Origin of the sequence: Aminobacter aganoensis (assembly GCF_014206975.1) — a bacterium.
Taxonomy (GTDB): Bacteria; Pseudomonadota; Alphaproteobacteria; order Rhizobiales; family Rhizobiaceae; genus Aminobacter; species Aminobacter aganoensis.
Genome location: NZ_JACHOU010000005.1, coordinates 1 through 54946, shown reverse-complemented (window position 1 = coordinate 54946; position 54946 = coordinate 1). Strand labels below are relative to the sequence as shown.

The window sequence follows — 54946 nt, the reverse complement described above, 5'->3', positions numbered from 1 at the left end:
TGACCAACACCGAGAAGTTCTGCACCTCGTGCCACGAGATGCGCGACAACGTCTACCAGGAGCTGACCCATACGATCCATTTCGCCAACCGCTCGGGCGTGCGGGCATCCTGTCCGGATTGCCACGTGCCGCACAACTGGACCGACAAGATCGCCCGCAAGATGCAGGCCTCGAAGGAAGTCTGGGGCAAGATCTTCGGCACCATCGACACCCGGCGCAAGTTCCTCGACAAGCGGCTGGAGCTTGCCCAGCACGAATGGGCGCGGCTCAAGGCCAACGACAGCCTCGAATGCCGCAACTGCCACTCGTCGGTGGCGATGGACCTGACGCGCCAGACCCAACGCGCGGCTGAAATTCATACCCGCTACCTGCTGTCCGGCAAGGCGACCTGCATCGACTGCCACAAGGGCATCGCCCACGAGCTGCCCGACATGAAGGGCATCGCGCCCGGCTGGCAGGTGCCGCCGGAACTGCAGGGCGAAACGCTGCCGCAATCCTCGGCGGTCGATGCCCTCGACCGCTACGTCAAGGCGTCGCATGCCGGCCTTCCGATGGAGGTGATGGCGCTGGATTGAGGCGCCGCGCAATCGCGCGCTTGTTTGTCCGCGCGCAAGGAAGGCTAAGGCGCAAACGTCCATCCTCGGGGCTTCACACAGCGGTGAGTGACGATGAAGCCACGTTTCAACGACGACATGAGCATGGACGCGATCATGCGCCAATGGCCGGGCACCATACGCGTCATGCTCGGCCACGGCCTGATCTGCATCGGCTGCCCGATCGCCTCGTTCCACACGGTTGCGGATGCCGCGCGGGAGCATCACCTTGACGAGGACATGCTGGTTCGCGACCTGACGAGCGCGATGAAGTGAGGATGGCGGGCCGTCCGTCAGCCTTTTTCAGCGCGGCCCTCGGCCAGCGCGAACAGCCGGTGCGGCTCGACCACGGTCACCTTCTGGCGACCGCTCTTGACCAGCCCCCTTTCCTCCCAGGCGGTGAGCAGGCGGCTGACGGTGTGCAGCGTCGTGCCCGTCATCTCGGCGATGTCCTGGCGTGAGATCGGGAAGTCGATGAGGATGCCTTCCTCGGTCTTGCGCCCCGTCTGCTTGACCAACCGCAGCAGGGCATGGGCGACGCGCTGCTCGACCTGCTCGGTGGCCAGTTCGACGACGCGGGCCTGGGCCTCCTGGAGCCGGGCGCCGACGGTCTTGTAGGTGCCGGTGGCGAAGCTCGGAAAGGACCCCGCCAGGTCCGGCCACAGATTGCCGGGCCAGGCGAGCACGACGCAGTCGACGGCCGCGACCGCACTGGCCGGGTAGGTGGTGCGTCCGAGCGCATGGGCGATGCCCATCAGTTCACCCGGGCTGATGTAGCGCACGATGACCTGCTGGCCGTCCGGCGTGGTCTTGACGACGCGGACATGGCCGTCGAGCAGGAGGAAGAACGAGTGCGCCTCGCCCTCCTGTTCGAAGACCGTCTGGTCCTTGGCGATGCGCAGCGAACGCGCCTGCTGGAGAACGCGGTCGAGATCCGCCGGGGTCATGCCCTGGAAAGGGGGCAAGCCGGTGATTAGCGAGCGGTCAAGACGGCTCATTTCAGTTGCTCCTGCGCGTTCCCGATCCTGCTCTCCGAAACCACAGATCATCTCGCCGCGGTTTGCGCTGGATCAAAGTGTCTCCGGCAAAAACGACATAGGCAAGGGCCCAACGGCTGGAGCCGTCGTGAAAGGAAAGAAAGATCATGAAATACGCCATTGCTACCGCAGCCGCGTTCGCAGCCATGCTTCTGGCCGGTGCCGCGCAGGCCGCCGATTACCAGGTTCAGATGCTGAACAAGGGCGAAAAGGGCTCCATGGTGTTCCAGCCCGACTACATCGTCGCTGCACCCGGCGACACCATCACGTTCGTGCCGACCGACAAGTCGCATGACGCAGAGAGCATCAAGGGCATGATCCCCGAGGGGGCGACGCCGTTCAAGGGCAAGATGAACGAGCAGATCACCATCACGGTCGACAAGGAAGGCGTCTACGGCGTCAAGTGCACGCCGCATTACGGCATGGGCATGGTGGCGCTGATCGTGGTCGGCAAGCCGACCAATCTCGAGGCGGCCAAGGTGGTCAAGCAGACCGGCAAGGCCAAGAAGACTTTCGAGGCGCTTCTGGCCCAGGTTCCCGCCAACTGAGTGCGGCGTATCCATATCTGTCTCTAAGCCAGCCGGGTGGAACGGTTCCGCCCGGCATTTCCCGTTGGAGGGGCTGTCATGGCTATTCCACGCGTTCGGCCGGGAAACTATCCCGCCGTGCTTTCCTACGGCTTTAGGCCGTTTTTCCTGCTCGGCTCGCTCTATGCCGGCCTGACCATCCTGGCATGGCTGCCGATGCTCTCCGGACGGCTCGAGACCGCGAGCGTGTTTGCGCCGGTCGACTGGCATATCCACGAGTTGATCTTCGGCTACGTCGCGGCCATCGTCACCGGGTTCCTGCTGACCGCCATTCCCAACTGGACGGGCCGGTTGCCGGTGCAGGGGCTGCCGCTGGCGGCACTGGTGGCGATCTGGCTGGCCGGCCGCCTGGCGGTATTCTTCTCGGTCGACATCGGCTGGCTCGTCGCCGCCCTAATCGACAGCTCGTTCCTGCTGGCGGTCGCCGTCGCAGCCGCCGTCGAGATCATCGCCGGCCGCAACTGGCGTAACCTCAAAGTGCTCGTGCCGGTCAGCATCCTGTTCGCCGCCAATGTCGCCTATCATCTCGAGGTGCATGTCAATGGCGAGGCCGACATCGCCCGCCGGCTCGGGATCGGCGCCACCGTGATCCTGATCATGATCATCGGCGGCCGCATCATCCCGAGCTTTACCCGTAACTGGCTGGCGCGCCAGACGCCGGGACGGTTGCCGGTGCCGTTCAATCGCTTCGACGCCGTCACGATTCTGGGCTCGGCAGTCGCCCTTCTGGCCTGGACCTGCTTCCCGGATCATGTGGCGAGCGGCGCGGCATTGCTCGCGGCAGGAGCACTCAACGTGGCAAGGCTCGGCCGCTGGGCCGGCGACCGCACCTGGCGCGATCCGCTGGTGGTCATCCTGCATGTTGCCTATGCCTTCGTGCCGGTGGGCTTCTTGCTGGCGGCACTTGCGGTTCTCCTGCCCGATGCCGTGGCGCCGGCCGCCGGCCTGCATGCCTTCGGCACCGGCGCCATCGGGGCGATGACGCTTGCAGTGATGTCGCGGGCCACGCTGGGGCACACCGGACGCGCGCTGCATGCCGGCAACGCCACCTGCATGGTCTTCGTTGCGGTCGTCGCGTCGGCAATACTCAGGATCGCCTACGCTTTCCTGCCCGGCACGACATCGCTGCTGCACGCGTCGGCTGCCGCATGGACACTCGCTTTCCTGGGCTATGCGGCAGTCTATGGCGGCATGCTGCTGCGGCCCAAGCTGCGCGCGCGGCAGGCCAACGCGGCGCCGTCGTGACAAGGCTGGCCTGAACTCCGCGGAAACGAGAAAGGCCCGGATCTCCATCGGAGGTCCGGGCCTTTTGCCGTTGGAACGCCTAGCCGGTGGCGCCGCGCCAGAGCGCCCTGAAGGCCGACAGCATCGACGGGCGCTCCCTGACGAGGCGGATGCCGAGATTGTCGGGTGGCAGGCCTGCCGCGCAGCCGCCGCTCTTGCCGTCGCGAATGAAGAACGACATGTAGCCGCGATGCTTGCCGGCGACGACGCGCACGCCGCAATTGTCGGTGCTGGTGTCGACGCGCCCGTTCCCGTCGAGCGCCACCCTGCGGTAGCAGGTCGTCGTCCACTCCCAGACATTGCCGCCGACATCGTGGAGGCCGTTGGAATTGGCGCCGAAATGTCCCTGCGGCTTGGGCTCGGGGTCGCGGCCTTTCGCTGCCTCGGCCTCGCCGCGGTAGCGCGCCAGCCAGCGGGCGATGGCGTCGCTGCCGCCGTCGGGGTCGATGCCATGGTCGCTGAAACGCTCGGCCGCGGCGAAAGCCCATTCCTCGTCGGTCGGCAGCCGCCAGCCTTCTCCCGTCTTGTCCGACAGCCACTGGGCATAGGCGTTGGCATCGCGGAAGCTGACGCCCGTCGCGGGCAGGTTAGCCGCGCGCTGGACCGCGCCATCCGCCGGAGCGCATGCTCCATCTGCGACGCAGAGGGCATAGTCGGCGGCGCCGACCTGATAGGCCATGATGTCGAAGGAGCGGCGGAAGCGGACGCGATCCTCCGGCGCATCGACCGGGCGCTCGGCGGTCTGGAACTCGCCGGGCAGCCTGTAGGCCAGCCGGCCCGGGGCAATGGCAACCGTCTGCGGCGAGGCCATTGCCGGCTGGGCGGTCGGCCCGGCCGGATCACGGGTCAGGTAAACGGCCAGCGCGATGGCGGGAACCACGAGCGCGGTGGTCAGGAGTAAGCCGGGTTTCATCGATTTCATCCTTCAAAAAAACGGCCCGCAGGCATGCCGGCGGGCCGAGTTGGACAGTGAAAGGAGCCCGCCGGTCAGTTGGTCGGGATCGGGCCGGGTGCCTGGACCTGCTTCATCAGGTCGTCGTCCCATTCACCCTCGACCATCACGTGGGCGGTTGCACCGAGTTCGGCTGCCTCGATCAGGTTGTGGTTGACGTAGGCGTAGACACCCGGCTGCAGGAAGGTGTAGAGCGCCGCCCCCGCAGATCCGCCGCGGATGAACCAGGTCTCCAGGTCCTTGGCCGGGGCGTTGACGAACTTGCCTTCTTCCCAGACATGGTCGCCATGGCCGCCGATCAGGTGAGGCCGGCTGTCGCGGTTGGCTTGGGCGTGGACGAACAGCACCGTTTCGCCGACCTTGGCCTTCAGCGCGTTGTCACCCGTGAGCGAACCGACCTTGCCGTTGAAGACGACGTGGGTCGGTATCAGGCCGCGCATCACCTTGAGCGTCTCGTCATAGCTGTCGCCGAGGCTCTCGTACTTCTTGTACTTGCCGTTCTCGTCGCGCGGCACATAGAGGTCATGCTCGCCGATGTAGAAGATGCGGTCGTATTTCAGCGGCTTGCCGGCGCCGTCCTTCAGCCCGTCGCGAGGCAGGACCATGACGGCGCCGCTCATGCCGGAGACGACGTGCCAGGGGATCATGCCGGTCGGCGCGCAGTGGTAGACGAAGGTGCCGGTGCGGGTCGCCTTCCAGCGCAGCACCGCCTGTTCGCCCGGGTTGACGTGGGTCAGCGCACCACCGCCCAGCGCGCCGGTGGCGGCATGGAAGTCGATGTTGTGCGGCATCTCGTTGCTCTCGGGATTGACCAGCGTCAGTTCGACATAGTCGCCTTCGTGGACGATCATCAACGGGCCGGGCATGGAGCCTTCATAGGTCATCGCCTGGAGCGTCGTGCCTTCGTCGTCGATCACCATAGGCAGTTCCTTGATGGTCATCCGGTATTCGATGACCTTGGGGCCGCCCTTGGCGATCTGGTCGTGAGGGTGGGCGAAGGGCGGGGCGACAAGGTCGACCTTGACCCGCGGCAGGCCGGCGATGTCGGCCACCTTGGCCTGCGCCAGCGCCGGAGTTGCGATGACCGAGCCCAGGAGCGCGGCCGCTGCCGCACCTGTGGCCGTACCCAAGAGTGCTTCGCGTCGCGTCAACATTTCAGTTCTCCTTCGTGATTGGCGTTGCCTGTTATTACGGTCAGGAGGATAGGCGGCTTGCGGCAAGTGATCTTTGTTGCAGCGCAAACAATTGTTGCAGTGCCGCAACTTGGTCTGCTCTTGCGGAAAATGGCGGGTCGGCAGTACAGCGCCGCAATGCTTGGCCGGGCGGCCAGGACAGCGTCCCGCGCGGGATGCCCTGTCAGTCGGGGCAGGAGGTCGTCCGCAGTGCGGCGAGCAGGTTCTGCTCGCATGCCACATGGCGGCGAACAGCCAGGAAATAGGCGCGCAGCATGTAGCCTATCGCATCCCAGGAGCGCTTGCCGCCACCGCGCGACAGGCCAACGAGGATGCGGACTATTTCGTCGGCGGCAGCATTGTCCTGCGCATGTTCCAGTCGCAGCCGGTCGATCGTCGCCCCGGTGCCGGCAGCGGGCAGGCGACCAAGGGCGGCGGGAAAGAGGATTTCCTCCTCCAGCCTGTTTGCGGCTTCGATGGCCGGCTTGAGCTCGGCGGCGATTTGCCGGCAGAGCCTGCGGTCGGGACGAGGAAGGGAATCGGCGACGGCCTCCAGGCTGTCGCAGATCTGCAGCGTCGCGCGATAAAGCCTGTGCAGTTCGGTGAAACCAGCCGTCGAATTGGGATCGCTCATCGCGGCGCTGCAACGTCTACTGGTTGAAGAACAGCACTGCGGCAATGGCGATCGAGGCGAGCACCGCGGAAGCTGCCCCCGTGCGCTGCAGCACACCCATGCGATAGAGCAGCAGCGCGAAGCCGACGATGATCGGCGTGGCGACCGAAAGGCCGAATTGGGCGTTGCTCATCGCGGGCTCCGTTGACTGATCCGATGTCGCGATGTCGCAGATTTTCGCGCCCGCCACCTTGCGCAAACGCAAAGAAGCCTTGCCGCCGCCTGCCTAAGAAGCAGCATGGACATGACTGTTTCGACGCGCGCGCAGGAAGACGAGGCGCCGGACGCCGGCGATTTCCTGCTCTGGATCCTGGTGTGGAGCGAACTCGCCGCCTTCGGCATCCTGCTTGTCGCCTTCATGGTTGCCGGCGTCGTGCAGGCGGACCAGTTCGCCGCTGCGCGGCTCCACCTGAACGCGCCGCTCGCCGCGTTGAACACCGCCGTGCTGCTGACCAGCGGCTGGCAGGCGGCGCGCGCGGCACGGCCCGGGGCGACACGCGGCGAGGCCAGGGGCGCGCTCATCGTGGCTGCCCTTTTCGGCCTGCTGTTCGTCGCCATCAAGCTGTTCGAATACCGCGGCGAGATCGGACATACCGGCGATGAAGCCTATGGCGTGTTCTTCGAACTCTATTTCCTGCTGACCGGTTTCCACCTGCTGCACGTCGCCTTCGGCGCGCTGGTGCTGCTGCTGGTCAGCTGGCGCGTCGGACGTGCCAACGTCGTCCTCATCACCACGCTGTGGCATGTCTTCGACCTGATCTGGATCGTCATGTTCCCGCTGGTCTACCTGGCGTGAGCGGCATGACGGACGGCTCCCTCCGGCGGCTTGCCCGCTCCTGGCTCTTCCTCCTCGCTTTGACCGGGGCAAGCGTTGTGGCCGTGCGCTTTGGCGGCGCTGCGGCCGGAGCCTCGCTCGTTCTCGGCCTCGCCATGCTCAAGGCCCGCCTCGTCATCCTGGATTTCATGGGCCTGCGCGGCCAGGCGGCGATGTCGCGCGCGTTGCTGGGCTGGTGCCTGGTGCTTGCGCTGGGCGGCGCGGCAAAGACGATCGCTGTTGCGATGGCGGTTGGCTGAGCCGCGGGCGACTTGTTTGCCAAAACGCAAAGAAGCTCTTCCCCAAACCCATAGAAGGTTCCCGTCCGGGTAACCGGAGACCGCCGGGCTGTGCCTGTCGGGAGGGAAAACGATCGGGCCGATCCGCTGGCGCGGCCACCTGACTGGAAAGGATCACGTGATGGCAGAACGCCTCACAAAAACGGGGGCTCGAAACGTCTTCTACGGCGGTTCGATCTTCTTCTTCGCAATCTTCGTCGGGCTGACGGCCCACAGCCATTTCTACATCCGCACGACCTCCACGGACGAGACGACGCTGACGGACTCTGTCGCGCGCGGCAAGCACGTCTGGGAAAAGAATTCCTGCATAAACTGCCACACCATCTTGGGCGAGGGCGCCTATTTCGCGCCCGAACTCGGCAATGTCTGGAAGCGCTACGGCGGCGAGAGCGACCCCGAGGGTGCGCGCGAAACGCTGAAGGCCTGGATGGCGGCGCAGCCGTCGGGGATCGAGGGCCGGCGCCAGATGCCGCAGTTCAACCTGAACGACGAGGAACTGAACGACCTGGCCGACTTCCTCGAATGGACCAGCCGCATCAACACCCAGAAGTGGCCCCCGAACGAGGCAGGCTGAGGAGACAGACATGAAATACGAAACGCAAAAGGTCGCGATGACCTATTTCTACGGCGCCCTGGTCCTGTTTTTGGCCCAGGTCGCCTTCGGCGTGCTCGCCGGCCTCGTCTATGTCGTGCCCAACACGCTGTCGGAGCTGCTGCCGTTCAACATCATCCGCATGATCCATACCAACGCGCTGGTGGTCTGGCTGTTGATGGGCTTCATGGGCGCAACCTACTACCTGCTGCCCGAGGAGACCGAGACCGAACTCTACAGCCCGAAGCTGGCGATCCTCCAGTTCTGGATGTTCTTCATCGCGGCCGGTATCGCCGTGGTCGGCTACCTGTTCCGCATCCACGAGGGCCGCGAGTTCCTCGAGCAGCCCTTCGTCATCAAGGTGGGCATCGTCGTGGTCGTGCTGATGTTCCTGTTCAACATCACCATGACGGCACTGAAGGGACGCAAGACCGCCGTCACCAACATCCTGCTGTTCGGGCTCTGGGCGCTGGCGATCTTCTTCCTGTTCTCGTTCTACAATCCGTCAAACCTGGCGCTCGACAAGATGTACTGGTGGTACGTCATCCATCTCTGGGTCGAGGGCGTGTGGGAACTGATCATGGCGTCGGTGCTCGCCTTCCTGATGATCAAGCTCAACGGCGTCGATCGCGAGGTGGTGGAGAAGTGGCTCTACGTCATCGTCGGCCTCGCCCTGTTTTCGGGCATCCTCGGCACCGGCCACCACTATTACTGGATCGGCGCGCCGGGCTACTGGCAATGGATCGGTTCGCTGTTTTCGACGCTCGAAGTGGCGCCGTTCTTCTCCATGGTGCTGTTCACCTTCCACATGACCTGGAAGGCCGGCCGCAATCACCCCAACAAGGCAGCGCTGCTGTGGTCCATCGGCTGCTCGGTCATGGCCTTCTTCGGTGCCGGCGTCTGGGGCTTTTTGCACACACTGTCGTCGGTCAACTACTACACCCACGGCACGCAGGTGACGGCGGCGCACGGGCATCTCGCCTTCTTCGGCGCCTATGTGATGCTCAATCTCGCCATGATGGCCTATGCCATTCCCGAGATCAAAGGCCGCGCGCCCTATAACCAGTGGCTCAACATCACCAGCTTCTGGATGATGGTCACGGCGATGTCGGTGATGACCTTCGCGCTGACCTTCGCCGGTGTCGTTCAGGTGCATCTCCAGCGCGTGCTGGGCGAGAGCTTCATGGACGTGCAGGACCAGCTGGCCCTGTTCTACTGGGTGCGCCTCGGCTCCGGCGTCATCGTGGTGATCTCGGCGCTGATGTTCATGTGGGCCGTGCTGGTGCCCGGCCGTGAGCGCAGCGAGAAGCCGGTCCGCGCCCTGCAGCCTGCCGAATGACACCGTTTTCCGGCCCCGGTTCGTCCGGGGCCGGATCCCGCACCTGCGACGCTTCCCCACGGAGTTCCCCCGATGACCATTGCCTTGCCGAATGTCCGCCCCGCCGCCGACAGCCCCGCCTTTTACAGCCCCTCCGGCAATGAATGCAGTCTGTTCGAGCGCGCCTGGGCGCGGCGGCTGCCGCTGCTGCTCAAGGGCCCCACCGGATGCGGCAAGACCCGCTTCGTCAGCCACATGGCGGCGAAGCTCGGCCTGCCGCTGTCCACCGTCTCGTGCCATGACGATCTTGCCGCCGCCGATCTCACCGGCCGTTACCTGCTGATGGGTGGCGATACCGTCTGGGTCGACGGGCCGCTGACGCGCGCCGTGCGCGACGGCGGCATCTGCTATCTCGACGAGATCGTCGAGGCGCGGAAGGACGTTGCCGTGGTGCTGCATCCCCTGACCGACGACCGCCGCATCCTGCCGCTCGAGCGCACCGGCGAAGAGCTGATGGCGCCAGCGAGCTTCATGCTCGTGGTGTCCTACAATCCCGGCTACCAGAACCTGCTGAAAAGCCTGAAGCCGAGCACGCGCCAGCGCTTCGTCGCCATCGAGTTCGATTTCCTGCCCAAGGCGGAGGAGGTCGCGGTGGTGTCGGCGGAAAGCGGGCTGGCCGAAGGCCAGGTCGCGCCGCTGGTCGAACTCGCCCGGCGCATCCGCGCGCTCAAGGGCCACGACCTGGAGGAGGGCGCTTCGACCCGCCTGCTCGTCTATTGTGCCACGCTCATCGATGCCGGCGTGCCGGCGCGCGAAGCCGTGCTTGCCGCGATGATCGAGCCGCTGACCGACGAGCCCGATGTCAAGGCGGCGCTGGTCGAGCTTGCCGATTCCCTGATCCGCTGAGGCCGGCCATGCTTGATTTCCTCGAGCTGGAAGAAACGGTCGGCCGCGCCTGGCATCGCCTGATCGGCCATGTCCAGACCTGGCCGCGCCACCCCGAGCATGCGGTGCATCTGGCCGCGGTGCAGCCGGTGCTGGCGGTCTGCTTCCGCGGTTTCGGCGGCGAGGGTGCGGTCCAGATCGCCACCGTGCGCGGCAAGACATCGGGCCATCGCCTCGGCTGGCGCCAGCGCATGGGCCTCGGGGAGGAGAAGCTCGCCCAGCCGGCGCGCGACGGCTCGTCGCTGATGCTGCCGTCGGTGATCGACCTGTTTCCCGACAAGGGGCTCAACCGCGATCTCTACATCTGGCTTGCGGCCTACATGGCCTTGATGCCGCTCGATCCCATCGTCGAGAGCGACCCGCTGCTGCGCGACCTCGAAGCCTTGCTGAGGGCGGAGGCGACGGTTGCCAGGGTGACGGAAACCTTTCCGGGGCTCGGCCGCCGCTATCGGCGGCTGGCGGCGGCAACGCTTTCTGCGCGCCATCGTGCACCGCTGCCCTCGGTCGAGGCGCATGTCGAGCGGCGCGTGACCAGCCTGCTCAGGCAGCAGGCCGGCCTGCCTGACGATACGCTGCCTGCAATCTTTCCGCACCGCGCTCCGGCGGGGTACCTGCGGATGCTGCCCGTCCCCCTGTGGCCCGACGCGCTGCTGCGGCCGGAGACGGCACCCCGCCGCGACGAGGACGAACCGGTGACCGGCGGCCGCGATGCCGGTGGCGTCGAGATCGAGCGCCAGGTTGCCGTGCGCGAGAACCAGGAGGGGCGCAAGGACGACCGCAGCCCGTTCATCCTTAACCGCTTCGAGAAGATCCTGGCGATGGCCGAGATGGTCAATGTCGACCGTCCCTCGGACGACAGCGACGACGATGCCAAGGCCGCCGAAGACCTCGACGACATGACGCTCGGCGAGCGCAAGGGGCGCCCGGCCTCGCGCTTCCGCTTCGACCTCGACCTGCCGCCGGAAGCACTGGATCGAACGCCGCTGACGGCGGAACTGACCTATCCCGAATGGGATTTCCGGAGCGGCAGCTATCTTGCCGATCATTGCCGCGTGCTGGCGGCGCCTGCCGCGGAAGCCGGGACAGCCGGGGAGCCGGATCTGGAGACCCGGCGCCTCATTCGCCGGGTGCGCCGCCAGTTCGAGGTCTTGAGGCCGCGGCGCGAGATGCTGCGCGCCCAGTTCGACGGTGCCGAGCTCGACCTCGATGCGGTGGTGCGCGGGCGTTGCGACCTTGCCGCCGGCGGCCAGGGCAGCGACCGCATCCACCTGATGAGCCGGCCGCAGGCGCACGACCTCGCCGTCACCATCCTGGTCGACGTGTCGCTCTCGACCGATGCCTGGTTCGACAACCGCCGGGTGCTCGACGTCGAGAAGGAGGCGTTGCTGATCCTGGCCAACGGGCTCGCCGCCTGCGGCGACAACCACTCGATCCTGACCTTCACCTCGCGGCGGCGCGACTGGGTGCGCGTCGAGACCGTCAAGGCCTTCGACGAACCGATGAGCGCTGCGGTCGAGGCCCGTATCGCCGCGCTGAAGCCGGGCTACTACACCCGGATCGGGGCGGCCGTCCGCCACGCCAGCTCGGAGCTGGCCCGGCAGCCCAACCGCAAGAAGCTGCTTCTGGTGCTGACCGACGGCAAGCCCAACGACCTCGACCACTATGAGGGCCGCTTCGCGCTGGAGGACAGCCGGCGCGCGGTGGTGGAGGCGCGGCGCAGCGGCCTTGGCGTCTTCGGCGTGACGGTCGACCGCGAGGCGAAGTCCTACATACCGATGCTGTTCGGCCAGAACGGCTATGCCGTGGTCGGTAACATCTCGAAGCTGCCGGCAGCCCTTCCCGCCATCTATCGCAGCCTTGCAGGATAGGGGGACAAGGTCGCGATGGCGAAAGGCCCGGCGCGCCAGAGCCGGGCCTTTTTGCTTTTGTTGATGAAATGTTAGGCGCCGAGTTCCGTCGCGCGCGCCCTCCGTCCGGCAGGACAGGGGGACGCGAAGGAACGCGACCTTTTCAGGGGACGCTCGGCCTAAGCCGCCTTGCTGTGCGTACGCGCCGACTGGTCGATGTAGGCGTCGAAGGCTGCGGCGACCGCACGGATGACGAAGCGGTGCTCCCGGCTGACATGGACCACGCCGTCGGCAATCGTCACCACGCCGTCGTTGGCCAGTTGCTTCAGCCTGCCATTGCCGGCCAGCAGCGCCGATGGGTCGACGCCGTGCGCCTTGCAGATCGCGCCGACATCGGCGCTGAAATCGCACATCAGGCGTTCGATGATGTCGGCCCGCAGCCGGTCTTCCGCTGTCAGGCGGTAGCCCTTGGCGGTCGCCAGCTTTCCCGAGGCGATGTGCTGGGCATAAAGGCCGGGCGCGACCTCGTTCTGCACATAACCGCCCTTCATGCGGCCGATGGCCGATGCGCCGAAGCCGATCAGGGTCTCGCAATTGTCGGTGGTGTAGCCCTGGAAGTTGCGCCGCAGCCTGCCTGCTTCCTGGACCTTGACGAGGTCGTCGCCGGGCAGTGCGAAATGGTCGAGGCCGATCTGCCTGTAGCCGGCGGCGGTCAGGGTCTCGGCGATAGCTTCCGCTTGGGCATTGCGCGCGGCGCCGTCGGGCAGGGCGGCCTCGTCGATCATGCGCTGGTGCTTCTTGAACGAAGGGATGTGGGCATAGCCGAACACTGCGAAGCGATCGGGCAGCATGGCGATGGCAGCATTGGCGGTGTCGATGCAGGATTGCACCGTCTGGTGCGGCAGGCCGTAGATCAGGTCGAAATTGATGCCGCCGACGCCGGCGCGGCGCAGGTTGTCGGTGGCCTCCGCCGTCTGCTTTTCGGTCTGGATGCGGTTGATCGCCTTCTGCACCACCGGATCGAAGCTCTGGACGCCAAGGCTGGCGCGGGTGACGCCCGCCGCCCCCAGCGCCAGCGCCATCTCGGCCGTCAGCCGCCGCGGGTCGATCTCGACGGCGATGCCGGTTCTGTCGGAGAAGTCGTAATGGTCGCGCAGCAGGGCTGTCAGCGCCAGGAATTCGGCCGGCGAGACGATGGTCGGCGTGCCGCCGCCGAAATGCACCTCGCCAACCGGCAGGCGCTGCGGGATGCGTTGGGCGACCATGCGGATCTCGTCGTGCAGGACGTTGAGATAGTCGAGGATCGGGCGGTCCTGCCTGGTTATGCTGGTGTGGCAGCCGCAGTACCAGCACATTGAGCGGCAGAACGGGATGTGCAGGTACAGCGACACCGGTTCGTTGCATGCCAGCTGCTGCAGCCAGTCGCCATAGGCGCCCGTGCCGATGGCCGGCGAGAAGCGCGGCGCGGTGGGGTAGCTTGTGTAGCGGGGCAGGCGCGCCTCGCCATATTTCTCCAGGATGGTCGGGGGCATGGCTTTTCCAGTTCTGTCGCTGTGACTTGCGACCGATCTAGGCCCTCGGGCGCGAGGTCTCTTTGCGAAATGCCAAGCTGGGGCCATTTCCCCGAATTGTTTGCGTTTCGGCAATCTCGGTCTTCGCCCGTCGCTTTAGGGTTGCCGCATCCGGGGGCAGGCGGCCGCTCCCCCGGCATTTTCCGTTGCGGGCCGAAGGACAGAACGACATGGCAAATGCCGAAGTTGGAACCAACCCGGTCATCGATGTCAGGACCATCCCCAGGATGGAACGCCATCCCCGGATTTTCGCCATGGTCGACGGGCTGTCGCTCGGCGGGACCTTGATCCTGACCAGCGACCATGACCCGCGCCCGCTGCATTACCAGCTCGAAATGGCGTTCCCGACGGAACTCACGTGGGAATATCTGGAGCAGGGGCCGGAGGTCTGGCGCGTCGAGATCGGCCGCAAGGACGGCTCGGGCTGCGACTGCTGCTGCGGCAGCGGCCACTGACGAGGTGGCGGCCGACGGCCCCAGCGCCCAGGCGACCGGCCGGCAGTGCCGCCCTCTCATCGTTCCGACGGAAACAGTCGCAGATGCCGGCGCTTTCTGGCGCAGGGATGGGATTTGATCTAATATCCGCGCCAGGTGCCGGCGCGTGCCGCGGCCGAAAGTGGCAGCGCGGTGTCCGGTCGGTGTCCACCGGTATTTGCTCTATTCGCCCAGCACGTGTGTCGACGGAGGATGGCGATGCGGAAGCTCCAGTCTCAAGGCGTTCACCACATCACGCTGGTCGGCGCCGACAGGAGGACGTCGATCGATTTCTGGGAGGGCGTGCTCGGCATGCCTTTCATCTTCGAACAGCCCAATCTCGACAGGGCCAGCGAGAGCCATCTCTATTTCGATCCCGGCGATGGACGCCTGATCACCATCTTCACCGACGAGAACCGCAAGCCGGCACCCGAGCGGACCCCGACGGACATCGGCTGCGTCCACCACATCGCTTTCGCCGTCTCGCGCGTGACCTTCCTCCAGGCCGTCGCCCGGCTCGACGAGCGCGGCATCAGGCATAGCGGGGTCAAGGACCGCGGCTTCATGGATTCGATCTATTTCGAGGATCCGCTCGGCCTGCTGATCGAACTCGCCTCCTATCGCTTCGAGCCGCCGCACGGCCATACGCACGCCGACGTGCTGATGGAAGCGCACAAGGTGAGGGTGGCGCGCGGCGACTACAACATCGCCGAGATCCACCTGGCCGACGCCATCGAAGCGCTGGCCGAGAGGAGCCGCGCGACGCTCTCGTCCGACCGGACGCCGAAGGATCCCTACACCAAGAGCTGACACAAGCAGGGAGCGATGACATGCCCGACATCAAGCTCAACGTGATCAAGCCCAGCGTCAACAACATGGCCGCGCGCGTGTTCGTCCGTGCCGCCGGTCTCGACTTCGCCGAGAACGACGTGTTCGGCCAGACCAGGTCGCCGGAATACCTGGCCATTTGCCCCGCGCATCTGACGCCGATGATCGAGACGGCGGAGCTTCCGAACGGCGCGCTCTGGGAGAGCTGCGCGATCATGCAGTATCTCAGCAACAAGCACGGGCTGGAGGGGCTTTATCCGAGCAGCCCGGAAAAGCGAGCGATGATCGACAGCGCCATGTTCTACCTGATCGGCACGTTCTATCCGTATCTGGCGCGGGCGACATATCCGGCCCTGAATTTTCCGCAATATCCGGGCGAGGTCGGCTTCAGCGATGCCGATCCTGACAGCAAGGAGAGAGCGCGCAAGGCGGCCGTCGAGGCGCTGGCCGAACCGCTCGACGTCTTCCGCAGCTTCTACATCAAGGACAAGAGGTTCATCGGTGGCGACAGGCCGTCGATCGCCGACATCCGGTTCGCCGCGACGCTGGAATTCCTGGCGGTGATCGACTATCCGCTGCCGGGCTGGGCGAAGGACTATGTCGCGGCGATGGAGGATGCGCTCGGCCAGGCCTATGCCGAGCCTGCGGCCGACGTCCGTGGCTATATCGGTTATGTGAGGTCGCAGGCCCACTGAGGCGCAAGATCCGCAGCCGACGCGTGCACGACGTCGATTGCCGCATTGCACAATCGACCGAGGCGCGCAAGATAGGGCATGGTCGCCAAACCTCTCGCCGTGCTCGTGATAGACGAAAACCGCATCCGCGCCTCGATTATCGAGGCGGGGCTGCGCGAGGCCGGCCATGACGATGTGACGCTCGTCCACGACGTTGCCGGCATCGCCCGGCGTATCGCCGAGATCAATCCCGACGTCATCGTCATCGACCTGGAAAATCCCAACCGCGACATGCTGGAGGACATGTTTCAGCTGTCGCGCGCGGTGAAGCGGCCGATCGCCATGTTCGTCGACCGCTCCGATAGCGCCTCGATCGAGGCGGCGGTCGATGCCGGTGTGTCGGCCTATGTCGTCGACGGGCTGAAGCGCGAGCGGGTCAAGCCGATCCTCGACATGGCGGTGAGCCGCTTCAATGCGTTTTCGCGCCTGTCGCGGGAACTGGAGGAGGCGCGCAGCGAGCTCGAGGACCGCAAGCTGCTCGACCGGGCCAAGGGCATCCTGATGAAGTCGCGCGGTATGTCCGAGACGGAGGCTTATGCGCTTCTGCGCAAGGCGGCGATGAACCAGAACCGCAAGCTGTCGGAGATCGCGCAGAGCCTCGTGACTGCCGCCGGACTGCTGGGAGACGACGCATGACCGACGCCCGCTTCGAGATCTCCGCCGGTTTCCTGCCACTGCTCGACAGCGCGCTGCTGGTCGCCGCCAGGGAGAAGGGCTTTGCCGCGGCCGAGGGCATCGAACTCACGCTTGTGCGTGAGACGTCGTGGGCCAGCATCCGCGACCGGCTCGCCGTCGGGCATTTCCAGGTGGCGCACATGCTGGGGCCGATGCCTATCGCCTGCAATCTCGGGCTGACGCCGCTGGCCGCGACCACCGTCGTGCCGATGGCGCTGGGCCTCGGCGGCAACGCCGTCACCGTGTCGAATGCGCTGTGGCGCGAGATGGTCGGGCATGGCGCGAGCGGGGATCTTTCGCCCGGCGCCGCTGGCAACGCGCTTCGGGGCGTCGTTGCCGACCGCGCCCGTGCCGGTGCGGCACCGCTGCGTTTTGCCGTCGTGCACCCTTATTCGGGCCACAACTACGAACTGCGCTACTGGCTCGCCGCCTGCGGCATCGATCCCGATCGCGACATCGAGATCGTCATCCTGCCGCCGCCGCTGATGGCCGATGCGCTGGGCTCGGGCGCCCTCGACGGCTTTTGCGCCGGCGAGCCGTGGAATACCGCCGCCGTCATGCTCGGCCATGGCCGCATCGTCACGGTGAAGGCCAAGATCTGGCGCTCCAGCCCGGAAAAGGTGCTGGGCGCCGACGCGCGCTGGGCCGAAGCCAATCCCGATGCGCTGGCGGCATTGCTGCGCGCCATCCATCACGCCGCGCAGTGGTGCGCCTCGCCAGCCAATCGCACTGAGCTTGCAGGCATCATGTCGGCTGCGGCCTATGTCGGGCGTCCGGCCGGCTGGATGTCGCCGGCGCTTTCGGGGCATCTCGGGACATCGACGGACAGTTCCGTCGTGGTCGAGGACTTCTTCGTGCCCCAGGCGAGGGCGGCAACCTTTCCGTGGAAGAGCCACGCGCTGTGGTTCTACAGCCAGATGGTGCGTTGGGGGCAGGCCGGGCACTCGCCCGAGAATGCCGCGATTGCCCGCGAAACCTACCGGCCCGATCTCTACCGGGCCGCGCTCAAGCCGCTGGGTGCGGCCCTGCCGGGGGCGAACGCCAAGGTCGAGGGCGCGCTGCCCGTGCCGACGCCGGTCGGGTCGGCTGGAGCCAGCCTCGTGCTCGGACCGGACGGCTTCTTCGACGGCGGCCTGTTCGATCCCGACGATCTCGACGGCTACATCGCCGCCCAGCGGGTTCTCGGCGGCTGACTTGCCGTCAATTTTTGTGCACTGCACATGAAATAGGCATGGACCGTTGCCGGCTGTACATCCCTTGAGCGCCGGGCACCTGGACGGTCTGCATCGTCGTTAGTGCATAACTATCTGAAAGTAAACGGAATTGCCGCAGCCCCGCCGAGCTGGCATGGTTTGTGCATTGCGATAGACGAGGCTGAAAGGCCAGACATATCGGCGTCCAGTGGCGGGCGCCCCAGGCAAAGCTGCCGACCAGACGACCGCGATCCCGGATGTACGGACGCGCGACCCTGGCCGGCAGCTTTTTTGTTTTCGCGATCCAGACCAGCGCGGCGCCTCCCACGCCGCACAACGGAGCCGACAATGACCGCACCCTTCCAAGCCGCGCCGAGCCAGGACAATGCTCCGGCCAGGGCGCTTGCCATCTCCACCCTCGCTTTCACCGTCTGCTTTGCCGTGTGGACGATCTTTTCGATCATCGGCGTGCGCATCAAGCAGGAGCTCGGCCTGTCCGAGACGCAATTCGGGTTGCTGATCGGCACCCCGATCCTGACCGGCTCGCTGGTGCGCATCGTGCTCGGCGTGTGGACCGACCGTTTCGGCGGGCGTCTCGTCTACACCGCGACCATGCTGGCTGCGGCCATCGCCACCTTCCTGCTCGCCTTCGCCCAGACCTATGCGCAGATGCTGGTCGCCGCGCTGGGCGTCGGCCTCGCCGGCGGTTCGTTTGCGGTCGGGGTCGCCTATGTCTCGCGCTTCTTTCCCTCGGGCAGGCAGGGGACCGCACTCGGCATCTTCGGCGTCGGCAATGTCGGTGCCGCCATCACCAAGTTCCTCGCGCCCTTCGTGCTGCTCGCCGGCGGTTGGCAGGAGGTGGCGGTGATCTGGGCAGCTTGCCTCGGCTTCATGGCCTTCATCTTCTGGTTCGGCAGCGAAGACGACCCCGTCATCCGCCAGCGCCGCATCCAGGGCGCCCAGCCCAGGAGCTTCTGGAGCGAGTTCGCGCCGCTCCGCAACGTCCAGGTCTGGCGCTTCGGCCTCTATTACTTCTTCTCCTTCGGTGCCTTCGTCGCACTTGCGCTGTGGCTGCCGCGCTACCTGATCGGCGTCTACGGCTTCGACATCGTCACCGCCGGCATGATCGGCGCCGCCTATTCGATCCCGGCCAGCATCTTCCGCGCCTATGGCGGCGTGCTGTCCGACCGGGTCGGCGCGCGGACGGTGATGTACTGGACCTTCGGCATGTCGGCCATCGCGACGCTGATCCTGTCGCTGCCGACGGCCGACTATGTCGTGCGCGGCATCAGCGGGCCGATGTCGTTCCATTTCGAGGTCGGGCCGGCAGCCTTCATGGTCGTCGCCTTCGTGCTCGGCTTCTTCATGAGCCTGGGCAAGGCCGCCGTCTACAAGCACATTCCGGCCTACTACCCCGACAATGTCGGCGCCGTCGGCGGTGTCGTCGGCATGATCGGCGGCCTTGGCGGCTTCATCCTGCCCATCGCCTTCGGCGCGCTCAACGACCTCACCGGCCTGTGGTCGAGCTGCTTCATGCTGCTGTTCGCCATCGTCGTCGCCTCGCTCGTCTGGATGCACCTGTCGATCCGCAGGCTGTCGCGCGACAGCGCCGGCGAGCCGCTTCCCCTCACTGCCCAGTGATACCCTCAAGGAACACCGTTATGACCGAGAGACTTGTCATCATCGGCAACGGCATGGCCCCCGGGCGCATGCTGGAGCATCTGTTGGAAGCGGCGCCCGGCCGCTACCAGGTCACCATCTTCAACGCCGAGCCGCGCGTGAACTACAACCGCATCATGCTGTCGCCGGTCCTGTCGGGTGAGAAGGGCTATGAAGAGATCATCATCCACGGCGACGGCTGGTACATCAAGCACGGCATCACGCTCTACAAGGGCCACAGGATCGTTGCCATCGACCGCGCGGCCAAGACCGTCACGTCAGATCATGGCGTGACCGAGCCCTATGACAGGCTGGTCATCGCCACCGGCTCGGTGCCGTTCGTCATCCCTGTGCCCGGCAACGACATGGCCGGGGTGCTGAGCTACCGCGACCTCGACGACGTCAACGCCATGCTGCTTGCCGCCCAATCGCGGGCCAAGGCGATCGTCATCGGCGGTGGCCTGCTCGGCCTCGAGGCCGCAGCCGGCCTGCAGGCGCGCGGCATGGACGTGACCGTGCTGCACGTCATGCCGACGCTGATGGAGCGCCAGCTCGACCCGGCCGCCGGCTACCTGCTGCAGAAGGCAGTCGAGGCGCGCGGCATCAAGGTCATGACCAAGGCCAACACCAAGGCCATCGTCGGCAAGGGCAGGGTCGAGGGCGTGGAACTGGCCTGCGGCACCATCGTGCCGGCTACGCTCGTCGTCATGGCGGTCGGCATCCGGCCCAATGCGGCGATCGCCAGGGATGCCGGCATCGAGACCAATCGCGGCATCGTCGTCGACCAGGGCATGCGCACCTCCGATCCCGACATCCTGGCGCTCGGCGAGTGCGCCGAGGTTGGCGGCCAGGTCTACGGGCTCGTCGCGCCGCTCTACGAGATGGCGCGGGTCGCTGCCGCCCATCTCGCCGGCGACGAGGCGGCCGCCTTCGTCCACTCCGACACGCCGACCAAGCTCAAGGTCACCGGCATCGACCTCTATTCGCTCGGCGATTTCGCCGATGGCGACGACCGCGAGGAGATCGTGCTTCGCGACGCCGCTGCCGGCGTCTACAAGCGGCTGGTGCTGAGGGACAACCGTGTCATCGGCACCGTGCTCTATGGCGATACCGGCGACGGCGCCTGGTTCAACGATCTCAAGAAGAAGCGGACTGACATCTCCGAGATGCGCGAGACGCTGATCTTCGGCCAGGCCTATCAGGGAGGATCGCCGCTGGACCCTATGGCGGCCGTTGCGGCACTGGCGGATGATGCGGAAATCTGCGGCTGCAACGGCGTCTGCAAGGGCAAGATCACCGGCACCATCACCGAAAAGGGGCTGACGTCGCTCGACGACGTGCGGGCGCATACCAAGGCGTCGGCCTCGTGCGGTTCCTGCACTGGACTGGTCGAGCAGCTGATGTCGCTTACCCTCGGCGACAGCTACAACCCCGCCGCCGTGCAGCCGATGTGCACATGCACCGATCTCGGCCATGACGACGTGCGCCGGCTGATCAAGGCCAAGGGGCTGAAGACGATCCCCGAGATGATGCAGGAGCTGCAGTGGAAGACTTCCTGCGGCTGTGCCAAGTGCCGGCCAGCGCTCAACTATTACCTCGTCTGCGACTGGCCGGATGAATATGCCGACGACTACCAGTCGCGCTTCATCAACGAGCGCGTGCACGCCAACATCCAGAAGGACGGCACCTATTCGGTGGTGCCGCGGATGTGGGGCGGGGTGACGAATGCCAGCGAGTTGCGCGCCATCGCCGATGTCGTCGACAAGTTCGAGATACCGCTGGTCAAGGTGACCGGCGGCCAGCGCATCGACATGCTGGGCATCCGCAAGGAAGACCTGCCGGCGGTGTGGTCCGATCTCGGCAAGGCCGGCTTCGTCTCGGGGCACGCATATGCCAAGGGGCTTCGCACGGTGAAGACCTGCGTCGGCTCCGACTGGTGCCGTTTCGGCACCCAGGATTCGACCGGGCTCGGCATCCGCATCGAAAAGTTCATGTGGGGCTCGTGGACCCCGGCCAAGCTCAAGATGGCGGTGTCCGGTTGCCCGCGCAACTGTGCCGAGGCGACCTGCAAGGATGTCGGCGTGATCTGCGTGGACTCCGGCTTCGAGATCCACTTCGCCGGTGCCGCCGGCCTCGACATCAAGGGCACCGAGGTGCTCGGCCTGGTCAGGGACGAGGACGAGGCGCTCGAAGTCATCGTCGCACTGACGCAGATGTATCGCGAGCAGGGCCGATATCTCGAACGCATCTACAAATGGGCCAAGCGTGTCGGCGTGGCCGAGATCAGGCGCCAGATCCTCGACGATGCCGGCAAGCGCCAGGCCTATTACGAGCGCTTCGTCTTCAGCCAGAAATTCGCCCAGGTCGACCCATGGTCGGAGCGCGTCTCCGGCAAGGACAAGCACGAGTTCCGCCCGATGGCGTCGGTCGGTTTTGCGGAGGCAGCGGAATGAGCGAGATGGACTGGATCGCGATCGGCACGATCGCCGACATACCGTTGCGTGGGGCGCGCTGCGTGGACACGCCCCAGGGCAAGATCGGCGTGTTTCGCACCGCAGAGGATCAGGTCTTCGCCATCGAGGACCATTGCCCGCACAGAGGCGGGCCGCTGAGCCAGGGCATCGTGCATGGCGCTGCGGTAACCTGCCCGCTGCACAACTGGGTGTTTTCGCTGGAAACCGGCAAGGCGCTCGGCGCCGACGAAGGTTCGGTCAGGACCATCCCGCTCAAGGTCGAGGACGGGCGGCTGTTCATCGCCCTCGATCTCCTCGCTTCGAAGGCAGCCTGACCGTGACGGATGCACGCGAGGTGCGGACCGCCTGTCCCTATTGCGGGGTGGGTTGCGGCGTGCAGGCACGGGTCGCCGCGGACGGCACGGTGTCCGTGCGTGGCGACCCCGGCCATCCCGCCAATGCGGGCAAGCTCTGTTCCAAGGGCTCGGCGCTCGGCGAAACGCTCGGTCTCGACGGGCGGGTGCTTCATCCCGAGATCGCCGGCCGCCGCGCCGCCTGGGACGATGCGCTCGATTTGGTGGCCAGGCGGTTTTCCGAAACCATTGCGCAGCACGGGCCGGATTCGGTCGCCTTCTACGTCTCGGGGCAATTGCTCACCGAGGACTATTACGTCGCCAACAAGCTGATGAAGGGTTTCATCGGCTCGGCCAACATCGACACCAATTCGCGGCTGTGCATGGCATCCAGCGTCGCCGGCCACAAACGCGCCTTCGGCGAAGATATCGTGCCCGGCGTCTACGCGGATTTCGAGGAGGCCGATCTCGTCGTGCTCGTCGGGTCCAACACCGCCTGGTGTCATCCGATCCTCTACCAACGCCTGCTTGCCGCGTGGGCCGAGCGCGGCACCAGGATCGTCGTCATCGATCCGCGCCGCACGGCAACCGCTGCGGAGTGCGACCTGCACCTGCAGCTGAAGCCGGGCACCGACGTGCTGTTGTTCAATGGCCTGCTGGCGCATCTCGCGGGCTGCGGCGCCGTCGACCAGGCCTATGTCGCCGCCCACACGTCGGGCTTCGACGCGACGCTCGGCCTTGCCGTCGCCGACGCGCCATCGGTGAGGCGTGTCGCCGACGGCTGCGATCTCGATCCCGCCGATGTGGCGACTTTCTACGGCTGGTTCGCTTCGACGGAGCGGACCGTCACCGTCTACAGCCAGGGCGTCAACCAGTCGGCGCACGGCACCGACAAGGTCAATGCGATCCTCAACTGCCACCTGGCGACGGGGCGCATCGGCAGGCCGGGCATGGGGCCGTTTTCGGTCACCGGCCAGCCCAACGCCATGGGCGGCCGCGAGGTCGGCGGCCTCGCCAACCAGCTTGCCGCGCATATGGGATTCGACGATCCGTCGGCGCCGGAACGCGTCGGCCGCTTCTGGAACGCGCCCGACATTGCCCGCAGGCCGGGGCTCAAGGCGGTGGACATGTTCGAGGCGGTTGGCGACGGGCGCATCAAGGCGCTGTGGGTGATGGGCACCAACCCCGCCGTCAGCATGCCGGATGCCGGCAAGGTGCGTGCGGCGCTGAAGACGTGCCAATTCGTCGTCGTCTCGGATGTCACCCGCACCGACACCAGCCACTTCGCCGACGTGCTCCTGCCTGCTGCCGCCTGGGGCGAGAAGGACGGCACGGTGACCAATTCCGAGCGCCTGATATCGCGCCAGAAATCGTTCCTGCCGATGCCGGGCGACGTCAGTCCGGACTGGTGGATCGTCTCGGAGGTCGCCCGGCGCATGGGTTTTGCCGAAGCCTTCGACCATCCGGGTCCGGCAGCGATTTTTCGCGAGCATGCCGCACTTTCCGCCTTCGAGAATGACGGCGCCCGCCTGTTCGACATTGGCGGCCTGGCCGGTCTCACCGACGCCGAATACGACGCGCTTGTGCCATTGCATTGGCCGTTTCCCATAGGCGCGTCGGCTGGGGCGCAACGGTTGCTCGGCGATGGCCTGTTTCCCACTGCCGACGGCCGCGCCCGTTTCGTGGCCGTCCGCCAGGAAGGCGCGGCACTGCCGGTCGACGCGGCGTTTCCGCTCGTTCTCAACACCGGCCGGTTGCGCGACCAGTGGCACACCATGACCCGCACCGGCAGGGTGCCGCGCCTGATGGCCAATGCGCCGGAGCCGGCTGTAGAACTCAACGCTTCCGACGCGGCCGCGCAGGGGATCGCCGACGGCGACCTCGTCCGCATCGATAGCCGCTATGGCTGCGTCCGGGCCAAGGCGCGGATTGGCATCGGCCAGCGCATGGGCGAGGCGTTTTTGCCGATGCACTGGAGCGGGCGCTTTGCCGCCAACGCCGCGGCCGGATCGCTGTCGGCGCCGGTCACGGACCCGTTCTCCGGCCAGCCGGAACTCAAGCACGTTCCGGTGCGCATCATGCGCGAGCCGGTCGCCTGGGCCGGCGTGCTGATGACCCGACGCGACATCAGGCCGACAGGGTTGGTCCACTGGAGCCGGGCGGCGGTGGCGGGTGGATGGGTCTACGAATTGTCCGGCACCGAGCCGCCGGAGCAAGGCATCCTGCTCGCCCGGCGGCTGGTCGACGTGGTGCCGGCCGACCAGTTGCTCGAATACACCGACCGGCGAACCTCGACCTTCCGCGCCGCGGCGACCGACGGCGAAGGCAGGCTTGCCGAAGCATTGCTGGTGGCGCCGCAGGGGCATCTGCCCGAACGCGACTGGCTGCTGTCGCTGCTTGCTTCGGGCGAGCCGCTGTCGCCGCTCGACCGGCGCGCGCTTTTGTCGGGGCGTGCGCCGGTGCCGGTGCCGGCGGTCGGCCGCATCGTCTGCTCGTGTTTCAATGTCGGGGTGAACCAGCTCGCGGCGGCAATCTCGGGCGGCAGCGACAGCCTCGACGAGATCGGCAAGGTCCTGAAAGCCGGCACCAATTGCGGTTCCTGCCGGTCGGAGATCAGGGCGATGCTCGATGCCGGGCAGCTTCAGGCAGCGGAGTGACGTTCCTCAGCTGCCGGCATGGGCGATGTGCTGGAACCGGCGGAACATGCGCCAGCCGGTGGCCGCCAGCCTGTCGGCGGGCGGGGCGACCGGCAGGACCGGCTGGGTCAGCAGGCGGCGCAATTCGGCCGGCCCGACCTCGCTGGTCATGACGATGCGCGACAGCGTGAACGGATCCTCGGTCGTCGTTGTCAAGGCATGGCGCACGCGGCAGGCCGACTGGAAACCGGCCCCGCGGACGAGCGCGCGGGTGGTGCGGCTGGAATAGCCGTGCGGATAGGCGAAGCTGTGCACCGGCCGCTTCAGCCCGTGTTCCAGGGCAAGCTTGCTGTCGAGGATTTCGCGCGCGGCCTCTGTCGGCGACAGGATGTCGAGCTGCGGGTGGCTGACGGTGTGCGCGCCGATCTCGATGCCTTCGCAGGCAAGACCGCGAAGCTCGTTCCAGTCGAGCATGCGGCGTTCGCCTTCGCCGCAGGCGGTGAGCCATTCGCTGGTCTTTCCGACGAAGCCGGAGACGACATAGAGCGTGGCGGCGAAGCCGTAGCGCTCCAGCACCGGCATGGCACCGGTGAGAAAATCGCACAATCCGTCATCGAAGGTGATGACTACCGTGCGCGGCGGCACGGGTCGGTGCTCGCGGAAGATGGTCGCCAGCGCCGACATCGTCACCGGGCGGTAGCCGCCTTCGACCAGAACCTTCATGTGCTGGTCGAGTTCGTCCGGCGTCATCATCCAGCGCCGGTAGGCCGGGGCGCAGTCGGTGTCGATGCTGTGATAGAGCAGGATGGGCACGGTTGGACGCATGGCGGTCGACCCTCCTTTGGCATAGGTGTCCTGTCCGTTTTCCGTCCGCGCGACACCGGGTGCCGGGCGTCGGGAGGCGGCATAGCGGCTGCGCAGGTAGTTGGGAACGCCGGCCGCGATGCCCAGCCGCTCGCGCCAGATCAGGGTGCCGGGATAGTCGCCGGGAAGGCGCTGGTTCTTGGGCGAGGTCGGGCCGGCCATGTGGGCGATGCCCGCCGGCATGGCGCGTGCCAGCTGCAGGGCCGCAGGCGGATCGTCGACCACGACCTTGGTCAGATAGGCGCCCAGGCCCATGCCGTAGCCGTAGGCCTGGCGGCGCATGCCGTCCTCGCCGCGGCGATGGTGATGCCAGACGAGCGCGCGCGGTTCGTAGACCAGCTGGAAGCCGGCCTGGACGACGGCGTAGAAAGAGGCGAGGTCGTCGCCGCCGCGCGCAACGGTGCCGGCGCCAAGGGCGGAATCGAAGCCGCCGATCTGGCGCAGCGCGTCGGTCCGGAACGCCATGTTGGCGCCCGATCCGAACTGGCCGGCGGTAAAGGGAAACAGCGACCCGGACGGCCGGTTGCCGGCAAGGTCAAAGACCTTGCGCGCAAATCCCTTGCCGAAGCCGCCGTGGCGCTCGGTCCAAAACTGCGCACGGGTGTCGAGCTCGGCGGGCAGGATCAGGCCGGTGACGCAGCCGACCCGGCCGGCCCGGTCGAAGTTCGCCGCCATCGCGGCCACCCAGTTGGGATCGACGATGACGTCGTCGTCGGTGAACAGCGCAAGCTCGGAAGAGATGTTGGCGAGGCCGGCATTGTGGGCGCGGCCGAGACCGGGGACATCCTCCCTGACATAACGCACGGCCTTGCCCCGGGCATAGCGCGCGGCGATCAGATCGGCGGTCTGGCGATCCGAAGGCGCGTTGTCGACGACGACGATATCGAAGGGCTCATAGGTCTGGAGAAGCAGCGAATCGAGGCACCGGGCCAGGCTTTCGGCACGGTTGCGGGTGGCGATGACGACGCTGGCGAACGGGCCTTCCTTCTTCGGCAGCGGCGCGTCGTGCTGCAAGGCGCCGTCCTGGACCGCCTTGTCCCCGGCGATCCTGGCGCGCAGGTCGAACGTGGTCAGCACGTCGCCGTCGAAGGCAAACTCCATGATCGAGACCGGGCGGCCCAGCCGCCTGACAAGGCAGAACACGCCGCCATAACGCTCGCCGCTGACGGGGTCGCGCATCTGCACGTCGTTCATCGGCCGGCAGACATCGACATCGAGGACCTTGATCGGGCGGAACTGCGCTTCGCTCATGCCTGCCTCCATGCCCGGTTCAGCCGCGCGCCGAAATAACCCCAGGCCGTGTAGCCCAGTCCGAAGACGATGCCGCCGGCTCGCGCCAGCGCCCATGGGTCGAGCTTGAGCACGCTGTCGCCGAGGGCGCGCAGGACCCCGGCGGGCAGCACGCGCATGACGTAGCGCTGTTCGCTGGCGAGCCCGTCCAGGGCGCCCACCGCCTTGACGACCTGGGTCTTGGAGCGACCCTCCGCGAGGCAACGCTTGCGGAAATAGCGCCAGCGCGCGCGCTCGGCGGTGACCTGGTGATGCACGCTCATCTGCGGGTCGTAGAGGATGAGGGCTCCGGGCATGGCCTGGGTGGCGCGGATGCATAGCTCGGTCTCTTCGCAGCCGGCGGCATCGGCGGCGGTGCGGCCGATGCCTTCGCGAAACCCGCCGGTCAGCTCGAAGACGGTCCGGCGGAACGACATGTTGCAGCCGATGGGATTGCGCACAGGTTCGATCCGGTCCGGCTGGCCGCGATAACTGCAGCCGACAACCCACTGGAATTCCTCGGGAAACCAGCGCGGCCGGTCGACCTGCCACAACGGCAGCACGCGGCCGCCGACACCGATGACCGAGGGGTTGCCGTAGTGCGGCAGCATGCGCGCCAGCCAGTAGGGATCGGCGATGGCGTCGTCGTCGAGGAAGGCCAGGATGTCGCCGCCGGCACGCCGGATTCCGGTGTTGCGGGCGCCTGAAAGACCGCGCGCGCCTTCATTGACGATCACCGTCAGGGCCGGATAGGCGGCGAAGACATGGAGCCACAGCGGCGTGTTGTGGTCGATGACCACGATGATCTCCTTCGGCTTGCTGCGTTGGGCAAGCACGGAGGCGATGGCGCGGTGAAGCTGCTCCCGGCGATCGTCGGAATAGGCACATATGATGACTGATACCGTATCCCCCGACGCCGCCATGACCGCCCGCCTAGATGCTGGGTTGTTGCAGTCCGGCTGTCGTGCGGCGGCGCGTCGGCACCTTGGGCAATGGTGAAATGCCCAGCCTGACAATCGTCTTGAGCACGCGCCAGCCATCGGGGAAGGTACGCAGGTTGCTGGTGCCGTGGATGCGCGGGAACTCCTTGCTGGCAACCTCGAAAACGTTGAGGTCGGCGCGAAGCGCCTGCACGTTCATCTGGGTCTCGATCTCGAAACCCGTCGCCTGCTCGAGGTTGAGGCAAGGCAGTACGTCGCGCCAGAAGGCGTTGTAGCCGTAGCAGAGATCGGTGAACTTGCCGCCGAAGCGCAGGCGCACGAGGCGGAGCAGGCCCCAGTTGCCAAGCTTGCGGTACCACTCCATGTCGGTGGTGTCGCCGCCCTGCATGAAGCGGGAGCCCTTGACGAAGTCGGCGCCGGCAAGGAGCGCGCCGACGAAAGCGGGGATTTCGCCAGGGTCGGCCGAGCCGTCGGCGTCCAGCGTGATGATGATGTCGCCCTTGGCGGCGCTGAAGCCGGTATAGAGCGCTGCACCCTTGCCGCGCTTCTCCTGCTGCAGGACAATGATGTCGGGCAGCAGTTCGCGTGCAACGGCAATGGTGTCGTCAGTGGAATTTCCATCCACAAGGATGACTTCATCGACCCAGGCTGGAATGTGAGGAAGAACGTGCGGCAAGTTCTTGGCTTCGTTCATGGCCGGAACCACGACGCTGATCCGCGGAGTGCCGCCGAGGGGCATTCCTGCCGCATTGAAGATTTCCATAGCAGGTCGATGCGGGAATGCTACCGCCGTCATAACGCTTACTCCAACCCAAAGGTGGCGGCATTACCTGACGACTACGCGAACCAAACAGACCGGACGCAGAATAGCACCCTGGTGACAATGACAATTTCGCAACCAGGTTGTTCCCGTGGAAAATCTGGACGCAAGTGTTTGTAAGCCCCACTCGCCAACTGAACTGTACCAATTTGTTTACCTTTTGTAAACCATGGTTAATATTCGTATCTATATGATGAAAATCAGTATACATAACGAAATACCGTACTTGTATGAAAGTGTTAGATTGTTGTCTTTGCCTAGATTATCTTTTGTTTAGATTTTCCGGAGAGTGTCGAAATTGTGAATCTACGCTTATTGGGGGTGGTGTATCAATTTGACACTCGTATATTATGCATCTCTTTAATATCGATTCTTCGGTGGTTACCTCGCATTGCGCGCTCCGGCAGCTTGATTGAGCGGCGAAAAGCGCGCGCTGGTTGCATATTCGGGAACGTTCACGCGGTCGGTCGCAATATTGTGATCGGCGGCCAAAGCGGCGGGTCATGGCATCTGCCGGGCGTCCGGCACGAGCGCTGGAGGGGCGCTGGCTGCTTTCCACAACTGATTGTTAGCTCTGGTGCATATAGCGTGCGCTAGCGAATGACGCTCGATCCTCTCCATGTTAGATTGCAGCCTGACCAATGCGGCGGGGTCAGTCCGAGTAACGGCACGCAGTTGCAGTGTCGCTTTTCCATTCCGCGCCATGCGGATTGTTCGAGGGTCCAATTTGCCTAGTTCGCACCAGCCTGAAAAACCCGGAAAACACGACGCCGTCGATGCCTGGGTTGTCCTGATGAAAAAGTGGGACACCGCCTACAAGGACTATCTGTCCGCGCGCAATGCGCGCGCCGCCGGCGAGGCTGGTTCGGGTGAGGCGAGCGCCGAGCTCAAGCGCAACGAAGCCGAGGCGCTGGCGCTGCTGGCCGAAATCAAGGCGGAGATGGACCGGGTGGTTGCCGAGACACGGCAGCGGCGCGAGCCGATCGGCGAGACCATCGTCATCGGATCGATCAGCGCCGGCGAAGCGGACGATGCCGGCGACACGGACAAGTCCCCGACCGACCGTTGATGTCCCAACGATCGGCCGTGTTCAGGCGCCTGGCCCCTGGCTGTGCTCGCCGGTGACGGCGCCGGTCATTCCGGGCGCAGGAAGCGACCGTTGACCCAGCCTTCCTGGCCGCGGTAGCGTACCTTGCACCAGCTCTGTCCATCCTGGCAGCCGAGATTGCGCAGGCCACCTGCGTCGAACGGGATCTCGGCGAGGACGGAGCCGCGCGGCGACGGCGTCGAACGCATGTTGAGCACGTCGTTGGGCGTCACGCCGACGACGCGCCAGGAGCGCGGTCCCGGCATCGGGTCGGGGCCTGGAGCAGGGCCGGGCTCCACGCCGCCGCGGCCGAAGATCGAGACGTTGAGCGAGAAGGGCGCCGGCCGGTTGCGCCGGGCTTCGGCGCGCACGAGGTAGATCTGGATGGTGTAGAGGCCGGAGGCCGGCAGGCGGCCATCCCATTGGGTCTGCTCGCGGGCGATGGCGCGGCCGCGCGGATCGAGTACATTGAAATAGAGGAAGGTGTTGCGCGAATTGAGGTCGAGGCTCATGCGCTGGCCGGCACGCGCCTCGAGCCGGTAGGATGCGCTGATGCGACCGATGACGATGCCGCGCACCGTCGTCTGCGTCGCGCCCGGGCGCATGCGCAGGGTTTCCACGCGTTCCTGCGCCGCCGCGACCTGCGGCAGGGCCGGCGCAAATGCCAGCATGAGTGCCAGAAATAGACTGCTGCGTCGCATGATTGCCGCTCCCTGGAAGAGAATCTGTCGCGATCCTAGCGCAATGGTTGCGGGAGGGAAGCCTGCGCAGACCGTTGCCGCGGGCATACTTCACCCACCGCTGATCGCAGTCAGCACGAACACTTCGACGCCTGGCTTGAGCTTTGTCTTCAGCGTGGCGCGTTCACCCTCGACGAAGACGTTGATGTGCTTGCGGATGGCGGGGCGGCTGTCGCAGATGCGGTCGCGCATGCCGGGCCAGCTTTTGTCGAGCTGGTCGACCATGTCGCGGACGGTCGCGGCGGGCACCTCGACCCGGCGCGGCGCGCCGGGAAACAGGTCGACCAGAACGCCGGGCAGGCGCACCACGACGGCGGCAACGGCGCCCGGTCTGGCTTCGGGGGCAGGGGTGTTGTCCACGAGCCGTGCCTCAGCCGTCGACGACGAGGGTTTCCACCGACAGGATCGACGGCAGGTGCTGGGTGACGTCGATCCAGCTCTCGCCCTCGTCGGCGCTGGCGAACAGCGCACCCGAACTGGTGCCGAAATAGACGCCTGCCGGGTCGAGCCTGTCGGTCGCCATCGCCTGGCGCAGCACGCCGATATAGGCATTTTCCTGCGGCAGGCCGTTGCGCATCGCCTGCCATTCGCTGCCGGCGCTTCGGGTGCGCCAGACCGCCGCCTTGGCGTCGGGCACGTAGCGGCCGGCGCTGTCGCCGTTGAGCGGCACGAGGTACAGAGTTTCAGGGTCGCGCGGATGGGCGGCGGCCGGGAAGCCGAAGGTCGAGGGCAGGCCCTTTTCGATGCTGACCCAGCGCTTGCCGCCATCGTCGGAGCGATACATGCCGCAATGGTTTTGCTGGTAGAGCCGGTTCGGCATGCCCGGCGCCATGACCAGATTGTGCACGCACTGGCCGAATTCGGGATAGTTCTCGCCCTCGGGCATGAAGTCGGCGCGGGTGCCGAGGTTGCGCGGCTCCCAGCTCTTGCCGCCGTCGCCGGTGTAGAAGACGCCGGCCGCCGATATGCCGATCCAGATGCGGTCGTGGTCGGCGGGGTCGATGACCAGCGAATGCAGGATCAGGCCGGCGCCGCCGGGGTTCCAGTGCGGCCGCGACGGGTGCTTCTGCAGGCCCTCGACGTGGCTCCAGCTCCGGCCATCGTCGTCGCTGCGGAACAGTCCCGCCGGCTGGACGCCGGCATAGAGGCTGCCATTGCCCTTGGCGAGGCTCCACACCGCCTTGATCGGCTCCTCGCCTTCGGCATAAGCGAGCCCTTCGGAGGAATGCGTCCAGGTCTCGCCGAGGTCGGTCGACTTCCACACCGCCGGGCCGAACCATTCGTTGCCGCCAGCGCCCCAGATGGTGCCGGTCGCCGGATCGGCGACGACATGGTTCATCGGCCAGGTCTCGCAGAACGGACCGCGCAGCTTCCACGAGCGCCTTTCCGCATTGCTCTCGGCGATGAAGGCGCCTTTCTTGGTGCCCAGCAGGACAAGGACTTTCTCGGCCATCGTTCTCTCCCACGGATGCGCCATCCTCAGAAACTGAATCCGGACCGGCGGCTATCGCATTCGAATATATGGCGTTCCCATCCGCCCGCGGCTTGCTCGCTGGCGCCCCGGCTGCTCTCCGGTGCTGCCGTCCGTCAGGTGGATGCAGCGAGCTTAACGGCATTGCCGCAGGCCGAACAGCTTGCCTTTGCCGGTCTACTGACAAATGGCGGCGTGCCGGTGCACGACCCGCAAGGACATTCAGGTTGACACCCGGCCATAATTCAATACCGGTCGGTCGTTAGATACATATGCTTCGCTTCTTCGGGAGATCACTCAGATGACCATCAACGTCGCTCCGGTGGGCTTGACGCGCGATCTCGTCGAGCGCCAGAAATCAGGCAAGCCGATCCGCATCGGCCTGATCGGCTGTGGCGAGATGGGCACCGATATCGTGTCGCAGGTGGCGCACATGCCGGGCATCGCGGTGGGTGCCATTTCGGAGTTCCATCCCGAGCGCGCGCTCAAGGCGGCCGAGATCGCCTACCGGGAAGGCGGCCATGCGCGCGAGGCGACGACCGCCTCGGCTCTCGCCGACGCCATGGAAAGCGGCAAGATCGCCATCACCAACGACGCCGACCTGATCCTCAACAGCGGCCTGATCGACGTCGTCATCGACGCCACCGGCGTTCCTGCCGTCGGCGCCGAGATCGGCCTGCGCGCGATGGAGCACGGCAAGCATCTCGTCATGATGAATGTCGAGGCGGACGTCACCATCGGCGCCTATCTCAAGAGCGAGGCCGACCGGCTTGGCGTGACCTATTCGCTCGGCGCCGGCGACGAGCCGTCGTCGTGCATGGAACTGATCGAATTCGTCTCGGCGATGGGCCACACCATCGTCGCCGCCGGCAAGGGCAAGAACAACCCGCTCAACATCGACGCCATCCCCGACGACTATGCCGAGGAAGCCAGGCGCCGCAACATGAACGTGCGCATGCTGGTCGAGTTCGTCGACGGCTCGAAGACGATGGTCGAGATGGCGGCGATCGCCAACGCCACCGGGCTCGTGCCCGACAAGGCGGGCATGCATGGCCCCTCCGCCACGCTGCCCGAACTCAACAAGGTGCTGGTGCCGCAGAAGGACGGCGGCGTGCTGTCCAGGGTCGGCGTCGTCGACTATTCGATCGGCAAGGGCGTCGCCCCCGGCGTCTTCGTCATCGCCGAGATGTCGCATCCGCGCATCCGCGAGCGCATGGAAGACCTCAAGGTCGGCGAGGGACCGTATTTCACCTTCCACCGGCCCTATCACCTGACCTCGCTCGAAGTGCCGCTGACCTGTGCCCGCGTCGTGCTGCACGGCAAGGCCGACATGGTGCCGCTGGCCAAGCCCGTGGCCGACGTCTGCGCCGTCGCCAAGAAGGACATGCAGCCGGGCGAAAAGCTCGATGCCATCGGCGAATATTGCTACCGCTCGTGGATCATGACCGCGCCGGAAGCCCGCGCGGCAAAAGCCATTCCCTGCGGCCTGCTGCAGGGCGGTACGGTGACGGCGCCGATCAGGAAGGGCGAACTCATCACCACCGCCAACGCCGCCGTGGCGCCGGGCTCGAAGATCGCCGAACTCAGGGCCAGGCAGGACAGGCTGGTGTATGGGGCCGAGGGCTAGACGCAGCCGCCTTGCCGGCGCCTGCCTCCCTTGGCTACCGTTCCACGACGTATCGACTCTTTGCCGTTCTCGCCGCAGGATGTCTTCCTGGTGAACTTGTGGGGACGGGTTCGGCATGGAGGGACGGACTGGCGCGTCGAGGGTCGTGAAACGCCGGGATCTGCTGTGGCTGCTCGGCGCGGCTGCGGCGGTGTCGGCGACGCCGGGCTGCGCGCGCTGGCGCCCCGAACCGGGCCGCTGCGCGTTGGAAAACCGCGACCCGGTCATCGACGTCCACTGCCACTTCTTCAACGCTTCCGACGTGCCGGTGCGAGGCTTCGTCGAATATGTCGCGCTCGGCGAGTTGCGCGAGGAGTTCTTCCCCAGGGCAACCGACGTCCAGACGAAAGGCCTGTTCAACGGCCTGATCGCGTTTCTGGTCGATATCCTCAGCCGTGGCGCCAAGGACGCTGCCACCGAAGCCCGCCGGCTGCGGTCGGGACAACCGCTCGAATCCGCTTCGACCGCGGCACAACGCAAGACCGCGATACTGGCTGACGCGATCCAGGAAATGGATCGGCGGGCCAGAGGGATCGAAACCTTCGGCAGGAATGCCAAGGGTTTCGATGTTGAACCCGACTATCCGGCGCTGATGGAGCAGTTGGCCCGGGATGCCGGCACGCCGCAGGCGTTCAGCCGTTCGCGCAGCCTGTCGCGGGTCGACGCGCTGGGGCTGGCCACCGACCTGCAGGGCCAGCCGAGCGAAATGCAGCGCTACATCTCTTTCGCGCTGTTGCTGCTGGATGACCGCGAAGCCATCGCGCGCGAATATCTGCGCGTCTTCGCGCCCAAGGGCTGTGTATCCCTGGTGACGCCGAGCTTCCTCGACATGGAGAACTGGCTCGGAAGCAGCAGCGCGCGATCACGCTTGCCCCAGCAGATCGAGGTGATGCACCTGCTTCAGCTTCAGATCGCGCGCACGACAGACCTGCACATGCACAGTTTCGTCGGCTTCGATCCGTGGCGAGCGGCTGCGGGTGGCGGCTCGCTGACGCTGGTCAAGCAGGCGGTCCTCGATTGCGGCTTTGTCGGGGTCAAGCTCTACCCGCCCATGGGTTTCCAGGCGTTCGGCAACGACAAGATCAAGTTTCCCAAGGGCGCTCCGAAAGGCATCGAAGCCGCGCTTCGAGGCCTGTATGCGTGGTGCGAGGACAACGACGTGCCGATCATGGCCCACGCCGAAAACAGCCTCGGCTCGCTCTGCGGCTACGGTCACCGCGCAAGCCCCGCCTGGTGGAGGAAGGCATTGGACGGTTTCCCGAATTTGCGCGTCAATCTCGCGCATTTCGGTGGCTTCGACGAACTGCGCCCGCAACCGCCCGCGAAGGAATGCCGCGAGAACGATTTCAGCGGGAAGGCCTGGGAGTTCATCATCGGCGAGACGATAAGGGTCGACGGCAGGGACAACCTTTTTGCCGACCTTGGCTATCTCTACGAGCTGACCAGTCCGGAGTTCGATGACCGGGCGCGCTCCGAGATCAGGGGCTATCTCCAGCAGTTCCAGTCCCGCTACGACCCCGATGTCCGGCATCTGCTCTATGGCACCGACTGGACGATGATCGCCAAGGAACTGGACAACAACAACTACATGGCGCGGCTCGGCGCGCAGCTGACGGCTGCCGGCTACACGCCCGAGCAGCAGCAGAACATCTACTGGCGCAACGCGGCGCGTTATCTCGGGCTCGGCAAGACCGACAGGACGCGCGCCCGCCTGCATGATTACTGCCAGAACCACCAGATCGATGCGGGCTGGCTGTCGGCATTCGACCAGTAGCCGTGTGCGGGACGGAGCGGCCGGCATTGACCTGCTGCCCTCGCGCGGCGGCTGAGCCAAGGCCGGCCATCGTTGCTGCCAGCCGCCGCCGTGGGTGGATAGTTCAGCGCCAAAATGCCAAAGTCGTGTCGGCAAGAGTTCAAATATCGAGGTCGCTTCCTTCATCCCATCCACAACCGATGTTGAGGGTTCACGAGATGACCGGTTTACGAACCTACCTGCTGAGCTTGCTTTTCCTTGTTCCCGCTCTCCTTGTCGGCCACAGCGGCGTCGGCCTGGCGCATGACTACGCCATCGAAGTGTCGGGCGTGGAGACCGAGCCTCCCGTCGCGCCGACAGGGAGCGTCCTGTTCGAAAACGTCAGGATATTCGACGGCAAGGCAAGCACGCTGTCGCCGGCGTCGAACGTGCTGGTCAACGGCAACCTCATCGAGCGCATCTCGACCGCTCCCATCGAGGCGGCCGGTGCCAAGGTCATTGCGGGCGGTGGCCGCGTGCTGATGCCGGGCCTGATCGACGCGCACTGGCACGCGATGCTGATCGCGTCGACCCCGGCGGAGGCAATGGGCGACATCGGCTTCGCCAATCTCGCCGCAGGCGACGAGGCAACGCATACGTTGATGCGTGGCTTCACGACTGTGCGCGACGTGGGCGGTCCGGTGTTCGGCCTCAAGCGCGCGATAGACAGCGGTATCGTCGTGGGGCCGCGCATCTATCCATCGGGCGCCATGATCACGGTGACCAGCGGACATGGCGACTTCCGGCAATTCAGCGACCTGCCGCGGACGATCGGCGGCCCGTTCACGCCCATGGAGAGAAACGGCGGCAGCATAGTCGTGGACAGCCCGGATGAGGTGCGCCTGCGTGTCCGCGAGCAGTTCATGCAAGGGGCCGCCCATGTCAAGCTGACAGCCGGCGGTGGGGTGTCTTCCCCCTTCAGCCCGCTCGATGTCACCACCTTCACCGAACCCGAAATGCGGGCCGCGGTCGAGATCGCCGAGAATTGGGGCACCTACGTGATTGCGCACGCCTTCACGACGGATGCGATCAAAATGGCAATCGCGGCCGGCGTGAAATGCATCGAACACGGATTCCTCATGGATGAGGAAACCGCCAAGCTGATTGCTGAAAAGGACATCTGGCTGAGCTTGCAGCCGCTTCCGGAGATGATGAGGCTGGGGCTTCGGGAGGGCTCGGTCGAGCGGGCCAAGGCGGAAGAGGTGTGGCCGGGCATCGGCCGGACATACGAACTGGCGAAGAAATACAAGATCAAGACGGCGTGGGGAACGGACGTGTTGTTCTCCCGCGATCTGGCGCGGCAGCAGGGCGCAATCCTTGCGTCGCTCATCCGCTGGTACACGCCTGCCGAAGCCCTCGTGATGGCGACCGGGACCAATGCCGAACTGCTGACACTTTCGGGGAAGCGTAACCCTTATCCCGGAAAGCTGGGCGTGGTGGAGGAAGGCGCGCTGGCCGATCTGCTGCTGGTCGACGGCAACCCGCTCGAGGATCTCCAGCTGGTCGCCAAACCCGAGACGAGCTTCCTGGTCATCATGAAGGATGGCCGCATCTTCAAGGATACGCTGCCGAACTGACGGTTTGCCGGGGAGGGCGCAGCCGCAGGACGGCTGCGGCCCCTCAGTGGCAAGCGGGAGGATCCTGGTTGCGGTCGGCGGCGCGGAGCAACCAATGATGAATTCAGCTCATGGTTGCGGCGGCCGGCCTACGCCTCCAGCGCGCCTGACCGGGCGTCGTCGCTCGGACGCGTGCCGACCAGCTTGACCAGGTCGTCGCCGGCGCGGGTGGCGCGGTGCGAACGGCGCGTCAGGATGTAGCCGTCCTGCGGCGCCAGTACCTCGACCCTGCCACCGTCCTCGCCGGGCGCGCGCACGATGGTGGCGATATGGGCGCCAGCCTTGACCGTATCGCCGGGATTGACGTGGTAGAGGATCGCCCCAGCGCAAGGGGCGGGCACCATCTCGACATGGTCGATCGGCGCCACCACGCCCGCAAATGTCTTTAGGGTCTCGATCCAGGTGTCCTCGATCACGCCACGCGCCACAAGCAGGCGATAGAGGCCCTGGGCGTCAGCTTCGGCAACTGTGGCGTAGACATCGGAAACGCCGCGATATTCGACTGTCGTGACGACGCGGCTTTCGAGCCGCGCTTCCTTGCGAGGCATCTTGAGATAGGGGTGCAGCGAGGCCTCGTCGAAGGACGAGCCCGACTGGCCGCTCCACAGGATGACGGCGTCGACGCCCATGTTCGCGGCGCAATCTTCCATCGCCGGCCAGAGCTCGTCGGGCACGTAGAGATAGGCGACGCCTTCGTCGTCGCAGTGCAGGTCGAGCACGATGTCGTGGCCGACCGAAAGCTTGAGCAGCCGTGCCTTGAGGCGCTTGTCGGCCGACATCGGCACGTCGTCGCCGGGCAGAAGCGACACGTCCGGCCTGTCGAGCAGCGGGAAGTCGCGGTTGTAGTTGGTGCGGGTGCCGAGATCGAAGCGCCCCTGGGCGGCGTGGAACAGCAACTGGTTGGCGCCGATCGGGTTGGCACGCGGCACGATGGTCAGGTTGCCGCGAATGCGCCCTTCGGCAGCTGCCTTGCGCAGGCGCGGCATCAGCGCGTCGATGGCCACCACGCCGGGCAGTTCGTCGCCATGGAGCGCGGCCTGGATATAGGCAGACGGGGCCGACGCGGACGATCCCGAAACGCGGTAGACCGGGAGTTCGTAGGCGATGCCCTCGCTGTCGCCCCGGATCGTCTCGACGCTCTTCTTCATTTGCTGCCCCCCGAATCTTGGTCCGAACGGTAGATCATCGCGCGGCGACGCCGTCCTGATCCAGCAGGAGGCGTCCGCCGCGCCAGACCTTGGGTAAGCTTACGTGGCAGCGCCCCATTGCTTCATCAGGGCAACCGAGCGCGCCAGCTGCGGTGCCGCGTGGAAGTCGTGGCCGAGGGTGGCCGCAGCCCGCCACGGCCAGCGCGGATCGGCGAGCAGGGCACGGCCAAGCGCCACCATGTCGGCGCGGCCTTCGCGCACGATCGCATCGGCCTGGGCCGGCTGGTCGATCATGCCGACCGCGCGCACCGGGATGCCCGTCGCCTTTTTCACCGCTTCGGCGAGATGGACCTGATAACCCGGGCCGGTGCGCAGGCTCTGGTGGGGCGAGTTGCCGCCGCTCGAACAGCAGATGTAGCCGATGCCAGCCTTGCCATAGGCCTTGGCCACCTCGATGGCCTCTTCCAGCGTGAAGCCGCCATCGACCCAGTCGGTCAGCGACATGCGCGCGCCGAGCATGAGGTTGGGGACGGCTTCCGCGACACGGCGCGCGACCTCGAGGGGGAACCGCATGCGGTTTTCCAGCGAACCGCCCCATCTGTCGGTGCGGTGGTTGGACAGCGGCGACAGGAACTGGTGCAGCAGGTAGCCATGGGCCGAATGCAACTCGATGAAGTCGAAGCCGGCGCGCTCGGCGCGCCTGGCCGCCTCGGCGAAGTGGCCGATGGTCCGATCGATCTCGGCTTCATCAAGCGCATGCGGCACTTGCCAGCCGTCGGCATAGGCGATCGCCGAGGCCGACACGACGGGCCACGCATCCTCCTCCGGCGTCAGCGGGCCGGAGCCGTCCCACGGCCTGTGGTTGGAGGCCTTGCGGCCGGCATGGGCCAATTGCACGCCGAATTTCGCTCCCGGCGTCGCCACCCGCCGGGCGGCATCGAGCGTGCGTCTTGCCGCCGCTTCGTTGGCATCGGAGTAGAGACCCATGCAGCCATGGCTGATGCGGCCGCGCCGCTCGACGTCGGTCATCTCGACGGTGATCATGCCGGCGCCCGACATTGCGAGGTTCATCCAGTGCTGCAGATGCCAGTCGGTGGCCGAGCCGTCGTCGGCCGAATACTGGCACATCGGGGCAACGGCGATGCGGTTGGGCAAGTCGAGCTTGCCGAGGGTGATCGGCGAGAACAGACGGACGGTCATGGCGGCTCCGATATCAGGCAGTGCGAATGTAAGGCGTCGGCGACTGGCGACAACCGTATTGCATAGGGCCAGCGCGTGTTATCTGTCGCCACGATGACTGCATGCCAGCAACGGGTGACCGAATGACGACGCGCGACCGGCTCGAAGCGATCCTTGGGCGGCTTTCCGTCCGTGCCGGCGACGAACGCGTGTTCATGAAGCTCTATGCCGAGGCCGCGCGTGGTGCTGCCGATGCCGCCGACGCGCGCGCCAAGGCAGGGCTGTCGCTCGGGCCGCTCGACGGCGCCATCGTCTCGATCAAGGATCTGCTCGACGTCGCCGGCGAGCCGACGCTGGCCGGCTCGCTGATGCGCCGGGACACGGCACCCGCAGAGCGGGACGCGCTGGTGGTCCGGCGCCTGCGCCGGGCAGGGGCGGCGATCATCGGCAAGACGGCGATGACCGAATTCGCTTTCACCGCGCTCGGCATCAACCCGCATTACGGCACGCCGGGCAATGCCGCCGATCCGACGCTGATCCCCGGCGGTTCGTCGTCGGGCGCCGGGGTTTCGGCGGCCGAAGGCACCTCGGACATTTCCATCGGCTCGGATACCGGCGGCTCGGTGCGCATTCCGGCAGCTCTCAACGGCGTGGTCGGTTTCAAGCCCACGGCGCGGCGCGTGCCGCTCGACGGCGCGTTCCCGCTGTCGCCGTCGCTCGATTCGCTCGGGCCGCTGGCGCGGACGGTCGGGGCCTGCATCGCCACCGACGCCGTCATGGCCGGCAAGGAGTTTTCCGCGCTTGTGCCGCTGTCCCTGCCGGGCCTGCGCATCGGCGTGCCGCGCGGGCGGCTGATGGAGCATTGCGACGGCACCGTTTCCGCCGCCTTCGAACAGTCGTTGAAGCGCCTCGCCGCATCGGGGGCGCGGGTCGAGGATATCGCCATCGACGACTTGCTGCTGGCCCTGCGCGAGACGACGCGGGTGGCGTCCATCGCCGCCATCGAAGGCGCGGAAATCCATGCCGACTGGCTGTCGGCAGGCGCCAAGGTTGCGGTCGACCGCCATGTCAGCGGCGGGCTCGGCCGGGCGCTGCAGGTGCCGGCGATCGCCTATATCAGGACCATGCGCCGCCGCGCCGAACTGGTGGCGGCCATGGACGAGCGCCTGTCGTCGGTCGATCTCATGGTCTTGCCCACCACGCCGGTCGTGGCCCAGCCGATCGCCGAGATGCTGGATGACGAGCGCCATGGCGATCGCATCGAGGGGCTCCTGCTGCGCAACACCCAGGTCGCCAACCAGTTCGATCTCTGCGCGCTGTCGCTGCCGATGCCTGGCACCGTTCTGCCTGCCGGCCTGATGCTGGTCGGCCGCCACGGCCACGACCGGCGCGTGCTTGCGGCGGGGCTGGCTGTCGAGGCGCTGTTGAAGGGATAGCTCTGACGATGCCGGTCACCAGCGACGGCATCACGCGCGCCTCGGTGAACCCGTGAATCGGCCTGCCGCTGGCTCTTGCGGAGCCGGCTCAAATAGTGGTCATCTTAGCGCTGGACCAGCGCGTGCCGGAATCGGACGAGGAGTTTTGAGAGATGCCGTCGACAATGAAGGGACCAGCGATCTTCCTCGCCCAGTTCGCCGGCGATTCCGCGCCATTCAATTCACTGAAATCGATTACATCGTGGGCTGGCGGGCTCGGCTACAAGGGCGTGCAGATCCCGACGCCGGATAGCAGGCTGTTTGATCTCCAGAAGGCGGCGACGTCGAAAACCTATTGCGACGAGATCAAGGGCATCTGCACGGATGCCGGCGTCGAGATCACCGAACTGTCCACCCACCTGCAGGGCCAGCTGGTGGCGGTGCATCCCGCCTATGACGCGCAGTTCGACGGCTTTGCGCCACAAGCGGTCCACGGCAAGCCGAAGGAGCGGCAGCAATGGGCGGTCGAGCAGATGAAGCTCGGCGCCAGGGCGTCGCAGAATCTCGGCCTCACCGCTTGCGTATCCTTCACCGGCTCGCTCGCCTTCCCCTATCTCTACCCGTGGCCGCAGCGGCCGGCAGGCCTGATCGAGGAGGCCTTCGCCGAGCTCGGCAAGCGCTGGCGGCCTATCCTCGACGCCTACGACGAGGCCGGCGTCGACCTGTGCTTCGAGCTGCATCCGGGCGAGGACGCCTTCGATGGCGCGACCTTCGAGATGTTCCTCGACGCCGTCGGCGGCCACCAGCGCTGCAACATCAATTACGATCCCTCGCACTTTCTGCTGCAGCAGCTCGATTATCTCGCCTTCATCGACATCTACCACGAGCGCATCAAGGCGTTTCACGTCAAGGACGCGGAGTTCAACCCGACCGGGCGCCAGGGCGTCTATTCCGGCTACCAGGGCTGGCTCAATCGGGCCGGCCGCTTCCGTTCGCTCGGTGACGGCCAGGTCGACTTCACCGGCATCTTCTCCAGGCTCGCGCAGTACGGCTATGACAGCTGGGCGGTGCTCGAATGGGAATGCTGCCTCAAGCATCCGGAAGACGGGGCCGCCGAAGGCGCGCCGTTCATCGAAAGCCACATCATCCGCGTCACCGACAAGGCGTTCGACGACTTTGCCGGCGGGGCGAGCGATCGGGCGATGCTGCGGACGATGATGGGGATTTGAACGCGGCGCTGCCCCTCATCCCGGCCCTTCGATAAACTCAGGAGGGGATGAGGGGCAGCGCCAACATATCAAGGGAGGACACAAGCATGGTCGGTGCAACGAAATCCGGGAACGGCAGCGGCCCGATCCGCTACGGCATGGTCGGCGGCGGGCAGGGCGCCTTCATTGGCGGCGTGCACCGCATCGCCGCGCGGATGGACGGCGATTTCCAGCTCGTCGCGGGTGCGCTGTCGTCCAATCCGGAACGCGCGAAGGCGTCCGCTGCCGAGATCGGCCTTGATCCCGAGCGCTCCTACGCCTCCTATGCCGAGATGGCCAAGGCCGAGGCGATGCGGCCCGACGGCATCGAGGCGGTGGCCATCGTCACGCCCAACAACGTCCATTTTCCCGCCGCCAAGGCCTTCCTCGAAGCCGGCATCCACGTCATCTGCGACAAGCCGCTGACGGCGACGCTGGCGGAGGCGAAGAAGCTCGCCGCACTGGTCGAGAAGACCGGCAAGGTCTTCGTGCTCACCCACAACTACACCGGCTATCCGATGATCCGGCAGGCGCGCGAAATGGTCGCCAAGGGCCAGCTCGGCGACATCAGGATCGTCCAGGCGGAATACCCGCAGGACTGGCTGACCGAGGACCTCGCCGCCACCGGCCAGAAGCAGGCGTCGTGGCGCGGCGACCCGAAGCAGTCGGGCGCGGGCGGTGCTGCCGGCGACATCGGCACCCATGCCTACAATCTCGCGCGCTTCGTTTCCGGCCTCGAACTCGACAGCCTGTCGGCCGATCTCGACGCCTTCGTGCCGGGCCGGCTGCTCGACGACAACGTCAACGTCATGCTGCGCTTCAAGGGCGGCGCCAAGGGCATGATCTGGGCGAGCCAGGTGGCGCCGGGCCACGAGAACGGGCTCAAGCTGCGTGTCTATGGCTCGAAGGGCGGCATCGAATGGGTCCAGGCCGACCCGAACTATCTCTGGTACACGCCCTTCGGCCAGCCCAAGCAGCTGATCACCCGCGGCGGCGTCGGCGCCGGTCCTGCCGCCGCACGCGTGACGCGCGTGCCTTCGGGGCACCCCGAAGGCTATCTCGAAGGTTTCGCCAACATCTACCAGGAGGCCGCCCGGGCCATCCGCGCGGCGCGCAAGAAGGGCGGCAAGCCTGCCAAGGACGTGATCTACCCGACCGTGCAGGACGGCGTGGAAGGCGTGGCGTTCATCGAGGCCTGCGTCAGGTCTTCGAAGAAGAATGCGGCGTGGACGAAGCTGTGAGGGGATGCGGGCTGGCTGGCGTCGCGATGGGGAAAGTTCTGCCAGCTTGACTCAAAGCAATATTTCCGGCTTCATCTTGATGTCACGGCACTTGGGGGCATTTCGTTCTGCGCGATCTGTGCAGTGACCTTGGACTAGACAGATTCTCGACGCCAGCGCAGTGGCCCGAGGAACTTGACCGATCAACTGATCGGGAAGGTTCCTGGGCGCGAACCCCATGGGCCTTCCCACAAAGGAAGGCGATGATGGGAAAGAAGGCGATCTATCTTTTGCTTGCGCTGACGGTTCTTTGCGGTGCAGGCGCTTTCGCAATGACATTCATGGCCGCCACGGCAAACAAGGAATTTGCCGGAGCGCTATTTTATGCGTTCATCGCACTTTTCACCAGCGGAGTGACCACCCTGTTCGTGGTGCTGACGCAGACACGCGATTGACCCCGTCCGAGGTCAGGACGGGCGACCATCAGGTAATCCATGACCCAGTCTCTCTTCATCATCACCGGCGCCATGGCTGCCGGCAAAACCACGGTTGCCAACGCGCTGGCAAGGCGCTTCCCGCGCTCGGCACTGGTCGGCGGCGACGTTTTTCGTCGCATGATCGTAAACGGCGCTGCGGCGATGGGGCCCACGCTCGATGTGGAGGCCCGGGCGCAACTGACACTCCGGCAGGTGATCGCGACAGATGCCGTGCGCCGCTACGTCGAAGCAGGATTCACGGTGGTCTACCAGGACATCCTCATCGGGCATGATCTTGTCGCGGCTGTCGAGCGCCTTCGCGACCTCGATCCCCGTGTGGTGGTGCTGGCCCCTTCGGCGGAAGTACTGGGCCAGCGCGACAGAGACCGGCCAAAGACCGGCTATTCCGAGGCATTTCCTCCCTCCGTCCTTGCAGAAGCACTCGCCCGCGAGACGCCTCGCATCGGTCAATGGATCGATTCATCTGCCATGGACGTGGAGCAAGTGGTGGAAACCGTGCTCGGCAGATGACACGCCTTCTGTCGCGCCCCGTCGCTTTACTCGGCGTATCATGCGCGGCCGGCCCGTTGCCGCAGCGAGATATGTCCGCCTTTCAATGTCGGTTTCCCGTTCGACAAGTTCAGGTTGAAAAACGCTCGTGCTTGTCAGCCGGCACTACGTCTGGTTACCTTGCCGGATACACGGGGGCGTGGGCATGAAGGTGGTACTCTCTTCTCTTGTGATGCTTGCGCTCGCAAGCTCTGCGGCAGCCGCCCAGTCGGTCATCCCGAAAGGATGGTTCCTGCATGACGACCTGTCGCCCACGTTGACGCTCGCCTACTACGATCCCGCCACCGGCGATGTCGACGTCTCGCTGAACTGCACTGCGGGGTACTCGGACATCGTCGTTGCGTTCTATCCGAAGTCCGGCGACATGAGCGAAGGGCGCAGCGCCAGGCTCGAACTGCGCAATGGCGACGCAGCGCACTCCATCGAGGCCACCGGCAAGACCTACAACGGCCGCTATGTCTTCGACGGACTGACGACAATGGAACCGGCACTGGCAAAGCTGCTCGTCGGCGGCTTCACGATCCTCGTCGGGGGCGAGGACATGGGCACCTACACGCCGAACGAGCACGATGGCGCCCATGTGCGCAAACTGGCCGAAGCCTGTACCGGCTGACCCGTTCGCAGCCCCTCGTCTGACGATCTGAAGCCCGACAATGCGGCGGCGGGCACCTGCCTCTGTCGGCGGGCCCTCCAGCGGTGCTGTGCCCGCGCTCGCCATCCCTGCGATCTTATCCACACCGTCGATTATCGTATACATTTTGCACGACATTCATCTTCCATATCGTACACAATCTATGCATACATAGCTCCGCGACAGATCGAGGCGACGTCCGCACCGGGGGAGAAATGGTGCCGGCGGCCTGCGGTCGACAATCGAGGGAGGGATACATGAAATCTAAGTTCCTGGCGCTGTGCGCCGCCACCGCGGCACTGATGGTCGGTGCCACCGCCGCGCAATCGGCGACGCTCGACACAGTCAAGGCGCGCGGCAAGCTGATCTGCGGCGTCTCGCTCAGCACGCCCGGCTTTGCCGCCGCTGACGACAAGGGCCGCATGCAGGGTTTTGACGCCGACATCTGCCGCTCGATCGCCGCTGCGGTGCTCGGCGACGGCGAGAAGGTCGATTTCGTCCTGACCAACATCAACACGCGTTTCCAGGCGCTGCAGTCGGGCGAAATCGACGTGCTGTCGCGCCAGACGACGGCGACCTTCTCGCGCGAAACCTCGCTCGGCATCGATTTCGGACCGACCGTTTTCTATGACGGCCAGGGCCTTCTGGTGCCAAAGTCGCTCGGCGTCGCCTCTGCCAAGGAACTGACCGACGCCGCGATCTGCACCTTGCCGGGCACCACGACCTCGCAGAACCTGACCGACTTCTTCCGCAGCATCGGCGGCAAGTTCGAGCTCGTGGTCTTCGAAAGCCCCGACGAGAACCGCGCCGCCTTCTATTCCGGCCGCTGCGAGGCGATCTCGTCGGACCGTTCGGACCTGGCCTCGATCCGCGCGGTCGCCAACAACCCCGACGACTACGTGCTGTTGCCCGAGACCATCTCCAAGGAACCTCTGGCGCCCGCCGTGCGGCAGAACGATTCCAACTGGCGCGACATCGTCTCGTGGTCGGTCTATATGCTGATGGCGGCCGAGGAAAAGGGCATCACCCAGGCCAATGTCGACGAGATGACGAAGAGCGAGGACCCCGAGATCCAGCGCATGCTGGGCGGCGCCGACGAACTCGGCAAGATGCTCGGCCTCGACAACAAGTGGGGCTACAACGTGATCAAGAGCGTCGGCAACTACGCCGAGGTCTTCGACCGCAACCTGGGCGAAAAGACCAAGCTCGGCATGACGCGCGGGCCCAACACGCAGTGGAATGCCGGGGGCCTGCTCTACGCGCCGCCGGTCCGCTGACAAACATCAAGGTCCGCGCCGCCATCGGGCGCGGACCTTGTCCCCCGTTTCCATGACATCGGCGCGCTCATGCTGTTTTTGAACGACACGCGGTTTCGCGCGGTCTTCTATCAAGTCGTCGCCATCTCGGCGGTGCTGCTCGCCGGCTGGGTGATGTACCGCACCGCCAGCGCGAACCTTGCCAAGCAGGACATCGCCACCGGTTTCGGCTTCCTGTCGCGGCAGGCCGGCATCGCCATCAGCGAAACCTCGATCGCCTACGGACCGACCGACACAATCGCGCGCGCCATCCTCGTCGGCCTCGTCAACACCATCAAGGTGTCGTTCCTCGCCGCGCTTTTCGGCACCATCATCGGCGTCTTCGTCGGCATCGGCCGGCTGTCGGCCAATCCGCTGCTCAGCCGGCTGATGCTTGCCTATGTCGAGGTGCTGCGCAACGTCCCGCTGCTGCTCTATCTGTTCTTGTGGTACTTCCTGATCATCCTGGTGTTTCCACCCGTCCGCCAGGCGATCCAGCTGTTTCCCGGCTTCTTCCTTTCCAACAGCGGCCTGGCGGTGCCAGCGGTCGAGTGGCAGAGCGGGTTCGGGCTGACGCTCGGCGCGCTTGCGTTCGGTGCTGTTGCCGCGCTCGTCGTGCGTGGCATCGGCCAGCGCCGGCGCATCGCAAGCGGCAAGGCCAATGCCGGCTGGATCGTTGCGCTCGCCCTGCTTGTGCTGCCGGTGCTGGCCGTCTGGGCCAGCGGCGCGGTCTCGCTGAGCTGGAGCGCACCGGAGGCCGGGCGCTTCCGCCTCACCGGCGGGCTGCAGATCCGCCCGGAGTTCGTGGCGCTGCTGGTCGGCCTGATGCTGAACCTGTCGGCCAGTGTCGCCGAGATCGTGCGTGCGGGCATCCAGGCGGTCAGCCGGGGCCAGTGGGAAGCAGCGCTGGCGCTCGGCCTGCCGCGCTCGCGCACGCTCAGGCTCGTGGTGCTGCCGCAGGCGCTCCGGGTCATCATCCCGCCCTTGACCAATACCTACCTCACCGTTTTCAAGAACAGCTCGCTCGCCATCGCCATCGGCTATCCCGACCTGGTGATGGTGTCGAACACCATCATGAACCAGACCGGCCAGGCGATGGAGACCATCGCCATCTTCATGGGCATCTATCTCGGCCTGTCGGTGCTGATCTCGCTGTTCATGAACTGGTACAATGCGCGTGTCGCGCTGAAGACGCGCTGACATGAGCGAGACCCAGGTTCTTCCCGCAGCCGCCAATTCCGTCGCCCGCCCGGTGCGGCGCTCTAAGTGGCGCGCGGCCTATTTCGGCACGCCCGGCAATGCGCTGGTCACGCTGGTCTGCGGCGCGCTCATCCTGCTGCTTGCCAAGCTGGCGCTTGGCTGGCTGTTCGTGAACGCCGTGTTCGACGGCGGGGCGGACGCCTGCAAGCAAAGCTCCGGCGCCTGCTGGCCGTTCCTCACTGATAAGCTGCGCTACATGCTGTTCGGCTTCTACCCGTTCGAGGAGCAATGGCGCCCGCTGGTGGCGCTTTGCCTGTTCCTCGGCGCCTGCGGCGTCTCGATGATCCCGCGCGTCTGGGGCAGGGGCCTCGTCGTCGCCTGGCTGGTGGTCATCCTGCCCGTGCTCTACGTGCTGATGGCCGGCGGCATCTTCGGCCTGACCGCGGTGCCGACGTCGAAATGGGGCGGCCTGCCGCTGTCGTTCATGCTGTCCTTCGTCGGGCTGGCCTTCGCCCTGCCGCTCGGCATCGGCCTGGCGCTGGCGCGCGCCTCGCATCTGCCGGCGATCCGGCTCCTTGGTGTCGGCTTCATCGAGCTGGTGCGCGGCGTGCCGCTGATCAGCATCCTGTTCATGGCCGCCGTCATGCTGCCGCTGTTCATGCCGGACGGCGTCACCATCGACAAGTTGCTGCGCGCGCAGGTGGCGATCATCCTGTTTGCCGCCGCCTACATCGCCGAGATCGTGCGCGGCGGCCTGCAGGACGTGCCGCCGGGCCAGTTCGAGGCCGGCCGCGCGCTCGGGCTGCATTACTGGCAGGTGATGTTCAAGATCGTGCTGCCGCAGGCGCTGAAGAAGGTCATCCCGGCGCTGGTCGGGCTGTTCATCGCCTTCTTCCAGGACACCACGCTGGTGACGATCATCGGCCTGCTCGATTTCCTCGATACCGTGCGCACCGCCTTGCGCGACCCCGACTGGCAAGGCATCGCCGTGCTCGAAGGCTACGTCTTCGCGGCCGCGGTGTACTTCCTGTTCAGCGCGCTGATGGGGGCGTACAGCCGGTTTCTGGAGCGGCATTTCAATACGTCGTATCGGTAGGAGGGCGTTCGGCGAAAATCCGTTTCGCTCTTGGTCCGCTCCGCTGGGGCAACCCCACATGAGGCCGAGCCATCCGACAAGGCACGGAACCGTTTCGCTCCCCACCGGTTGTTAACCCATCAACCGAGGAGGTTAGTGATATGACTTTCCGAAGCACACTTGCTGTAACCATCCTGCTCGCCGGTACGGCATTCGCCGCTGCCCAGACCGTGGTCGTGACACCCGAAGAACAAGTGGTCGTCCGCGAATATGTGAAGACCAATCCGGTGATCGTCGAACGCCCATCCAACTTCGAACTGGTCGTCGGCGCGATCATTCCGGACATTCTGAAGCCGGGCGCACTTGCCGACAACAAGTATCAGTATGTCGTGATGGACGGCCGTACCGTTCTCATCGACCCGCAGACCCGCAAGGTGGTCTACATCATGGACTGACGGCTCGATGCACAAGTTGCATTGGGGCGCCTTCAGTGCCCCTTGCCATCGCAGAGAGGTGTTGCCGCCAGGCGGTGACACCTCTCTTTTAGCGGGCAGGCCTTCTTGAGGCTGGGATTTCGGAAATAGGCAGCGCCTGGGCTTGAACGGCGGGCTGGCCGATCGCAATGCGGGTGGCCGCTGCCAAGCTCGATCCCCAGCATGACAACTCTTCTCAACTGGCAAGCCGCCTCTCCCCGAGGGGAGAGGTCGGTCGCGGCGCGGGCCGCTAAGCCGCCTTGGCCGAGGGCGACGTCTTGTTGATTGCCGTCACCGCCAGGTTCGTCAGCTTGTTGTTGGTCGCCTTTTCCTGGTCGAGGATTTCGCTCAGCAGGGTGTGGGCCTCGTCATGGCCGAGATCCTTGGCCCACTCGCGAAGCGAGCCGTAGCGGGCGATCTCGTAGTGCTCCACCGCCTGGCACGCCGCCAGCAGGCCGGCATCGAGAGCGGTGCCCGATGCCTCTTCCATCAATCCGTCGGCCTCCTTGATCAGGCCTTCGATCGCGTCGCATTTCTCGCCTGCGGCCTTCTTGCCGATCGACTTGAAGACCTGCTCCAGCTTCTTGATCTGGCCCCTGGTCTCCTCGAGGTGATCCTCGGCGGCCTTCTTCAGCTTGGCGTCCTTGGCCGCCTTGGCCACCTTGGGAAGTGCCTTGGTGATGGCGTTTTCGGCAAAGTACATGTCCTCGAGCGTGTGCTCGAAAATCTCGTTCAGCGTTTTCATCTGGTGTCGCTCCTTGCGGGAAAGTGCAGGGAGGGAATGGATCAAGCGGCAGAAGGTTCCCGTCGAAAACAGCGCTCTTTCTCGGGAACGATGGCCTGCCTCCAGCGTTGCGATGGCAACACAAGGGGAAGTCTCATGCTGCGTCTCGTTGCATTGCTGTTCGTCGGATATTGCACCTATCGCATCGGCCGCGAGTTCATCGACAGCGTGCCGGACGATTTCGATCTCGTGGAACCGCTGCCGCTGCTCCCTTCTCCGGAGCGCCAGCGACACGACGCCCATCTGGCGCGGAGAGACCGGCGGGTCCGAAAGCGCTCGGCAGCCTAGGCAACCTGGCCAACCCATTCCGCCAACCGGAGACAACCCGATGACCGACAAGCAAGAGTTCGAAGCGAAGTTCTGGAAGTCGATCCGCGCAGACATGACCGTCATGGTGGGCACCGCTGGAGTCGACCCGCGCCCGATGACGGCGCAGTTCGACGGCGAGCGCAAGACCATCTACTTCTTCACCGCGAAGGACACTGAGATTGCCGAAAACCTGACGCGCGCCAAGAAGGCAACCCTGGTCTACGCCGCCAGGAAGCACGACCTGTTTGCGACCCTCCATGGGACGCTCAGGATCGACAACGACCGCAAGACGGTCGACCGGCTGTGGAACCGCTTCGTGGCTGCCTGGTTCGAGAAGGGCAAGGACGACCCCAAGCTCTGCCTGCTCCGCTTCGAGCCGGCCGACGCCCAGATCTGGCTCGACGCCTCGAGCCTTGTCGCCGGCGTCAAGATGTTCCTCGGCCTGGGCGACCCCAAGCAGGACTATGCGGACAGCGTGGCCAGAGTGAGCCTGAAGTGACCGGAGGACGGTGCCAGCAGCGCTGGCCTATCTCGCGAAGGACCCGACGACGAGGGCGCCCATAACCAGCGCCGTGCCGATGGACGCGAGAATGGTGAGTGTCTGAAGTACCCCGAGGGTAGCACCTGCCGTCACAACTGCGACTAAGGCTGCAGTGGCTATCAACGCCAGCACGGGCCTCTTTCGGACGACTTGGATCATCGGGCTCAATCCTTCTGCTTTCCCGGCAATCTAGTCACTCGCCACTGAAATGCCATATCGCGCACCTGCGACATGAGGACTGTGTCGCGTCCGGCGAACTGCCGGATCGCTCCACCCTGGGCTGAAACAACGCCGTTGTCCCTCGCACCTACTCCGCCATCTTCGGAAACACCTTCCAGCGCTTCGGCCGGAATGCGACCCGGCTCTTCTGTGCCGCGGGGTGGCCGACGGGCAGTTCGATCTCGACGCGTTCGCGGCCGCCGCCGATTTCGAGCTCGACGCGGCGCGTGCCGGCGACGCGGCGGCTGGCGGCGACCGTGCCGGCAATGCAGCCATTGCATTCGTCGAGCAGTTCGATGTCATGCGGGCGGAAGTAAAGCGTCGCCTCGCCATCTGGCAGGTCGGGGGCAGCCAGGCCGATCGGCCGGTCCGATATCCAGACCTGGCCGTCCTCGACCTTGACCGGCAGCGAGCTCGACTCGCCGATGAAGCCGTAGACGAAGGGCGAATTGGGCGTGTCGTAGACCTCGTCGGCGGTGCCGATCTGTTCGATGCGGCCCTGGCTCATCACCACCACGCGGTCGGCGAGTTCGAGCGCCTCCTCCTGGTCGTGGGTGACGAAGATCGTGGTATGGCCGGTGGCGTCGTGGATTTCGCGCAGCCAGCGGCGCAGCTCGCGCCGAACCTGGGCGTCGAGGGCGCCGAAGGGCTCGTCGAGCAGAAGCACGCGCGGCTCGATGGCCATGGCGCGGGCCAGTGCCACGCGCTGGCGCTGGCCGCCCGACAGTTGTGCGGGGTAGCGCTTTTCCAGGCCTGAAAGCTGGACGAGGTCGAGCAGCTCGGAGGCGCGGCGGCGGATTTCCGCCTTGGTCGGCCGCTTGGCCGAGGGCCGCACCTTGAGGCCGAATCCGATGTTGTCGGCCACCGTCATGTGGCGGAACAGGGCGTAGTGCTGGAACACGAAGCCGACATTACGCTCCTGGATGGTTCGGTTCGAGGCATCCTCGTCGCCGAAGAAGATCGTGCCGCGCGTCGGCCGTTCGAGCCCGGCGATGAGGCGCAGAAGCGTGGTCTTGCCCGAGCCGGATGGGCCGAGCAGCGCGATCAGCTCGCCCGACCTGATGTCGAGCGAGACGTCGCGGAGCGCCGGGAACCGGTCGAATTCCTTGCGCACATTTGAAACGCGAACTTCCATCAGTCTGTCTGCCTCTGTCAGTGTCCGCGCGTGGCGGCGATCTCGGCGCCGTAGCGGAGCTCGAGAAGGGTTTTGAGCACAAGCGTCACCAGGGCCAGGCCGGCGAGCACGGACGCGACGGCAAAGGCGCCGACGGCATTGTATTCGTTGTAGAGGATCTCGACATGCAGCGGCATGGTGTTGGTCATGCCCCTGATGTGGCCCGACACCACCGAAACGGCGCCGAATTCGCCCATGGCGCGGGCGTTGCACAGCAATACGCCGTAGAGCAGACCCCATTTGATGTTGGGCAGGGTCACATGCCAGAAGGTCTGCCAGCCATTGGCGCCTAGCGACAGTGCCGCCTCCTCGTCGCCGGTGCCCTGTTCCTGCATCAGCGGGATCAGTTCGCGGGCGACGAAGGGGAAGGTGACGAAGACGGTCGCCAAGACGATGCCGGGCACGGCGAACAGGATGACGATGCCGTGCATCTTGAGCCAGGGCCCGAGCAGGCTCGAGGCGCCGAACAAGAGCACGTAGACCAGGCCCGAGATGACGGGCGAGACCGAGAACGGCAGGTCGATCAAGGTGGTCAGGAAGGCCTTGCCCTTGAATTCGAACTTGGCGATGGCCCAGGCGGCGGCGACGCCGAACACCAGGTTGAGCGGCACCGAGATGACGGCGACCAGCAGCGTCAGCTTGATCGCGGCGATGGTGTCGTGCTCGTTGATGGCTTCGACAAAGGCGCCGATGCCGCGCGAAAACGCCTGTTCGAACACCACCACCAGCGGCAGCAGCAGGAAGACGGCGAGGAAGGCGAAGGCGACGAACATCAGCCCGGCGCGCGCCAGCGGCCGTTCGGTCACCGCCAGCGAGGCGTGCTCGTGATGGGCGTCTGCGGGGTAAAGCTCTGGATCAGCCATAGCGCTTGCGGGTCCGCGACTGGATGAGGTTGATGACGAGCAACATCAGGAACGACAGCGCCAGCATGATCGTGGCGATCGCGGTGGCTGCGGCATAGTCGTACTCCTCGAGCCGGATGACGATCAAAAGCGGCGCGATCTCGGAGATGTAGGGCAGGTTGCCGGCGATGAAGATGACCGAGCCGTATTCGCCGACGCCGCGGGCGAAGGCGAGCGCGAAGCCGGTGATGACGGCCGGTGCCAGCCCGGGAAACAGCACCAGGAAAATGGTCTGGAAGCGGTTGGCGCCCAGGGTGGCGGCAGCTTCCTCGACCTCCTTGTCGATCTCCTCGATGATCGGCTGCACCGTGCGCACGACAAAGGGCAGGCCGATGAAGATCAGCGCGATGACGATGCCGAGCGGGGTGTAGGCGACCTTGATGCCGAGCGGCGCCAGCAGCGACCCCATCCAGCCCTTCGGCGAATAGAGCGTGGTCAGCGCGATGCCCGCCACCGCCGTCGGCAGGGCGAAGGGCAGGTCGACCATGGCGTCGATGACGCGGCGGCCGGGAAAGCGGTAGCGCACCAGCACCCAGGCGACGATGGTGCCGAAGACGACGTTGACGGCGGCAGCGATGAACGCCGTGCCGAAGCTGATCTCCAGCGCCTTGACGGTGCGCCGGTCGGTGGCGATGGCCCAGAAATCGGTCCAGCCGAGCGAGGCCGAACGCCAGACGAGACCTGAAAGCGGGATCAGGATGATGAGCGTGAGGTAGGCAAGCGAGAAGCCGAGCGTCAATCCGAAACCCGGAATGACGCTCGGCTGTCTGAACCGCCACCCCGCCTTGGCGGGAGCTGATGTCATGTCGTCGTGGTCTTCGCTCTACTGGGCCGGCTTGTAGATCTGGTCGAATATACCACCATCGCCGAAGTGATAGGGCTGCGCCTTTGCCCAGCCGCCGAAAATCGGATCGTCGATGGAGACGAGCTTCAGTTCGGCCTGCTTCTGCAGGTCGGCTGCGGGCACCAGCTCGGGCTTGGACGGCCGGTAGTGATGCTTGGCGGCAATCGTCTGGCCTTCTGCCGAGTAGAGGTAGTTGAGGTAGGCCTCGGCAACCTTGCGGCTGCCCTTGGCGTCGACATTGGCATCGACCACGGCGACCGGCGGCTCGGCCAGGATCGACTGCGGCGGGAAGACGATGTCGAACTTCTCGGCGCCGAATTCGTCGAGCGCGAGATAGGCCTCGTTTTCCCAGGCGAGCAGCACGTCGCCCTGTTCGCGTTCGGCAAAGGTCACCGTCGAGCCGCGGGCGCCGGTGTCGAGGATCGGCACATGGGCATAGAGGTTGCCGACGAATTCCTTGATCTTGGCTTCGTCGCCTGCGAACTGGCCGTTGGCCCAGGCCCAGGCGGCGAGGTAGTTCCAGCGCGCGCCGCCCGAGGTCTTGGGGTTCGGCGTGATCACCTGGACGCCGTCCTTGACCAGGTCGCCCCAGTCGTTGATGCCCTTGGGATTACCCTTGCGCACCAGGAAGATGATCGTCGAGGTGTAGGGCGAGGCGTTGTTGGGTAGCTTCGAGCGCCAGTCGGGATTGATCTTCTTCGACTTCTCGACGATGGCGTTGATGTCGCTTTCCAGCGCCAGCGTGACGACGTCGGCGTCGAGCCCGTCGATCACGGCACGCGCCTGCTTGCCGGAGCCGCCATGCGACTGCTGGATCGTCACCGTCTCGCCGCTCTCGGCCTTCCAGTGCTTGGCGAAGGCCTCGTTGTAGTCCTTGTAGAGCTCGCGGGTCGGGTCGTAGGAGACGTTGAGCAGCGTGGTGTCTGCATAAGCAAGGCCCAGGCCGCCGAATTGGACTGCGCCGGCCAGCAGCGCCGAGAGAAGCAATTTCCTGCGTGAAGTGGTCATTTCCGCCTCCGTTCGAATATGGTCATACTCTATCGAACTGGTAGAAATTAGATGCGGCGAATGTTCCGAATTTCGGCGCGTCGGGGCAAATTTCGGCCATCCAGCGGCCGGTCGCGAAATTTTTTTGCTCGCTCAAAAAGTCCTGAACGGCCCGGGCGATATGAACGTTCGCCACAAGCGATGACAGCTAGAGCGTTTCCTATCTTGAGCGAATCGTAGGATTCCCAAAGAAGGTGGTTTGTGATTCAAGATGCTGGCTGGGTGGAGGCCAGCATCTGATGA

The 54946-nt window shown here is 65.7% G+C and carries 54 protein-coding genes (1 of these 54 cut by a window edge); 35 read left to right on the top strand and 19 right to left on the bottom strand.

All coding sequences use genetic code 11. The features are described from left to right. Both GGR00_RS12715 and GGR00_RS12710 read left to right on the top strand, forming a co-directional pair. On the top strand, positions 1–575 hold the 3' portion of the coding sequence (locus tag GGR00_RS12715) for a cytochrome c3 family protein (protein WP_184699612.1). The gene continues 142 nt to the left of window position 1, outside the view; only the last 575 of its 717 coding nucleotides appear in the window; the start codon falls outside the window, past its left edge; it ends in the stop codon at positions 573–575. 93 nt (positions 576–668) lie between these two features. Then, a complete protein-coding gene (locus GGR00_RS12710) occupies positions 669–869 on the top strand; it encodes a DUF1858 domain-containing protein (protein ID WP_055970047.1) in 201 nt (66 codons plus the stop codon). A gap of 17 nt (positions 870–886) precedes the next feature. On the opposite strand, the gene GGR00_RS12705 is transcribed toward GGR00_RS12710, so the two are convergent. Then, entirely contained in the window at positions 887–1591 is a 705-nt protein-coding gene (locus tag GGR00_RS12705) for a Crp/Fnr family transcriptional regulator (protein WP_184699611.1), read from the bottom strand. Between the two features lie 146 nt (positions 1592–1737). Between GGR00_RS12705 and GGR00_RS12700 the strand changes: the two genes are divergently transcribed. Further along, positions 1738–2178 carry a pseudoazurin gene (locus GGR00_RS12700; protein ID WP_184699610.1) on the top strand — a complete coding sequence of 147 codons (441 nt, stop codon included), beginning with the start codon at positions 1738–1740 and terminating at the stop codon, positions 2176–2178. 78 nt (positions 2179–2256) lie between these two features. Continuing rightward, on the top strand, positions 2257–3462 hold the full coding sequence (locus tag GGR00_RS12695) for an NnrS family protein (RefSeq protein WP_184699609.1): 1206 nt from the start codon (positions 2257–2259) through the stop codon (positions 3460–3462). Positions 3463–3541: 79 nt separating this feature from the next. Here GGR00_RS12695 and GGR00_RS12690 read toward each other — a convergent pair whose 3' ends face one another. The 4 genes from GGR00_RS12690 to GGR00_RS12675 form a co-directional block, all read right to left on the bottom strand. Continuing rightward, positions 3542–4414, bottom strand: a complete 873-nt coding sequence (locus tag GGR00_RS12690) for an SUMF1/EgtB/PvdO family nonheme iron enzyme (protein WP_055970035.1) — start codon at positions 4412–4414, stop codon at positions 3542–3544. 74 nt (positions 4415–4488) lie between these two features. Next, on the bottom strand, positions 4489–5607 hold the full coding sequence (gene nirK / locus GGR00_RS12685; RefSeq protein ID WP_184699608.1) for a copper-containing nitrite reductase: 1119 nt from the start codon (positions 5605–5607) through the stop codon (positions 4489–4491). 202 nt (positions 5608–5809) lie between these two features. Continuing rightward, positions 5810–6259, bottom strand: a complete 450-nt coding sequence (locus GGR00_RS12680; protein WP_184699607.1) for a hemerythrin domain-containing protein — start codon at positions 6257–6259, stop codon at positions 5810–5812. A 16-nt stretch (positions 6260–6275) separates the two neighbouring features. Next, the gene (locus GGR00_RS12675) at positions 6276–6431 is read right to left on the bottom strand and encodes a hypothetical protein (RefSeq protein ID WP_156381067.1); all 156 of its coding nucleotides are present in this window, start codon (positions 6429–6431) and stop codon (positions 6276–6278) included. A gap of 105 nt (positions 6432–6536) precedes the next feature. Here GGR00_RS12675 and GGR00_RS12670 point away from each other — a divergent pair, with 105 nt between their 5' ends. The 6 genes from GGR00_RS12670 to GGR00_RS12645 all read left to right on the top strand — a co-directional run bounded on the left by GGR00_RS12670 (position 6537) and on the right by GGR00_RS12645 (position 12134). Beyond that, the gene (locus GGR00_RS12670) at positions 6537–7094 is read left to right on the top strand and encodes a cytochrome c oxidase subunit 3 (protein ID WP_184699606.1); all 558 of its coding nucleotides are present in this window, start codon (positions 6537–6539) and stop codon (positions 7092–7094) included. Positions 7095–7099: 5 nt separating this feature from the next. Next, positions 7100–7372 carry a cytochrome C oxidase subunit IV family protein gene (locus tag GGR00_RS12665; protein ID WP_055970026.1) on the top strand — a complete coding sequence of 91 codons (273 nt, stop codon included), beginning with the start codon at positions 7100–7102 and terminating at the stop codon, positions 7370–7372. Positions 7373–7532: 160 nt separating this feature from the next. Next, a complete protein-coding gene (locus tag GGR00_RS12660; protein ID WP_184699605.1) occupies positions 7533–7985 on the top strand; it encodes a c-type cytochrome in 453 nt (150 codons plus the stop codon). A gap of 10 nt (positions 7986–7995) precedes the next feature. After that, positions 7996–9342: a cbb3-type cytochrome c oxidase subunit I gene (locus tag GGR00_RS12655; RefSeq protein ID WP_184699604.1), complete on the top strand. Its 1347-nt coding sequence runs from the start codon at positions 7996–7998 to the stop codon at positions 9340–9342. Between the two features lie 72 nt (positions 9343–9414). Then, on the top strand, positions 9415–10227 hold the full coding sequence (locus GGR00_RS12650) for a CbbQ/NirQ/NorQ/GpvN family protein (protein ID WP_055970017.1): 813 nt from the start codon (positions 9415–9417) through the stop codon (positions 10225–10227). Positions 10228–10235: 8 nt separating this feature from the next. Beyond that, positions 10236–12134: a nitric oxide reductase activation protein NorD gene (locus GGR00_RS12645; protein WP_055970013.1), complete on the top strand. Its 1899-nt coding sequence runs from the start codon at positions 10236–10238 to the stop codon at positions 12132–12134. A 158-nt stretch (positions 12135–12292) separates the two neighbouring features. On the opposite strand, the gene hemN is transcribed toward GGR00_RS12645, so the two are convergent. After that, the gene (gene hemN, locus GGR00_RS12640) at positions 12293–13645 is read right to left on the bottom strand and encodes an oxygen-independent coproporphyrinogen III oxidase (protein ID WP_055970010.1); all 1353 of its coding nucleotides are present in this window, start codon (positions 13643–13645) and stop codon (positions 12293–12295) included. Positions 13646–13854: 209 nt separating this feature from the next. Between hemN and GGR00_RS12635 the strand changes: the two genes are divergently transcribed. From GGR00_RS12635 to GGR00_RS12595, 9 genes are all read left to right on the top strand, one after another. Beyond that, positions 13855–14139 carry a DUF2249 domain-containing protein gene (locus GGR00_RS12635; RefSeq protein ID WP_055970005.1) on the top strand — a complete coding sequence of 95 codons (285 nt, stop codon included), beginning with the start codon at positions 13855–13857 and terminating at the stop codon, positions 14137–14139. 237 nt (positions 14140–14376) lie between these two features. After that, complete coding sequence (locus GGR00_RS12630) at positions 14377–14967, top strand: VOC family protein (RefSeq protein WP_055970620.1); 591 nt, start codon at positions 14377–14379, stop codon at positions 14965–14967. A 20-nt stretch (positions 14968–14987) separates the two neighbouring features. After that, positions 14988–15680 (top strand): glutathione S-transferase family protein, encoded by a 693-nt coding sequence (locus GGR00_RS12625; protein WP_055970002.1) that lies wholly within the window; start codon positions 14988–14990, stop codon positions 15678–15680. Between the two features lie 78 nt (positions 15681–15758). Beyond that, positions 15759–16355 carry an ANTAR domain-containing response regulator gene (locus tag GGR00_RS12620; RefSeq protein ID WP_055969999.1) on the top strand — a complete coding sequence of 199 codons (597 nt, stop codon included), beginning with the start codon at positions 15759–15761 and terminating at the stop codon, positions 16353–16355. Then, positions 16352–17587 (top strand): CmpA/NrtA family ABC transporter substrate-binding protein, encoded by a 1236-nt coding sequence (locus GGR00_RS12615; protein WP_055969996.1) that lies wholly within the window; start codon positions 16352–16354, stop codon positions 17585–17587. The genes GGR00_RS12620 and GGR00_RS12615 overlap by 4 nt, the downstream gene beginning before the upstream one ends. A 348-nt stretch (positions 17588–17935) precedes the next feature. After that, on the top strand, positions 17936–19228 hold the full coding sequence (locus tag GGR00_RS12610) for an MFS transporter (protein WP_055969993.1): 1293 nt from the start codon (positions 17936–17938) through the stop codon (positions 19226–19228). Positions 19229–19248: 20 nt separating this feature from the next. Further along, positions 19249–21699 carry a nitrite reductase large subunit NirB gene (gene nirB / locus GGR00_RS12605; RefSeq protein WP_055969990.1) on the top strand — a complete coding sequence of 817 codons (2451 nt, stop codon included), beginning with the start codon at positions 19249–19251 and terminating at the stop codon, positions 21697–21699. Positions 21700–21704: 5 nt separating this feature from the next. Then, positions 21705–22034 carry a nitrite reductase small subunit NirD gene (gene nirD, locus GGR00_RS12600; protein ID WP_055970619.1) on the top strand — a complete coding sequence of 110 codons (330 nt, stop codon included), beginning with the start codon at positions 21705–21707 and terminating at the stop codon, positions 22032–22034. Then, entirely contained in the window at positions 22031–24709 is a 2679-nt protein-coding gene (locus GGR00_RS12595) for a nitrate reductase (protein WP_184699733.1), read from the top strand. The genes nirD and GGR00_RS12595 overlap by 4 nt, the downstream gene beginning before the upstream one ends. Positions 24710–24715: 6 nt before the next feature. Here GGR00_RS12595 and GGR00_RS12590 read toward each other — a convergent pair whose 3' ends face one another. Genes GGR00_RS12590 through GGR00_RS12580 form a run of 3 tightly spaced genes read right to left on the bottom strand, consistent with a single transcriptional unit; the run spans position 24716 to position 28501 of the window. Then, a complete protein-coding gene (locus GGR00_RS12590; RefSeq protein WP_162244880.1) occupies positions 24716–26803 on the bottom strand; it encodes a polysaccharide deacetylase family protein in 2088 nt (695 codons plus the stop codon). Next, the gene (locus GGR00_RS12585; protein WP_184699603.1) at positions 26800–27744 is read right to left on the bottom strand and encodes a glycosyltransferase family 2 protein; all 945 of its coding nucleotides are present in this window, start codon (positions 27742–27744) and stop codon (positions 26800–26802) included. The genes GGR00_RS12590 and GGR00_RS12585 overlap by 4 nt, the downstream gene beginning before the upstream one ends. A 10-nt stretch (positions 27745–27754) precedes the next feature. Continuing rightward, on the bottom strand, positions 27755–28501 hold the full coding sequence (locus GGR00_RS12580) for a glycosyltransferase family 2 protein (protein WP_210315012.1): 747 nt from the start codon (positions 28499–28501) through the stop codon (positions 27755–27757). A gap of 874 nt (positions 28502–29375) precedes the next feature. Between GGR00_RS12580 and GGR00_RS12575 the strand changes: the two genes are divergently transcribed. Beyond that, entirely contained in the window at positions 29376–29651 is a 276-nt protein-coding gene (locus GGR00_RS12575; protein WP_156381066.1) for a hypothetical protein, read from the top strand. 65 nt (positions 29652–29716) lie between these two features. Here the strand turns inward: GGR00_RS12575 and GGR00_RS12570 are convergent, their stop codons facing one another. The 3 genes from GGR00_RS12570 to GGR00_RS12560 all read right to left on the bottom strand — a co-directional run bounded on the left by GGR00_RS12570 (position 29717) and on the right by GGR00_RS12560 (position 31862). Then, positions 29717–30370: an SH3 domain-containing protein gene (locus GGR00_RS12570; RefSeq protein ID WP_082496349.1), complete on the bottom strand. Its 654-nt coding sequence runs from the start codon at positions 30368–30370 to the stop codon at positions 29717–29719. 90 nt (positions 30371–30460) lie between these two features. Next, positions 30461–30769 (bottom strand): MoaD/ThiS family protein, encoded by a 309-nt coding sequence (locus tag GGR00_RS12565; protein ID WP_184699601.1) that lies wholly within the window; start codon positions 30767–30769, stop codon positions 30461–30463. 10 nt (positions 30770–30779) lie between these two features. Further along, positions 30780–31862, bottom strand: a complete 1083-nt coding sequence (locus GGR00_RS12560) for a WD40/YVTN/BNR-like repeat-containing protein (RefSeq protein WP_184699600.1) — start codon at positions 31860–31862, stop codon at positions 30780–30782. A 319-nt stretch (positions 31863–32181) separates the two neighbouring features. On the opposite strand from GGR00_RS12560, the gene GGR00_RS12555 reads away from it, so the two are divergent. The 3 genes from GGR00_RS12555 to GGR00_RS12545 all read left to right on the top strand — a co-directional run bounded on the left by GGR00_RS12555 (position 32182) and on the right by GGR00_RS12545 (position 36915). Beyond that, the gene (locus GGR00_RS12555) at positions 32182–33507 is read left to right on the top strand and encodes an NAD(P)H-dependent oxidoreductase (protein WP_184699599.1); all 1326 of its coding nucleotides are present in this window, start codon (positions 32182–32184) and stop codon (positions 33505–33507) included. A gap of 145 nt (positions 33508–33652) precedes the next feature. Beyond that, positions 33653–35320 (top strand): amidohydrolase family protein, encoded by a 1668-nt coding sequence (locus tag GGR00_RS28585; RefSeq protein WP_184699598.1) that lies wholly within the window; start codon positions 33653–33655, stop codon positions 35318–35320. A gap of 197 nt (positions 35321–35517) precedes the next feature. After that, positions 35518–36915, top strand: a complete 1398-nt coding sequence (locus tag GGR00_RS12545) for a metal-dependent hydrolase family protein (RefSeq protein ID WP_184699732.1) — start codon at positions 35518–35520, stop codon at positions 36913–36915. A gap of 128 nt (positions 36916–37043) precedes the next feature. On the opposite strand, the gene GGR00_RS12540 is transcribed toward GGR00_RS12545, so the two are convergent. Further along, positions 37044–38102, bottom strand: coding sequence for a M14 family metallopeptidase (locus GGR00_RS12540; protein WP_055969966.1), 1059 nt, complete (start codon positions 38100–38102; stop codon positions 37044–37046). A 99-nt stretch (positions 38103–38201) separates the two neighbouring features. Next, entirely contained in the window at positions 38202–39302 is a 1101-nt protein-coding gene (locus tag GGR00_RS12535) for an NADH:flavin oxidoreductase/NADH oxidase (protein WP_184699597.1), read from the bottom strand. Positions 39303–39424: 122 nt separating this feature from the next. Here GGR00_RS12535 and GGR00_RS12530 point away from each other — a divergent pair, with 122 nt between their 5' ends. The 10 genes from GGR00_RS12530 (at position 39425) to GGR00_RS12485 (ending at position 48865) form a co-directional block, all read left to right on the top strand. Continuing rightward, on the top strand, positions 39425–40717 hold the full coding sequence (locus tag GGR00_RS12530; protein ID WP_184699596.1) for an amidase: 1293 nt from the start codon (positions 39425–39427) through the stop codon (positions 40715–40717). Between the two features lie 152 nt (positions 40718–40869). Further along, the gene (locus GGR00_RS12525; protein ID WP_184699595.1) at positions 40870–41925 is read left to right on the top strand and encodes a sugar phosphate isomerase/epimerase family protein; all 1056 of its coding nucleotides are present in this window, start codon (positions 40870–40872) and stop codon (positions 41923–41925) included. A gap of 86 nt (positions 41926–42011) precedes the next feature. Then, complete coding sequence (locus GGR00_RS12520; RefSeq protein WP_184699594.1) at positions 42012–43184, top strand: Gfo/Idh/MocA family protein; 1173 nt, start codon at positions 42012–42014, stop codon at positions 43182–43184. Between the two features lie 245 nt (positions 43185–43429). Continuing rightward, positions 43430–43618: a hypothetical protein gene (locus tag GGR00_RS12515; RefSeq protein ID WP_184699593.1), complete on the top strand. Its 189-nt coding sequence runs from the start codon at positions 43430–43432 to the stop codon at positions 43616–43618. Positions 43619–43657: 39 nt separating this feature from the next. Continuing rightward, positions 43658–44170, top strand: coding sequence for an AAA family ATPase (locus GGR00_RS12510; RefSeq protein ID WP_055969951.1), 513 nt, complete (start codon positions 43658–43660; stop codon positions 44168–44170). Between the two features lie 184 nt (positions 44171–44354). Next, a complete protein-coding gene (locus GGR00_RS12505; RefSeq protein WP_184699592.1) occupies positions 44355–44822 on the top strand; it encodes a hypothetical protein in 468 nt (155 codons plus the stop codon). 275 nt (positions 44823–45097) lie between these two features. Next, the gene (locus tag GGR00_RS12500) at positions 45098–46117 is read left to right on the top strand and encodes an amino acid ABC transporter substrate-binding protein (RefSeq protein ID WP_184699591.1); all 1020 of its coding nucleotides are present in this window, start codon (positions 45098–45100) and stop codon (positions 46115–46117) included. A 69-nt stretch (positions 46118–46186) separates the two neighbouring features. Further along, on the top strand, positions 46187–47335 hold the full coding sequence (locus GGR00_RS12495; RefSeq protein ID WP_184699590.1) for an amino acid ABC transporter permease: 1149 nt from the start codon (positions 46187–46189) through the stop codon (positions 47333–47335). 1 nt (position 47336) lies between these two features. Continuing rightward, positions 47337–48431, top strand: coding sequence for an amino acid ABC transporter permease (locus GGR00_RS12490; protein WP_184699589.1), 1095 nt, complete (start codon positions 47337–47339; stop codon positions 48429–48431). A 140-nt stretch (positions 48432–48571) separates the two neighbouring features. Further along, positions 48572–48865 carry a DUF1236 domain-containing protein gene (locus GGR00_RS12485; protein WP_184699588.1) on the top strand — a complete coding sequence of 98 codons (294 nt, stop codon included), beginning with the start codon at positions 48572–48574 and terminating at the stop codon, positions 48863–48865. A 268-nt stretch (positions 48866–49133) separates the two neighbouring features. Here the strand turns inward: GGR00_RS12485 and GGR00_RS12480 are convergent, their stop codons facing one another. Further along, a complete protein-coding gene (locus GGR00_RS12480; protein WP_055969936.1) occupies positions 49134–49628 on the bottom strand; it encodes a YciE/YciF ferroxidase family protein in 495 nt (164 codons plus the stop codon). Between the two features lie 135 nt (positions 49629–49763). Between GGR00_RS12480 and GGR00_RS12475 the strand changes: the two genes are divergently transcribed. Together GGR00_RS12475 and GGR00_RS12470 are read left to right on the top strand one after the other, a co-directional pair. Continuing rightward, a complete protein-coding gene (locus tag GGR00_RS12475; protein ID WP_055969933.1) occupies positions 49764–49955 on the top strand; it encodes a hypothetical protein in 192 nt (63 codons plus the stop codon). 40 nt (positions 49956–49995) lie between these two features. Next, positions 49996–50475, top strand: a complete 480-nt coding sequence (locus GGR00_RS12470) for a pyridoxamine 5'-phosphate oxidase family protein (protein WP_184699587.1) — start codon at positions 49996–49998, stop codon at positions 50473–50475. Positions 50476–50824: 349 nt separating this feature from the next. On the opposite strand, the gene GGR00_RS12465 is transcribed toward GGR00_RS12470, so the two are convergent. Genes GGR00_RS12465 through GGR00_RS12450 form a run of 4 tightly spaced genes read right to left on the bottom strand, consistent with a single transcriptional unit; the run spans position 50825 to position 54664 of the window. After that, positions 50825–51871, bottom strand: coding sequence for a sulfate/molybdate ABC transporter ATP-binding protein (locus GGR00_RS12465; RefSeq protein ID WP_184699586.1), 1047 nt, complete (start codon positions 51869–51871; stop codon positions 50825–50827). Positions 51872–51888: 17 nt separating this feature from the next. Further along, positions 51889–52773 carry a sulfate ABC transporter permease subunit CysW gene (gene cysW / locus GGR00_RS12460; protein WP_055969925.1) on the bottom strand — a complete coding sequence of 295 codons (885 nt, stop codon included), beginning with the start codon at positions 52771–52773 and terminating at the stop codon, positions 51889–51891. Continuing rightward, positions 52766–53617, bottom strand: a complete 852-nt coding sequence (gene cysT / locus GGR00_RS12455) for a sulfate ABC transporter permease subunit CysT (RefSeq protein WP_055969922.1) — start codon at positions 53615–53617, stop codon at positions 52766–52768. The genes cysW and cysT overlap by 8 nt, the downstream gene beginning before the upstream one ends. Before the next feature lie 18 nt (positions 53618–53635). After that, complete coding sequence (locus GGR00_RS12450) at positions 53636–54664, bottom strand: sulfate ABC transporter substrate-binding protein (RefSeq protein WP_055969919.1); 1029 nt, start codon at positions 54662–54664, stop codon at positions 53636–53638. Between the last annotated feature and the right edge of the window lie 282 nt (positions 54665–54946).

Bases quoted from the DNA above. Each gene is read 5' to 3' on its own strand.
- GGR00_RS12630 (WP_055970620.1), top strand. From the start codon at position 14,377: ATGCGGAAGCTCCAGTCTCAAGGCGTTCACCACATCACGCTGGTCGGC.
- GGR00_RS12475 (WP_055969933.1), top strand. From the start codon at position 49,764: ATGCTGCGTCTCGTTGCATTGCTGTTCGTCGGATATTGCACCTATCGC.
- GGR00_RS12645 (WP_055970013.1), top strand. From the start codon at position 10,236: ATGCTTGATTTCCTCGAGCTGGAAGAAACGGTCGGCCGCGCCTGGCAT.
- GGR00_RS12675 (WP_156381067.1), bottom strand. From the start codon at position 6,431: ATGAGCAACGCCCAATTCGGCCTTTCGGTCGCCACGCCGATCATCGTC.
- hemN (WP_055970010.1), bottom strand. From the start codon at position 13,645: ATGCCCCCGACCATCCTGGAGAAATATGGCGAGGCGCGCCTGCCCCGC.
- GGR00_RS12525 (WP_184699595.1), top strand. From the start codon at position 40,870: ATGCCGTCGACAATGAAGGGACCAGCGATCTTCCTCGCCCAGTTCGCC.
- nirB (WP_055969990.1), top strand. From the start codon at position 19,249: ATGACCGAGAGACTTGTCATCATCGGCAACGGCATGGCCCCCGGGCGC.
- GGR00_RS12575 (WP_156381066.1), top strand. From the start codon at position 29,376: ATGAAAAAGTGGGACACCGCCTACAAGGACTATCTGTCCGCGCGCAAT.
- GGR00_RS12535 (WP_184699597.1), bottom strand. From the start codon at position 39,302: ATGACCGTCCGTCTGTTCTCGCCGATCACCCTCGGCAAGCTCGACTTG.
- GGR00_RS12680 (WP_184699607.1), bottom strand. From the start codon at position 6,259: ATGAGCGATCCCAATTCGACGGCTGGTTTCACCGAACTGCACAGGCTT.
- GGR00_RS12495 (WP_184699590.1), top strand. From the start codon at position 46,187: ATGCTGTTTTTGAACGACACGCGGTTTCGCGCGGTCTTCTATCAAGTC.
- GGR00_RS12670 (WP_184699606.1), top strand. From the start codon at position 6,537: ATGGACATGACTGTTTCGACGCGCGCGCAGGAAGACGAGGCGCCGGAC.
- GGR00_RS12700 (WP_184699610.1), top strand. From the start codon at position 1,738: ATGAAATACGCCATTGCTACCGCAGCCGCGTTCGCAGCCATGCTTCTG.
- GGR00_RS12465 (WP_184699586.1), bottom strand. From the start codon at position 51,871: ATGGAAGTTCGCGTTTCAAATGTGCGCAAGGAATTCGACCGGTTCCCG.
- GGR00_RS12690 (WP_055970035.1), bottom strand. From the start codon at position 4,414: ATGAAACCCGGCTTACTCCTGACCACCGCGCTCGTGGTTCCCGCCATC.
- cysW (WP_055969925.1), bottom strand. From the start codon at position 52,773: ATGGCTGATCCAGAGCTTTACCCCGCAGACGCCCATCACGAGCACGCC.
- GGR00_RS12530 (WP_184699596.1), top strand. From the start codon at position 39,425: ATGACGACGCGCGACCGGCTCGAAGCGATCCTTGGGCGGCTTTCCGTC.
- GGR00_RS12560 (WP_184699600.1), bottom strand. From the start codon at position 31,862: ATGGCCGAGAAAGTCCTTGTCCTGCTGGGCACCAAGAAAGGCGCCTTC.
- GGR00_RS12520 (WP_184699594.1), top strand. From the start codon at position 42,012: ATGGTCGGTGCAACGAAATCCGGGAACGGCAGCGGCCCGATCCGCTAC.
- nirD (WP_055970619.1), top strand. From the start codon at position 21,705: ATGGACTGGATCGCGATCGGCACGATCGCCGACATACCGTTGCGTGGG.
- GGR00_RS12500 (WP_184699591.1), top strand. From the start codon at position 45,098: ATGAAATCTAAGTTCCTGGCGCTGTGCGCCGCCACCGCGGCACTGATG.
- GGR00_RS12450 (WP_055969919.1), bottom strand. From the start codon at position 54,664: ATGACCACTTCACGCAGGAAATTGCTTCTCTCGGCGCTGCTGGCCGGC.
- GGR00_RS12505 (WP_184699592.1), top strand. From the start codon at position 44,355: ATGAAGGTGGTACTCTCTTCTCTTGTGATGCTTGCGCTCGCAAGCTCT.
- GGR00_RS12695 (WP_184699609.1), top strand. From the start codon at position 2,257: ATGGCTATTCCACGCGTTCGGCCGGGAAACTATCCCGCCGTGCTTTCC.
- GGR00_RS12590 (WP_162244880.1), bottom strand. From the start codon at position 26,803: ATGAGCGAAGCGCAGTTCCGCCCGATCAAGGTCCTCGATGTCGATGTC.
- GGR00_RS12660 (WP_184699605.1), top strand. From the start codon at position 7,533: ATGGCAGAACGCCTCACAAAAACGGGGGCTCGAAACGTCTTCTACGGC.
- GGR00_RS12480 (WP_055969936.1), bottom strand. From the start codon at position 49,628: ATGAAAACGCTGAACGAGATTTTCGAGCACACGCTCGAGGACATGTAC.
- GGR00_RS12620 (WP_055969999.1), top strand. From the start codon at position 15,759: ATGGTCGCCAAACCTCTCGCCGTGCTCGTGATAGACGAAAACCGCATC.
- GGR00_RS12710 (WP_055970047.1), top strand. From the start codon at position 669: ATGAAGCCACGTTTCAACGACGACATGAGCATGGACGCGATCATGCGC.
- GGR00_RS12625 (WP_055970002.1), top strand. From the start codon at position 14,988: ATGCCCGACATCAAGCTCAACGTGATCAAGCCCAGCGTCAACAACATG.
- GGR00_RS12485 (WP_184699588.1), top strand. From the start codon at position 48,572: ATGACTTTCCGAAGCACACTTGCTGTAACCATCCTGCTCGCCGGTACG.
- GGR00_RS12580 (WP_210315012.1), bottom strand. From the start codon at position 28,501: ATGCCCCTCGGCGGCACTCCGCGGATCAGCGTCGTGGTTCCGGCCATG.
- GGR00_RS12665 (WP_055970026.1), top strand. From the start codon at position 7,100: ATGACGGACGGCTCCCTCCGGCGGCTTGCCCGCTCCTGGCTCTTCCTC.
- nirK (WP_184699608.1), bottom strand. From the start codon at position 5,607: ATGTTGACGCGACGCGAAGCACTCTTGGGTACGGCCACAGGTGCGGCA.
- GGR00_RS12585 (WP_184699603.1), bottom strand. From the start codon at position 27,744: ATGGCGGCGTCGGGGGATACGGTATCAGTCATCATATGTGCCTATTCC.
- GGR00_RS12510 (WP_055969951.1), top strand. From the start codon at position 43,658: ATGACCCAGTCTCTCTTCATCATCACCGGCGCCATGGCTGCCGGCAAA.
- GGR00_RS12635 (WP_055970005.1), top strand. From the start codon at position 13,855: ATGGCAAATGCCGAAGTTGGAACCAACCCGGTCATCGATGTCAGGACC.
- GGR00_RS12470 (WP_184699587.1), top strand. From the start codon at position 49,996: ATGACCGACAAGCAAGAGTTCGAAGCGAAGTTCTGGAAGTCGATCCGC.
- GGR00_RS12570 (WP_082496349.1), bottom strand. From the start codon at position 30,370: ATGCGACGCAGCAGTCTATTTCTGGCACTCATGCTGGCATTTGCGCCG.
- GGR00_RS12705 (WP_184699611.1), bottom strand. From the start codon at position 1,591: ATGAGCCGTCTTGACCGCTCGCTAATCACCGGCTTGCCCCCTTTCCAG.
- GGR00_RS12540 (WP_055969966.1), bottom strand. From the start codon at position 38,102: ATGAAGAAGAGCGTCGAGACGATCCGGGGCGACAGCGAGGGCATCGCC.
- GGR00_RS12555 (WP_184699599.1), top strand. From the start codon at position 32,182: ATGACCATCAACGTCGCTCCGGTGGGCTTGACGCGCGATCTCGTCGAG.
- GGR00_RS12545 (WP_184699732.1), top strand. From the start codon at position 35,518: ATGACCGGTTTACGAACCTACCTGCTGAGCTTGCTTTTCCTTGTTCCC.
- cysT (WP_055969922.1), bottom strand. From the start codon at position 53,617: ATGACATCAGCTCCCGCCAAGGCGGGGTGGCGGTTCAGACAGCCGAGC.
- GGR00_RS12515 (WP_184699593.1), top strand. From the start codon at position 43,430: ATGGGAAAGAAGGCGATCTATCTTTTGCTTGCGCTGACGGTTCTTTGC.
- GGR00_RS12655 (WP_184699604.1), top strand. From the start codon at position 7,996: ATGAAATACGAAACGCAAAAGGTCGCGATGACCTATTTCTACGGCGCC.
- GGR00_RS12610 (WP_055969993.1), top strand. From the start codon at position 17,936: ATGACCGCACCCTTCCAAGCCGCGCCGAGCCAGGACAATGCTCCGGCC.
- GGR00_RS12490 (WP_184699589.1), top strand. From the start codon at position 47,337: ATGAGCGAGACCCAGGTTCTTCCCGCAGCCGCCAATTCCGTCGCCCGC.
- GGR00_RS12650 (WP_055970017.1), top strand. From the start codon at position 9,415: ATGACCATTGCCTTGCCGAATGTCCGCCCCGCCGCCGACAGCCCCGCC.
- GGR00_RS12615 (WP_055969996.1), top strand. From the start codon at position 16,352: ATGACCGACGCCCGCTTCGAGATCTCCGCCGGTTTCCTGCCACTGCTC.